Origin of the sequence: Streptomyces sp. KL116D (genome assembly GCF_030766975.1) — a bacterium.
Taxonomy (GTDB): Bacteria; Actinomycetota; Actinomycetes; order Streptomycetales; family Streptomycetaceae; genus Streptomyces; species Streptomyces longispororuber_A.
The window spans coordinates 54062-111438 of sequence record NZ_JASERH010000004.1 but is presented as its reverse complement, the minus strand read 5'-3'; the positions used below and the strand labels follow the sequence as shown (position 1 = coordinate 111438).

48 protein-coding genes and 1 pseudogene (2 of these 49 running past the window's edge) are annotated in these 57377 nt (G+C 73.1%); 24 read left to right on the top strand and 25 right to left on the bottom strand.

Going from position 1 to position 57377, the window contains the following annotated elements:
- The 4 genes from RBJ77_RS00980 to RBJ77_RS00965 form a co-directional block, all read left to right on the top strand.
- Window positions 1-1141 carry the 3' portion of an RICIN domain-containing protein gene (locus tag RBJ77_RS00980; RefSeq protein WP_372343195.1) on the top strand. 899 nt of this gene lie to the left of the window's left edge, so 1141 of the gene's 2040 nt are visible here — the last part of the coding sequence; the start codon falls outside the window, past its left edge; the stop codon is at window positions 1139-1141.
- 982 nt (window positions 1142-2123) lie between these two features.
- Window positions 2124-2516 (top strand): cytochrome P450, encoded by a 393-nt coding sequence (locus RBJ77_RS00975; protein WP_372343194.1) that lies wholly within the window; start codon window positions 2124-2126, stop codon window positions 2514-2516.
- A gap of 14 nt (window positions 2517-2530) precedes the next feature.
- Entirely contained in the window at window positions 2531-3376 is an 846-nt protein-coding gene (locus tag RBJ77_RS00970) for a class I SAM-dependent methyltransferase (protein ID WP_372343193.1), read from the top strand.
- 10 nt (window positions 3377-3386) lie between these two features.
- On the top strand, window positions 3387-4310 hold the full coding sequence (locus RBJ77_RS00965; RefSeq protein WP_372343192.1) for an NAD(P)-dependent oxidoreductase: 924 nt from the start codon (window positions 3387-3389) through the stop codon (window positions 4308-4310).
- Here the strand turns inward: RBJ77_RS00965 and RBJ77_RS00960 are convergent.
- The 3 genes from RBJ77_RS00960 to RBJ77_RS00950 form a co-directional block, all read right to left on the bottom strand.
- A complete protein-coding gene (locus RBJ77_RS00960; protein ID WP_372343191.1) occupies window positions 4303-4710 on the bottom strand; it encodes a CoA-binding protein in 408 nt (135 codons plus the stop codon). The genes RBJ77_RS00965 and RBJ77_RS00960 overlap by 8 nt on opposite strands.
- Window positions 4711-4777: 67 nt before the next feature.
- The gene (locus RBJ77_RS00955; protein ID WP_372343190.1) at window positions 4778-5713 is read right to left on the bottom strand and encodes an aldo/keto reductase; all 936 of its coding nucleotides are present in this window, start codon (window positions 5711-5713) and stop codon (window positions 4778-4780) included.
- Window positions 5710-7632, bottom strand: a complete 1923-nt coding sequence (locus tag RBJ77_RS00950; protein WP_372343189.1) for a hypothetical protein — start codon at window positions 7630-7632, stop codon at window positions 5710-5712. Before RBJ77_RS00950 ends, RBJ77_RS00955 begins: the two co-directional genes overlap by 4 nt.
- A gap of 117 nt (window positions 7633-7749) precedes the next feature.
- Between RBJ77_RS00950 and RBJ77_RS00945 the strand changes: the two genes are divergently transcribed.
- The 3 genes from RBJ77_RS00945 (at window position 7750) to RBJ77_RS00935 (ending at window position 10415) form a co-directional block, all read left to right on the top strand.
- Entirely contained in the window at window positions 7750-8577 is an 828-nt protein-coding gene (locus RBJ77_RS00945; RefSeq protein WP_372343188.1) for an amidohydrolase, read from the top strand.
- Between the two features lie 37 nt (window positions 8578-8614).
- On the top strand, window positions 8615-9601 hold the full coding sequence (locus RBJ77_RS00940) for an acetylxylan esterase (protein ID WP_372343187.1): 987 nt from the start codon (window positions 8615-8617) through the stop codon (window positions 9599-9601).
- A 79-nt stretch (window positions 9602-9680) separates the two neighbouring features.
- The gene (locus tag RBJ77_RS00935; protein ID WP_372343186.1) at window positions 9681-10415 is read left to right on the top strand and encodes a GntR family transcriptional regulator; all 735 of its coding nucleotides are present in this window, start codon (window positions 9681-9683) and stop codon (window positions 10413-10415) included.
- Window positions 10416-10505: 90 nt separating this feature from the next.
- Here the strand turns inward: RBJ77_RS00935 and RBJ77_RS00930 are convergent, their stop codons facing one another.
- The 5 genes from RBJ77_RS00930 to RBJ77_RS00910 form a co-directional block, all read right to left on the bottom strand.
- The gene (locus RBJ77_RS00930; protein ID WP_372343185.1) at window positions 10506-12479 is read right to left on the bottom strand and encodes a right-handed parallel beta-helix repeat-containing protein; all 1974 of its coding nucleotides are present in this window, start codon (window positions 12477-12479) and stop codon (window positions 10506-10508) included.
- A 37-nt stretch (window positions 12480-12516) separates the two neighbouring features.
- Complete coding sequence (locus tag RBJ77_RS00925) at window positions 12517-13437, bottom strand: carbohydrate ABC transporter permease (RefSeq protein WP_372343184.1); 921 nt, start codon at window positions 13435-13437, stop codon at window positions 12517-12519.
- 8 nt (window positions 13438-13445) lie between these two features.
- The gene (locus RBJ77_RS00920) at window positions 13446-14372 is read right to left on the bottom strand and encodes a carbohydrate ABC transporter permease (protein WP_372343183.1); all 927 of its coding nucleotides are present in this window, start codon (window positions 14370-14372) and stop codon (window positions 13446-13448) included.
- On the bottom strand, window positions 14351-15595 hold the full coding sequence (locus RBJ77_RS00915) for an ABC transporter substrate-binding protein (RefSeq protein WP_372343182.1): 1245 nt from the start codon (window positions 15593-15595) through the stop codon (window positions 14351-14353). Before RBJ77_RS00915 ends, RBJ77_RS00920 begins: the two co-directional genes overlap by 22 nt.
- 245 nt (window positions 15596-15840) lie before the next feature.
- Window positions 15841-17118 carry an alpha-L-fucosidase gene (locus RBJ77_RS00910; protein ID WP_372343181.1) on the bottom strand — a complete coding sequence of 426 codons (1278 nt, stop codon included), beginning with the start codon at window positions 17116-17118 and terminating at the stop codon, window positions 15841-15843.
- A 114-nt stretch (window positions 17119-17232) separates the two neighbouring features.
- Between RBJ77_RS00910 and RBJ77_RS00905 the strand changes: the two genes are divergently transcribed.
- The gene (locus tag RBJ77_RS00905) at window positions 17233-18069 is read left to right on the top strand and encodes a ribonuclease activity regulator RraA (RefSeq protein ID WP_372343180.1); all 837 of its coding nucleotides are present in this window, start codon (window positions 17233-17235) and stop codon (window positions 18067-18069) included.
- Window positions 18070-18072: 3 nt separating this feature from the next.
- Here RBJ77_RS00905 and RBJ77_RS00900 read toward each other — a convergent pair whose 3' ends face one another.
- Together RBJ77_RS00900 and RBJ77_RS00895 are read right to left on the bottom strand one after the other, a co-directional pair.
- Entirely contained in the window at window positions 18073-20430 is a 2358-nt protein-coding gene (locus RBJ77_RS00900) for an FdhF/YdeP family oxidoreductase (protein WP_372343179.1), read from the bottom strand.
- Between the two features lie 94 nt (window positions 20431-20524).
- Window positions 20525-22507 (bottom strand): amino acid transporter, encoded by a 1983-nt coding sequence (locus tag RBJ77_RS00895; protein WP_372343178.1) that lies wholly within the window; start codon window positions 22505-22507, stop codon window positions 20525-20527.
- A gap of 126 nt (window positions 22508-22633) precedes the next feature.
- On the opposite strand from RBJ77_RS00895, the gene RBJ77_RS00890 reads away from it, so the two are divergent.
- From RBJ77_RS00890 to RBJ77_RS00865, 6 genes are all read left to right on the top strand, one after another.
- Window positions 22634-23254 carry a YigZ family protein gene (locus RBJ77_RS00890; protein WP_255981968.1) on the top strand — a complete coding sequence of 207 codons (621 nt, stop codon included), beginning with the start codon at window positions 22634-22636 and terminating at the stop codon, window positions 23252-23254.
- 71 nt (window positions 23255-23325) lie between these two features.
- Window positions 23326-23421, top strand: coding sequence for a putative leader peptide (locus RBJ77_RS00885; protein WP_372343177.1), 96 nt, complete (start codon window positions 23326-23328; stop codon window positions 23419-23421).
- A 166-nt stretch (window positions 23422-23587) separates the two neighbouring features.
- Window positions 23588-24784, top strand: a complete 1197-nt coding sequence (locus tag RBJ77_RS00880; RefSeq protein WP_372343176.1) for an SfnB family sulfur acquisition oxidoreductase — start codon at window positions 23588-23590, stop codon at window positions 24782-24784.
- Window positions 24785-24809: 25 nt separating this feature from the next.
- Window positions 24810-25955 carry an LLM class flavin-dependent oxidoreductase gene (locus RBJ77_RS00875; RefSeq protein WP_372343175.1) on the top strand — a complete coding sequence of 382 codons (1146 nt, stop codon included), beginning with the start codon at window positions 24810-24812 and terminating at the stop codon, window positions 25953-25955.
- Between the two features lie 109 nt (window positions 25956-26064).
- Window positions 26065-27228, top strand: coding sequence for an exonuclease SbcCD subunit D (locus RBJ77_RS00870; protein WP_372343174.1), 1164 nt, complete (start codon window positions 26065-26067; stop codon window positions 27226-27228).
- Window positions 27225-30461: an AAA family ATPase gene (locus RBJ77_RS00865; RefSeq protein ID WP_372343173.1), complete on the top strand. Its 3237-nt coding sequence runs from the start codon at window positions 27225-27227 to the stop codon at window positions 30459-30461. Before RBJ77_RS00870 ends, RBJ77_RS00865 begins: the two co-directional genes overlap by 4 nt.
- Window positions 30462-30702: 241 nt before the next feature.
- On the opposite strand, the gene RBJ77_RS00860 is transcribed toward RBJ77_RS00865, so the two are convergent.
- Window positions 30703-31170 (bottom strand): Lrp/AsnC family transcriptional regulator, encoded by a 468-nt coding sequence (locus RBJ77_RS00860; protein ID WP_372343172.1) that lies wholly within the window; start codon window positions 31168-31170, stop codon window positions 30703-30705.
- 190 nt (window positions 31171-31360) lie between these two features.
- Here RBJ77_RS00860 and RBJ77_RS00855 point away from each other — a divergent pair, with 190 nt between their 5' ends.
- The gene (locus RBJ77_RS00855; RefSeq protein WP_372343171.1) at window positions 31361-31873 is read left to right on the top strand and encodes a rhodanese-like domain-containing protein; all 513 of its coding nucleotides are present in this window, start codon (window positions 31361-31363) and stop codon (window positions 31871-31873) included.
- 85 nt (window positions 31874-31958) lie between these two features.
- Here the strand turns inward: RBJ77_RS00855 and RBJ77_RS00850 are convergent, their stop codons facing one another.
- From RBJ77_RS00850 to RBJ77_RS00840, 3 genes are read right to left on the bottom strand one after another with little or no spacing between them, the layout of a single operon-like run.
- A complete protein-coding gene (locus RBJ77_RS00850) occupies window positions 31959-32747 on the bottom strand; it encodes an ATP-grasp domain-containing protein (RefSeq protein WP_372343170.1) in 789 nt (262 codons plus the stop codon).
- A gap of 58 nt (window positions 32748-32805) precedes the next feature.
- Window positions 32806-34500: a DUF885 domain-containing protein gene (locus tag RBJ77_RS00845; protein ID WP_372343169.1), complete on the bottom strand. Its 1695-nt coding sequence runs from the start codon at window positions 34498-34500 to the stop codon at window positions 32806-32808.
- A gap of 11 nt (window positions 34501-34511) precedes the next feature.
- Window positions 34512-35054, bottom strand: coding sequence for an Lrp/AsnC family transcriptional regulator (locus tag RBJ77_RS00840; protein ID WP_372343168.1), 543 nt, complete (start codon window positions 35052-35054; stop codon window positions 34512-34514).
- A gap of 60 nt (window positions 35055-35114) precedes the next feature.
- Here RBJ77_RS00840 and RBJ77_RS00835 point away from each other — a divergent pair, with 60 nt between their 5' ends.
- Window positions 35115-36350: a PLP-dependent aspartate aminotransferase family protein gene (locus tag RBJ77_RS00835; protein ID WP_372343167.1), complete on the top strand. Its 1236-nt coding sequence runs from the start codon at window positions 35115-35117 to the stop codon at window positions 36348-36350.
- Here the strand turns inward: RBJ77_RS00835 and RBJ77_RS00830 are convergent.
- The 4 genes from RBJ77_RS00830 to RBJ77_RS00815 all read right to left on the bottom strand — a co-directional run bounded on the left by RBJ77_RS00830 (window position 36301) and on the right by RBJ77_RS00815 (window position 43701).
- Complete coding sequence (locus RBJ77_RS00830; protein ID WP_372343166.1) at window positions 36301-37725, bottom strand: GNAT family N-acetyltransferase; 1425 nt, start codon at window positions 37723-37725, stop codon at window positions 36301-36303. The two genes, RBJ77_RS00835 and RBJ77_RS00830, sit on opposite strands and share 50 nt — an antisense overlap.
- A 142-nt stretch (window positions 37726-37867) precedes the next feature.
- Window positions 37868-40504: a DUF6493 family protein gene (locus RBJ77_RS00825; RefSeq protein ID WP_372343165.1), complete on the bottom strand. Its 2637-nt coding sequence runs from the start codon at window positions 40502-40504 to the stop codon at window positions 37868-37870.
- Window positions 40501-41904, bottom strand: coding sequence for an SWIM zinc finger family protein (locus RBJ77_RS00820; RefSeq protein WP_372343164.1), 1404 nt, complete (start codon window positions 41902-41904; stop codon window positions 40501-40503). The genes RBJ77_RS00825 and RBJ77_RS00820 overlap by 4 nt, the downstream gene beginning before the upstream one ends.
- Window positions 41905-42117: 213 nt before the next feature.
- Window positions 42118-43701, bottom strand: coding sequence for an alkaline phosphatase (locus RBJ77_RS00815; protein WP_372343163.1), 1584 nt, complete (start codon window positions 43699-43701; stop codon window positions 42118-42120).
- 256 nt (window positions 43702-43957) lie between these two features.
- Between RBJ77_RS00815 and RBJ77_RS00810 the strand changes: the two genes are divergently transcribed.
- Window positions 43958-44374 carry a VOC family protein gene (locus RBJ77_RS00810; protein WP_372343162.1) on the top strand — a complete coding sequence of 139 codons (417 nt, stop codon included), beginning with the start codon at window positions 43958-43960 and terminating at the stop codon, window positions 44372-44374.
- Here the strand turns inward: RBJ77_RS00810 and RBJ77_RS00805 are convergent.
- A complete protein-coding gene (locus RBJ77_RS00805; protein WP_372343161.1) occupies window positions 44332-45777 on the bottom strand; it encodes a PLP-dependent aminotransferase family protein in 1446 nt (481 codons plus the stop codon). The two genes, RBJ77_RS00810 and RBJ77_RS00805, sit on opposite strands and share 43 nt — an antisense overlap.
- 93 nt (window positions 45778-45870) lie before the next feature.
- Here RBJ77_RS00805 and RBJ77_RS00800 point away from each other — a divergent pair.
- Window positions 45871-46659 (top strand): annotated as a pseudogene (locus tag RBJ77_RS00800) (DMT family transporter); the annotation flags it as partial.
- A gap of 84 nt (window positions 46660-46743) precedes the next feature.
- On the opposite strand, the gene RBJ77_RS00795 reads toward RBJ77_RS00800, so the two are convergent.
- Window positions 46744-47574, bottom strand: coding sequence for an alpha/beta fold hydrolase (locus tag RBJ77_RS00795; protein ID WP_372343160.1), 831 nt, complete (start codon window positions 47572-47574; stop codon window positions 46744-46746).
- A 133-nt stretch (window positions 47575-47707) separates the two neighbouring features.
- Window positions 47708-48364, bottom strand: coding sequence for an NADPH-dependent F420 reductase (locus RBJ77_RS00790; protein ID WP_372343159.1), 657 nt, complete (start codon window positions 48362-48364; stop codon window positions 47708-47710).
- Between the two features lie 109 nt (window positions 48365-48473).
- Here RBJ77_RS00790 and sigJ point away from each other — a divergent pair, with 109 nt between their 5' ends.
- A complete protein-coding gene (gene sigJ, locus RBJ77_RS00785; protein WP_372343158.1) occupies window positions 48474-49355 on the top strand; it encodes an RNA polymerase sigma factor SigJ in 882 nt (293 codons plus the stop codon).
- Window positions 49356-49668: 313 nt separating this feature from the next.
- On the top strand, window positions 49669-50430 hold the full coding sequence (locus tag RBJ77_RS00780) for a GntR family transcriptional regulator (RefSeq protein WP_255979840.1): 762 nt from the start codon (window positions 49669-49671) through the stop codon (window positions 50428-50430).
- 350 nt (window positions 50431-50780) lie between these two features.
- Here RBJ77_RS00780 and RBJ77_RS00775 read toward each other — a convergent pair whose 3' ends face one another.
- From RBJ77_RS00775 to RBJ77_RS00765, 3 genes are all read right to left on the bottom strand, one after another.
- Window positions 50781-51938, bottom strand: coding sequence for an ROK family transcriptional regulator (locus RBJ77_RS00775; RefSeq protein WP_372343157.1), 1158 nt, complete (start codon window positions 51936-51938; stop codon window positions 50781-50783).
- Between the two features lie 131 nt (window positions 51939-52069).
- On the bottom strand, window positions 52070-52729 hold the full coding sequence (locus tag RBJ77_RS00770; RefSeq protein ID WP_255981795.1) for a response regulator transcription factor: 660 nt from the start codon (window positions 52727-52729) through the stop codon (window positions 52070-52072).
- Between the two features lie 14 nt (window positions 52730-52743).
- On the bottom strand, window positions 52744-53961 hold the full coding sequence (locus tag RBJ77_RS00765; RefSeq protein WP_372343156.1) for a sensor histidine kinase: 1218 nt from the start codon (window positions 53959-53961) through the stop codon (window positions 52744-52746).
- A gap of 108 nt (window positions 53962-54069) precedes the next feature.
- Between RBJ77_RS00765 and RBJ77_RS00760 the strand changes: the two genes are divergently transcribed.
- The 4 genes from RBJ77_RS00760 to RBJ77_RS00745 all read left to right on the top strand — a co-directional run bounded on the left by RBJ77_RS00760 (window position 54070) and on the right by RBJ77_RS00745 (window position 57144).
- Window positions 54070-54999 carry an ATP-binding cassette domain-containing protein gene (locus RBJ77_RS00760; RefSeq protein WP_372343155.1) on the top strand — a complete coding sequence of 310 codons (930 nt, stop codon included), beginning with the start codon at window positions 54070-54072 and terminating at the stop codon, window positions 54997-54999.
- Window positions 54996-55730, top strand: a complete 735-nt coding sequence (locus tag RBJ77_RS00755; RefSeq protein WP_372343154.1) for an ABC transporter permease — start codon at window positions 54996-54998, stop codon at window positions 55728-55730. Before RBJ77_RS00760 ends, RBJ77_RS00755 begins: the two co-directional genes overlap by 4 nt.
- A gap of 45 nt (window positions 55731-55775) precedes the next feature.
- The gene (locus RBJ77_RS00750) at window positions 55776-56195 is read left to right on the top strand and encodes a hypothetical protein (RefSeq protein ID WP_372343153.1); all 420 of its coding nucleotides are present in this window, start codon (window positions 55776-55778) and stop codon (window positions 56193-56195) included.
- Between the two features lie 142 nt (window positions 56196-56337).
- Window positions 56338-57144 carry an SAM-dependent methyltransferase gene (locus RBJ77_RS00745; RefSeq protein ID WP_372343152.1) on the top strand — a complete coding sequence of 269 codons (807 nt, stop codon included), beginning with the start codon at window positions 56338-56340 and terminating at the stop codon, window positions 57142-57144.
- Window positions 57145-57174: 30 nt separating this feature from the next.
- Here RBJ77_RS00745 and mug read toward each other — a convergent pair whose 3' ends face one another.
- Window positions 57175-57377, bottom strand: the final stretch of a protein-coding gene (mug, locus tag RBJ77_RS00740; RefSeq protein WP_372343267.1) for a G/U mismatch-specific DNA glycosylase. It continues 349 nt past the right edge of the window; only the last 203 of its 552 coding nucleotides appear in the window; its start codon lies beyond the right edge, outside the window; its stop codon occupies window positions 57175-57177.

Sequence of the window (57377 nt, the reverse complement as noted above, 5' to 3'; positions counted from 1 at the left end):
GAAGCGCCACGTCACCCAGATGAACGTCCACACGTACGGCACCGGCGGCCGCACCTCCGTCCGCGACCTCGCCAAGGCCGACGGCAAGCCGCTGTGGATGAGCGAGGTGGAGGGCGACTGGGGCGACGGCCAGTCCTTCACCGACATGCGGCCCGGTCTCGGCCTCGCCCAGCACATCGTCGACGACCTGCGGGAACTGGAGCCCAGCGCCTGGGTGTTCTGGCAGCCCGTCGAGGACTGGGACAACATGAGGCCGGGCGGCGAGTCCGCCAAGGGCGGCAACTGGGGCGAGATCCAGGTCTCCTTCAGCGCCGGCCCCGACGACACCCTGGAGACCTGCCCGGTCTACACGAACACCAAGTTCGACACGGCCCGGAACTTCACCCACTACATCCGGCCGGGCGACCGCCTGGTCAAGGTCGACGACACGAACAGCACCGCGGCGGTCACCCGCGGCGGCAACGGCGCCACCGTCGTGCACGTCAACGGCACCACGGGCACCCGCACGGTGACGCTCGACCTGTCGAGGTTCGCCACCGTGCGCCGGGGCGCGACCGTCACCCCCGTCGTGACCAGCGCCGACGGCAAGCTGGCCGAGCAGCCGCCGGTCGCGGTGACGGGCCGCACCGCCACCTTCACGGTGCCCGCGCAGTCCGTGACCACGTTCGTGATCAAGGGCGTGTCCGGGGTCGCCAAGGACGCCGCGACGCTGCGCAGGGGACGCACCTACGAGCTGACGGGCGTGCAGAGCGGCAAGGACCTCACCGTTGCCGACGGCGCCGACACCCTCGTCATCGGCACCGGGACCGGCGCGGCCGGGCAGCGCTGGCGGCTCGCGCGGATCGGCGGGGACGGCCCGACGAGCCGCGACCGCCACGTGTTCACCAGCGCCGCCGACGGCAGGCGGCTCGCCGTCCGCGACGGGGTACCGGTCGTCGAGCCCGACACGGACGACCGCGACGCGGCGGCCCAGTGGATCCTGTCGACGACCGGAGACGGCACGTACACCTTCGTCAACGCCGGAACGGGGCGTCTCCTGGAGGTCGGCGGACAGGCCACGCACGAGGGCGCGTCCGTCGGGACCTGGCAGCCCAACTCCGGCGCCAACCAGCGGTGGAGGGTGACCGACGTGACGCCCTGATCACCGCTCGGCGAGGTCGTCGACGGCGTCGTCGGCCCGCTCGCCCGCCCGGAGCGTCCTCCGGGCGGGCACGACGCCCGGGGCGACGTCACGAACCGGTCACGGGCCCCGCCCGTACGGACGTTCCCGTGGATGCTCCCTCCATGACCGATTTCGCCGCCGCACCACTTGAGCTGACGCACCAGCAGATCGACGACGCCTCGCACGGCCACGAGGCACCGCTGCTGCGCGTCACGCTGCCGCAGACCACCACCCCGGTCTGGCTGGCCACCCGGTACGACGTCGTCAAGGCGGTGCTCGCCGACCCCCGCTTCGTCCGCGACCTCGCCGAGGTGCCGGGACAGGACGGGGGCGGCCTCGGCGCGGAACTCCTCGACGAGGCGGGGCTGCCGCCCGAGTACCGCCTCTACCTGGAGATCCTGGTGATGGTCGACGGGCCCGACCACGCCCGGCTGCGCACCCACGTGATGCGCGCCTTCGCGCCGCGCCGGATCGCCGCCCTGCGCCCCCGGATCCAGCGCGTGGTGCGCGAGCTCAGCGACGAACTCGCCGCGACCGGCGCCGAGTTCGAGTTCCTGACCGGCTTCGCCTACCCCGTCGTCACCGAGGTCATCTGCGACATCATCGGCGTCGACGAGGCGGACCGCGGCAAGGTCGCCGGCTGGATGCGCGACTACGAGTCCGGCGAACCGGACCGCTTCCTGCCCGGCATCGACCGCCTCGCCGAGTACATCGACGGCCTCCTCGACCGCCGCGCCGCGGCCCCCGCCGAGGACCTCGCCTCCGACCTGCTGCGCTCCGACGCGGAGGCGACGCCGGAGCAGCGCCTCAGCCGGCAGGAGATGATCGCGCTCGTCTTCCTCCTCTTCAAACCGGCATCGCACCGCCCGCCTTCTTCCTCACCGACGCCGTCCTCACCCTCCTCGACCACCCGGACGAGACGGCCCGGCTGCGCACCGACCCCGGCCTGCTGCCGCGCGCCGTGCAGGAGTTGCTCCGGCACGTCTCCGCCGTGCACGTCGGCGCCACCCTCTACGCCACCGAGGACCTGGAGCTCGGCGGCGTCCCGGTCCGCCGCGGCGAGGGCGTCACCAGCGGACTGCTCGCCGCCAACCGCGACCCCGGCACCTTCCCCGAGCCCGGCCGACTGGACCTGGGCCGCGAACCGGCCCGCGGCACCGGCCACATCGCGTACGGGCACGGCGCCCACCGCTGCATCGGCGCGGCCCTCGCCAACCTCCAGACCGAGGTGCTCGTCGAGGAGCTCTGGCTGCGCCGCGACGGCCTCACGCTCGCCGGCGGCCGCGACGCCGTCCAGCGGGTGGGCTTCGCCGGGGACGGCTCTTATCCGGTGGGGCTGCCGGTCCGGTTCTGAGTAGCGTGGCGCGGATGACCGACACCGAGCGGGAACGGCTGCGCCGCACCTTCACCCAGGACGCCGAGACCTACGACCGGGCACGGCCCGGCTATCCGCCGGAGCTCTACGACGACCTGGCCGAACTCGCCGGGACCGGGCCCGGCTGCCGGGTCCTCGAAGTGGGCTGCGGCACCGGCAAGGCGACCGTGCCGCTGGCCGCGCGCGGCTGCCGGATCGTCGCCGTCGAACTCGGCGCCGAACTGGCGGCCGTGGCCCGCCGCCGGCTCGCCGGACACCCCGGCGCCGAGGTCGAGGTGGCCGCCTTCGAGGACTGGCCGCTGCCCGCCGAGCCGTTCGACGTGGTCCTCGCGGCGACCTCCTTCCACTGGATCGACCCCGCCGTCCGCGTCGCCAAGTCCGCCCGGGCACTGCGCCCCGGCGGGACGCTCGCGACGGTGTCGACGCACCACGTCGCGGGCGGCACGGCGGACTTCTTCGTCGAGGTCCAGGGCTGCTACGAGCGCTTCGACCCGGCCACCCCGCCCGGCCTGCGCCTGACGCCCGCCGCCGACATCCCGTACGACAGCCAGGAGGCGCCGAACCGGAACGTCGCGCAGGGCAACGCCGCGCTGCCCGGCGCCGACCGCTTCGAGCCGCCCGTCTTCCGGCGCCACGAACGGGACATCACCTTCACCACGGAGGAGTACCGCGACCTGCTGTGCACCTTCTCGGGCACCCGCGACCTCGAACCGGCCGCCCGCTCCGGCCTGCTCGACTGCGTCGGCGACCTCATCGACCGCCACTACGGCGGCCGGGTCACCAAGCGGTACCTGACGGAGCTGCGAGTGGCCCGCAGGAAGAGCGTCGACCGGACATAGAGTTGGCGCCATGAGTGAACAGAGCGCCCCCGCAGCCCCCGCCGACAAGCTGACCGTGAGCGTCCTCGGCACCGGGATCATGGGTGCGGCGATGGCTCGCAACATCGCGCGCGCCGGGCACACCGTCCGGGCCTGGAACCGCAGCCGGGACAGGGCCGAGCCGCTGACCGCCGACGGCGTGCACGTCACCGACACCCCGGCCGAGGCCGTCACCGGCGCCGACGTCGTGCTGACCATGCTGTACGACGGGCCGGCCGCGCTCGACGTGATGCGGCAGGCCGCGGCCGGACTGCGGCCCGGCGCCGCCTGGCTGCAGTCCACGACCGCGGGCATCGAGGCGATCGACGGCCTCGCGGACTTCGCCGCCGACCACGGCCTGGTCTTCTTCGACGCCCCCGTCCTCGGCACCCGGCAGCCCGCCGAGGCCGGTCAGCTGCTGATCCTCGCGGCGGGCCCGGGCGAGCACCGGGACGCGGTGGCGCCGGTCCTCGACGCGGTCGGCGCGCGCACCGTGTGGACCGGTGAGGACGGGGCGGCGGGCTCCGCCACCCGGCTGAAGCTGGTGGCCAACAGCTGGGTGCTGGCGACCACGAACGCCGCAGGGGAGGTGCTCGCGCTGTCCCGGGCGCTCGGCGTCGACCCGCAGTCGTTCTTCGACGCCATCGCGGGCGGCGGACTCGACATGCCGTACCTGCGGCTCAAGGCGGGCCTCGTCCTGGAGGACCGGCTCACCCCGGCCCAGTTCGCGGTCGACACGGCGGCCAAGGACGCCCGCCTCATCGTCGAGGCGGGCCGGGCGAACGGGGTCCGCCTCGACGTCGCCGAGGCGAGCGCCGCCCGCCTGGCCCGCGCCGCCGAGCAGGGCCACGGGAACGAGGACATGGCCGCCGCCTACTTCGCGTCCTTCGACGAGGGCGCCGGCCCGGTCAGCTGAGCCGCGGGATCTCGATCGCCGGGCACTTGTCCATCACCATGGCGAGCCCGGCGTCCCGGGTCCGGTCGTACGCGTCCTCGTCGATCACGCCGAGCTGGAACCACACCGCCTCGGCGCCGATCGCGACGGCCTCGTCGGCGACCTGACCCGCGAGGTCGCTGTTGACGAAGACGTCGACCACGTCGACCGGGAACGGGATGTCGGCGAGCGAGGCGTACCCCTGCTCGCCGTGCACCGTCTCGGCCTTGGGGTGGACCGGCACGACCCGCTTGCCGAAGCGCTGCAGGACCTCCGCGACGCCGTACGCCGCCCGCCCCCGGTTCGAGGACAGGCCGACCACCGCCCAGGTGTCACCGGTACCGGTGAGGATCTTGCGGACGGTTTCCTGATCGCCGTACATGGACGCCTCCTGCGGCCGGTGGATCGCTTTCCTTGAGGTAACCACCTGCGCCCCGGTGGGATTCCTGTCAGGCCGCGCCGAGGAGCGCCGAGGGGACGAACCCCTCCCGTGCGAGCCGCTCCCACAGCTCGTCGGGGACGGGGAAGCGGGCGGCGGCCGCGTTCGCGGTGACCTCGGCCGCCGAGCGGCAGCCGACCACGACCGAGGTGACGGCGGGGTGCAGGAAGGGGAACTGGAGCGCGGCGGCGGGCAGCGGCACGTCGTGCGCCTCGCACAGCTCCCTGGCCCGCCGCGCCCGGGCGAGGGCCTCCGGCGGGACCGGCCGGTAGTTGAACATCGCGCCGGGGGACGGGTCGGCCAGCAGCCCCGTGTTGAAGACGCCGCCGACGACCACCGCGGTGCCCCGCTCGGCGCACAGCGGCAGCAGCGTGCCGAGCGCCTCGTGGTCGAGGAGCGAGAAGCGGCCCGCGACGAGCACGACGTCGACGTCGAACTCCGTCACGTACGACGCGAGCGGCGCGCTGTGGTTCATGCCGAAGCCGATCGCCCGGATCAGCCCCTCGTCGCGCAGTCTGCGCACCGCCGGATAGGCCGTGCGGCGGACCTCCTCCGGGTAGTGGTCGGGGTCGTGCAGGTACAGGACGTCGACGCTGTCACGGCCCAGCCGGGCCAGGCTCGACTCCAGGGACGCGCGGATCCCGCGCTCCGTCCAGTCGGTGACCACCTCGCCGGGGGAGCCGTCCGGACGGGGGCGCAGCAGCCAGCCCGTCTTGGTGGAGATCACCGGGTCGGTGATCCCGGCCGGGCCGAGCAGCCGGCCGAGGCGCTGCTCGGCGAGGCCGTGGCCGTAGCGGGGCGCCGTGTCGAAGTAGGTGATGCCCTCGGCGGCGGCGGCCTTCAGCGTCGCCGCCGCGTCGTCCTCGGTCACCTCCTCGAACAGGCCGCCCAGTGGGGCGGTGCCGAGGCCGAGCCGGGGCAGGGCGAAGGGCAGTCGGGTCGTCATGCCGTCTCCCACGGGGAGGCACAGGCCGCGCGGCCGCCGCGCAGCGTCATGGTCAGGGTCAGTTCGATCCGGGTGTGGCCGGGCAGGTCGACCCGGCAGTACGGTCCGCCGACCGGCTGCTCGGGGCCGTCGTCCACGCGCACGGAGGCCACGTGGTGCTCGGCGAACGAACCCGCCTGCACCAGCAGCGACCGGGCGGCGCCACCGAGGTTGACCAGCTCCACCACCGTGTGGTCGGGGCGGATGTCGGGGACGAGCGCCGCGACGTCCGGGGGCAGTCCCGGCCGGCGGGCGTCCAGGTCGTGGTAGCGGACGTGCAGCTGGGCGAGGCCGCCGTTGTAGAGGACCTGCGGGGAGCCGGTGGTCAGTTGCAGCAGGGCCTCGGTCACCACGGGGTTGAGGTGCTGCCAGTGGTGGATGTCCAGGGCGTCGGGGCCGACCGCGGGATCCACCGTGTCGTGCTCGATGGCCGCGACCCGTTCGGCGCAGCTCGCGAGGGCGCTGCTCAGCATCCGCTCGGGGAAGTCCGGGTTGCGGCCGTGCAGGAACTCGTACCAGGGTTCCTCGTGCCCGGCCTCGTCCTTGATGCGCTGGGTGTGCACGGCCGTCCAGTCCCAGTTGGCCCCGGCCCGCAGCCGCTCGATGCGCTCCCGGTCGCCCTCCTCCCGGCTGAAGTGCCACAGGGACAGGGGGAGTTGTCCCGGCATGACGGTGAAGTCGAACCAGCCCGCGTCGTTGTGCCGCTGCGGCACCATCAGCGTGCGCCCGGCGGACATGGCCGCCAGGTGCGGTGCCCAGCGCTCGCCGAGCGTGCCCATCCCGTCGGCGCCGCGCTGCTCGGCGTGGCGCAGCACGGTGTCGAGCGGGTTGCGGGCCAGGTCGAGGTAGCCGCGGTCGCCGGTGAGGAGCGTCGCGTTGGCGGCGCCGACCAGGGTGGAGCTGCCGACGGGGGACAGGCCGTGCGGCCAGGACCAGCCGTAGTGGCCGCCGTACCAGCGGCCGTCCAGGTACTCGCCGACCACCCCGCCCAGACCGGCGTTGTCGGGCACGACCTCGCGCCCGGCGAGCCGCTCCTGCCACACCCCGACGTACTCGGCGACCCAGTCCGCGTACCGCCGGTCGCCGCTGAGCAGGAACGCGTTGGAGGCGAGGCCGGTGGCGCCCAGGTTCGCGATCGTGTCGCCGCGGCCCATCCGGTCCCACATCGCCCGGCCGTAGGCGCGGGCGAGGTCCGGTGACGCGACCAGGTCGTCGAAGGACGTGACGCCGTCGAACCCGTCGAGCGGCAGCCCGTACGGGTGCAGCGCCAGGCTCCACGGGAAGTACGCCTCCTCGTCGCTGAACCCGTACCGCGGCCCCGCGGCGCCGTTGTGCGGGGCCCGCAGGACGCGGTGCTCCGCGTCGTAGTTCGGGCCGCCGGGGAGGTAGAAGTCGGCGAACCGGCAGGCGAGTTCGCGCAGTTCGGGATCGTCCGGGTCGGCGAGGCAGAGCCCGTAGAACAGCAGCAGGCCCTCGCCCTGGTGGAACCAGTCGTAGCCGCGCTCCAGACCGTCGACGAGCATGCCCATCTCGGTGAGCTGCGCGGTGACCCCGCGCCAGTGCCGGCGCGCCGCGGTCAGCAACTCGGCGCTGCCGCCCAGCAGATACAGCGTCGGCCAGTTGAAGAACGGCTCGTAGAAGTCGTCCACGCCGTCCCGGCCGTCCATCCCCTCGCCGAGCGCCTCGCGGAAGACGAGCCGGCCGTCCCCCTCGGTGTACCGGTCGGCGAAGACCCGCCACGCCTTCTCCTGCGCGGCGAACAACTCCCGCTCCAGCAGGGCCCATCGGGGCTGTTCGGTGAGGGCCCGGCGCGCTGTCAGCCGGGGTCCGAACGCCTCGCCCTCCGTCTGCGTGCCGCCGGTCCGGTCAGGCCTGAGCATCGAGAACACCCGCTCCCTCGTCACCTACGTGACCTACGTCTTGAACAATCGCCCATCGATAGACGATGGTTAGAGTCACCGGCGGGGAGCCGACGTGTCAATACTCGGGAGCGGGCCGTGATCGACTGCCATGTCCATCTGTGGGACCCGGCCGAGGGGTTCGGCTGGATCCGCCCGGACAGCACGCACCACCGCGCCTTCGGCACCGCCGACCTGGCGCGATCGGGCTCCGGTGTACGGGAGTTGGCGGGCGCCGTCCTGGTCGAGGCGTCGCGCGGCGACCGGGGCGAGACCCTCGCCCTGCGCGCGCTGCGGCTGCGCCGCCCGGACCTGATCGCGGGCTACGTCGCGAACCTGCACGTCCACGGCGCCGACGGGCCCGGCCGGCTGCGCGCCCTGCTCGACGAGTGGGGCACGTCGGGACCCAACGGCATGCGGCTCGGGGGTGCGCACTGGGCCGACACCCCCGAGCCCGCCCGGGCGCTGGTCCCGGTCCTCGCCGAGCGCGGCGTCGTCCTCGAACTCAACCTGCACCGCGGTGCGTTGACCACCGCGGCCGATGTCGCCGCGCGCCACCCCGGCCTCACGGTCGTCGTCGACCACCTCGGCAACGCGCCGGGCCTCGCCACCCGGGACCTGGGGGACTGGTACCGCGACGTCGAGCGGGCCGCGGCCGCCCCGCGGGTGCTGGTGAAGATCTCCGGGCTGCTCACCCAACAGCACGGCGCCGAGCCGCACCGGGTCGCGCACCTGGTGCGCCACGTCGTCGACACGCTCGGCCCCGGCCGCTGCCTGGTCGGCTCCGACTGGCCCATCTGTCTGCCGCGCGGCTCACGGGCCGACTCGCTGGCCCTGTCCCGCACGGGACTCGACCACCTCACCGCCGACCGGCGCGAGCTGGTGCTGCACACCAACGCCGTCCGGGCGTACCGCCTGGACCGCTGACCACACCCCCGTCCCGCACCCTTCACGGAGCTGACCCATGGCCCAATTCGACCTGCCCCTGGACGAGCTGGAGCGCTACCGCCCCGACATCCCCGAACCGGACGACCTCGACGCGTTCTGGCGCGAGACGCTCGCGGCGCAGGAGGAGTTCGCCCTCGACGCGAGGTTCGAGCCCGTCCACAACGGGCTCGCCACGATCGACACCTTCGACGTGACCTTCGCGGGGTACGGCGGCCACCCCGTGCGCGGCTGGCTCCAGCTGCCGGCCGTCCGCACCGGACCGCTGCCCGTCGTCGTCGAGTACCTCGGCTACGGCAGCGGCCGCGGCGTACCGCACGAGAAGCGGCTGTGGGCGGACGCGGGCTACGCGCACTTCGTCATGGACACCCGCGGCCAGGGCGCCGAGACCCCGGACCCCGACCCGGCCACCGGGGACGTCGCCGCCCCCGGCTTCCTCACCCGCGGCGTCCTCGACCCGTACCGCTACTACTACCGGCGCCTGTACACCGACGCGGTCCGCGCCGTCGCCGCCGCGCGCAGCCACCCCGCCGTGGACCCCGCCCGCGCCGTGGTCACCGGCACCAGCCAGGGCGGCGGCATCGCCCTCGCCGCCGCGGGCCTCGTCCCGGACCTGGTCGCCGCCCTGCCCGACGTGCCGTTCCTGTGCCACTTCCCGCGCGCCACGACGATCACCGACGCGCCGCCGTACGGCGAGGTCACCCGGTTCGTGAAGCTGCACCGCGAGCAGGCGGCCACGGTGACCCGCACCCTGTCCTACTTCGACGGCGCCACCCTGGCCCGCCGGGCGAACGCGCCGACGCTCTTCTCGGTCGGCCTGATGGACCACATCTGCCCGCCCTCCACGGTGTACGCGGCGTTCAACCATTACGGCGCGCTGCGGAACGTGGACCAGGCCGACAAGCAGATACGGGCTTATCCGTTCAATGACCACGAAGGCGGCGGGCCCACCCACGAGGTCGTCAAATTGGAATGGCTCGCCAAGCAGCTGGAATCCACCGTGTGATTCCATCGATAGGCGATGGATGCGTATCATGGTCCGACAATGGAGCAACTGACGTGCCCCGGCGCGGGATTGGGAATTCATGGCATCTGACGCCTCGGGTGGATTCGTCTCCACGCTGGCCACCAACAAGGACCGGTTCCGCAAGACACTGATCTCGGACCAGGTGTACGAGCTGCTGCGCCAGGCGGTCGTCGACGGTGATCTCGGCCCGAACGACCGGGTGGTCGAATCGGAGATCGCGCGGCGGCTCGGCGTCAGCCAGGCCCCGGTGCGGGAGGCGGTGAAGCGGCTCGCCCGCGAGGGCCTGCTCATGCACGTGCCGCGCCGCGGCCACTTCGTCGTCGAGATCTCCTCGCAGGACGCCGAGTACGCCCGCCAGGTGCGCGAGCCGCTGGAGCGGCTGGCCGCCCAGCTGGCCGTCGAGCACGTCACCGACGAGCAGCTCGCCGAGCTAGACGCGCTGGTGGAGCGGATGCACGAGGCGGTCGCCGCGAGCGACGTCAGCGGCTTCCGGGACGCCGACATCGAGTTCCACACCCTGGTCAGCCAGTGCGCCGGCAATCCGTTCCTGGCCCGGATGTGGGAGGTCATCGAGCCGAGCCTGCGCACGCTGCGGGCCATCTCCGACCCGCTCTTCGACGGCGACTGGCGGGCCATGGCCGATGAACACGGCCGTCTCGTCGACCTGTTGAGGTCGGGGGAGCCCGACAAGGCGGCCGCGGCGTTCGCCGACCACGCGGCGGGACGCGGGCCCGTACCGGACGCGCGCGAGGTCCCGAAGCCGCGCCGGAAGGCCGCCGCGAGAAAGTCCTGACGACCGAATAGTGGAGGCCCAATGCGGAATTCCGCATTGGGCCTCCACTGTTTTGCAAGCGAGTTGCAGAGACGGTAGGAATCAGGGGAATTATCGGCGGGCGCCCGCCGTCCACTTCGGTGCGCCGTACTGGTACGCGCCCAGACTCGGCGTCGGGTCCGTCGAACCGTCGTTGATCCCCGGCAGCGGGATCGCCGCATTGCGCGCGGGAGATGCCGCGGTCAGCCGGAAGTCGTGGTTCGCGGCGTCGACGAAGAGCGGATCGGTCTCGGCGGGAAGGTTGTTCGACAGTACGAGACCACCGTCGGTGGCGCCGGTCAGGCCCCGGATCGTGCCGACGTTGTTGTAGATCTTCGTGCCGGTCGACGCGTTGGGCTCCTTCACGTAGAACAGCGTCATCCCACCGGTGTTGTTGGCGACGAGGTTGTCGTGCGAACCGGTGCCGAGCCCGTTGAGCATGACCGTGCCCTCGCGGTTGCCCCAGCCCACGTTGTTGTGGATCCGCAGATCGCTCTGGCCGTTGTCCGCGTAGACGCCCGAGATGCCGAACGTGCTCGACGTCGTCGTCGGCGCCGGGTCGTGCAGCACGTTGTGGTCGATCGACGAGCCCATCATGTACGCGCTGCAGCAGGTGTAGATCGCGGCGACGTCCAGGCTGAGCCGGGCGTACCCGGAGATGTCGTTGGAGGCGATCACGTCCTTGCCCGGCTCCAGGCCCTCCACGGTGTTCCACTGGAGGTTGATGCCGCTGCGCCCGACGCGGGAGATCGTGTTGTGCGTGACCGTCTGGCTGTTGCCCTGGACGGCGACGCCCGCCGCGTAGGTGCCCATGTAGTCGACGTCGTGGATCACGTTGTCGGTGGCCGTGTTGTTCTGGCCGCGCAGCGCGATGCCGTTGCCGGCGCTCAGCGACAGGTCACTGTTGACGACCTTGTTGTCCGTGCCGTCGATGACGAGGCCGGTGTCGGCGACGCCCCGCGTCACGGTCGACCCGCAGTCCGTCGCGCCCCGGGTGATGTCCGTGTAGTGCGACAGGTACTGGCCCTTGATGCCGTCGAGGGTGACGCCGGTGCTGGTCGGGCCGGTCTGGATCGTGGTGCCGAACAGGGCGAGGCCGGCGACCTTGGTGTGACTGGTCCTCGTCAGGTCGAAGCCGAGCGTGCGGCGCTTGGCCTCGATCGTGTGGGAGGCCGGGGAGTCGGTGCTGTACACGTACAGCCGCTTGGCTGCCGGGTCGTAGAACCACTCGCCGGGGTGGGCGAGTTCCCCGATCTTGCCGGAGAGCGCGTACCGGGTCTCCTTCGGCACGACCTTGTGCACGCACGGCGGCGCCACGTCGAGGGTCACCGAACCGGCGGCCGAGCTCTTCACCGTGCCGGTGGCCGAGACGTACCAGTAGCCGGTGAGGGCCCGCGCGCCGTCCCAGTAACCGGCCGGGCGGGTCAGGTCCGCGTCGGCGATCGTGGCGTCCGCGCTGCCCTCACCGGCGTACTGGAGCGAGGGGGCGAGAGGGTCGAGGCCGGGGTAGGGCCACTGGGCCTCCACGCCCATCTTCCGGTCGGTGAACACCTGCACGGTGCTCACGTCCGAGCCGAGGTCGACGTCCGTGCTGTAGACGTTCCCCGCCGCCACCGCCGTGCTGAACTGCGAGTCCTGCGCGAACGGGTCGGCCTTGGCGATCTCGGTGACGTCGGCGGCGGTGACCGGCCGGAAGCCGCCGAGTTTGGCGGTGCCGCTGACGGTCACGTCCGCGCCGGGCGCCGCGCGGTACGTGATCGGCAGCTCGGCGGTGCCGGACCGGGCGGGTACCACCGTCTCCTCGTAGCGGCCGGACACGATCTCGCAGGTGTCGCCCGGCACCATCACGTCCGCGCACTTCTGGATGTTCCGGAACGGGGCGGTGGCGTTCGTCCCCGCGTTGCCGTCGGCGCCGTACGGCCCGACGTAGTACGTCTTGCCCGCGCGGGACTTGTCCGGATGGGCGACGGCCGGGTGCCCGGCCGCGACCACCGCGAGGGAAGCGAGCAGGGCGGCTGCGCAGCGATGTCTCCATCTCCTGGTCACTCCGTGATCCTTTCTTCCGATCTGACGAGGTCGTGGTTCAGCCCTTCACGGCACCGACCGTGAGGCCGCTGATGATGTGGCGCTGCATGTAGATGAAGAAGATGACGACGGGCGCGACGGCGAGCAGCAGGTTGGGGAACACCTTCGTCAGGTCCGTCGAGTACTGGCTGATGCCGGCGTAGATCGCCGTCGTCACCGTGTAGTGCCCGGAGGACGGGCTGAGCAGGATCTGCGGGGACACGAAGTCGTTCCAGATCCCGATGGAGTTGAGGATGAGCACCGTGACGACCGCCGGACGCATCAGCGGGAAGATGATGGTCCAGAACGTCCGGTAGCGGCCCGCGCCGTCGATCGTCGCCGCGTGGTCGATGTCCACCGGGATCGTGCGGATGAACCCGACGAACAGGAAGATGCTCACCGGCAGCGTGGACGCCACGTCGTGCGCCACCAGACCGGTCACGGTGTTCGCCAGACCGATCTCGCGCAGCACGTAGATCACCGGGATGATCACGGCGGCGCCCGGGATGAACGTGCCGGCCAGGAAGTACAGCAGCACCAGCTGCGTACGCCGTTTGAGACTGCGCGCGATCGCGTACGCCGCCGGGCCCGCGAGCAGGATGCAGAACACGTCCACCAGCACGACGAGGAACAGCGTGAAGCCGTACCCGCCGATGACGTTGAACTGCGGACTGCTGATCGCCGCCGACATGTGGTCGAAGGTGAGCCCGCCCAGCGGGATCGAGAACGGGTTGTCGAGGATGTCCTGCTGCGACTTGAAGGCGTTCACGACGAGCAGGTAGATCGGCACGACCATGACGACGAACAGCACGCCGAGGAGCACCCAACGCACCGGGGAGCGCGCGTCCTCGCGGTCGGCGCGCACCGTGTCCTCGGTGGGCCCGGGCTTCCCGGGCGCCGTCTTCGGCCGGTCGTCGGCCGTTGCCTCCAGTACCACCACTGCGGCCCTCAACTCCCTGTCGCGGCTTGGTCTTGACGGTTGCGCAGCGCCGTCACGAGGAGGGCGAGCACGGCGGACACCACCATGAGGAACACGGCCTGCGCGGTCGCGTAGCCGACCTTGGTGCCCTCGAAGGACCGGGCGAGGATGAGGTACGTGAACGTCTGCGTCGAGCCGGCCGGACCACCGCCGGTGAGGCTGACCACGATGTCGTACGCCCGGATGAGCCCGACCAGGTTCAGTACCGTCGCCACGGTCACCACGGGCGCGATCATCGGGATCACGACCCGCAGGTTGATCTGGCGCTTGTTCGCGCCGTCGATCGCCGCGGCCTCAAGCAGCTCGGCCGGCACGGTCTGCAGGGCGGCCACGAACAGGACGACGTTGAAGCCGAAGCCCGCCCAGACGATCACCGCGATCAGTGAGACCAGCGCGAACTGCTCGTCGAAGAGGAAGCCCACCGGATCGATGCCGAACTTGGCGAGGGTGTTGTTGATCGCCCCGTTCGTACCGAGGATCGCCGCCCACAGATAGCCGAGGATCAGCGCGCTGATCACGTGCGGGAAGTAGGCGACGGCCCGGAAGAAGGAGTTCGAGCGCGACTTGGCCTTGAGCGCGAGCGCGTAGACGAGCCCCAGACCCACCATGAGCACCGTGCCCGCCACGGCGATCAGCGCCGTCACGTACCAGGCGTCCGTCGAGCTCGGGTCGTCGAAGAGGTGCTTGTAGTTGTCGAGCCCGATGAACGCCGCCGTGGAGAAGCCGTCCCAGTCGGTGAGGCTCAGGTACACGGCGACGACGACCGGCACGACCGTCATCACCGTGTACAGCAGGACGGCCGGGCCCATCATCCCGAGGGAGACCGCGGCCTGGCGCAACCGGGCCCGGTTCCGGCCGCGCCGCTGTGCCTCGGTCAGCCCTGCGAGTTCCACCACTTGTCCAATCCGTCGGCGACGGCCTTGGGCGACGCTCCGGAGTACAGGGACTGGACCTGCTTGTTGAGCTCGTCGCTGAACCCGGCGACCGGCTGGTTGGCACCGGACTTCACGATCACCGACGGCGCCTTGTCGAGGATCTTCTGCACCGACGTGCCGAGGCTCGACATCGGGTACGAGAAGCCCGTGCGCATGTTGCCGTCCGAGGCGAGCTGGCTCTTGATGGCGGCCGGATCGGTGGTCGCCCACTTCACGAAGTCGATGGCCTCGGCCTTGTGCGGCGACTTGTTCACCACGACGTACGGGTTGGAGATGTTGCCGAACTGGCCGGACGGGTACGCCCCGTCGGTCGGCATGGAGAACACCCCGATGTCGTCGCTCTTCTTCGCGGCGTCGGCGGCGGGGACGAAGAACGACCCCATCACGTACATCGCCGACTTGCCGTTCAGGAACGCCGTCTGGCCGTCCGCGTAGGTGACGCCGAGCGCGCTCTTGTCCAGGTAGCCCTTGTCGATCCAGCCCTTGTAGTCCTTGAGGTAGTCGACGTAGCCGCTGTCGGCGAAGGACGCCTTGCCGTCGTTGCGCTTGGCCGTCCACGTGGGGTCGGCGGTGAGCACGCCCGCGTCGGCCATCATCGAGAACTGGCCGCCGGTGACCCACTGGCCGGCCGTCTGCAGCGGCTTGAAGCCGGCGCTCTTCAACGCGCCCATGGCGGCGGTGAAGTCGTCCATGGTGCGGATCTTCGACGCGTCCAGGCCGGCCTTCTCGAAGGCCGCCTTGTTGTAGAAGACGAGCGACTGGATCTGCTCGCCCACGCCCACCATGTAGCGCTTGCCGTCGACGGCGTACTGGTCGGCCAGCGGTGTCTTGGCGGTCCAGGACTCGTCGGTCAGGTCGGCGAAGAGCGAGGCGGTGTCCGCGTTCGGCGTGATCTGCTGCACGACGTCCGGCGGGTCGCCCGCCGCCAGGTCCTGGCGCAGCTTGGCGTCGGCCGCGATGGTGCCGGTCAGCTCCAGCTTCACCGTCACACCCGGGTGGGCCTTCTCGTAGGTCGCGAAGAGGTCGTTCCAGTACTTCTCCGTCAGGTTCGGCGTGATGTTCACGATGACCCGGAGGGTCGTGCCCTCCGCGGCCTGGTCGGACCCGCCGCCACAGGCGACGGCCGGCGCCATCACCAGGGGAGCCACGGTGAGCCCGCAGGCACGGCGCCACATTGTTCTCATCGGACACGCTCCGTTGCGTAGTCGTGTTGCTCAGTCGTGAATAATCGATAGCTGATGTTCAGCCGTGTGGTTCTCGGTGGAGCAGCGGTGCGCGGGGGAAGTGAGGCGGAAGGGAGGCGGGGCTGGGCCCTCGCCTCGACGACTATCGTCTATCGATTGCTGATGCTAGGGCGGGCACTTCGCTTGTTCAAGAGTCGTGCAGCGACCAACCGCCTTACCGCGCACCGGTCTTCGGGCCGGGGCCGTCACTCGTCCTCTACCAGCTCCAGCTCGATCACCGGAAGCAGCACGTCGGGGCGGGCGATCGGCAGGTTCAGGGTGAGGGTGCCCGCGGGCTGTCCGGGCGGCGCCAGGTTGTTGTGCTCGTGCCGGGCGCCGTCCGTCTCCTGGAGACCGATCTCCGAACCGTCGTGCAGGAGTTGGGCGTAACGCACCCGTCCGGCCAGGCCCGGCAGGTGGAGGTGCTTGAGCGGCCAGGCCAGCAGGTGGAGATAGAGGTGCCGGCCGCGGCGGGTGTACAGCGCGTTGGCGGGCGCCTCGAACGCGGCCGGCCCCGCCCCGTGCACGGACCGTCCGTGCAGCTCGGTCCACTCACCGATGGCCCGCAGGGTCGCCCGGGCCCGCGGGTCGAGGGCTCCCCGGCCCGTGGGCCCGACGTTCAGGATGAGGTTGCCGCCGCAGGCGACGGACTGCACCAGCATCCGGACCAGCAGGGCCGGGTCCTTGTAGTCGTGGTTGTCGCGGTCGTACCCCCACGAGCCGTTGAGCGTGTGGCAGGCCTCCCAGCGGACCGGCACGCCGTCGCGCTCCAGCGGCCGGTCCGGCTGGTACTGCTCGGGGGTCACGTAGTCGCCCGGCACCCCCATCCGGTCGTTGACGAGAATGCCCGGCCGCAACTCCCGCACCAGGCTCATCAGTTGCTCGGCACCCCACGCCTCTGGCCCCTTCCCCGGATAGCTGAAGTCGAAGAAGAGCAGGTCGATCGGGCCGTAACCGGTGAGGAGCTCGCGCACCTGCCCCTCCATGTACGAGCGGTAGCGCGCCATGTCGCGGGGCTCCCGCTCCGCCGCGGTGCCGCGCAGCGGATGGTGCTCGTCGACCGTGAAGTCCGGGTGGTGCCAGTCCAGCAGCGAGTAGTACAGCCCGACCCGCAGCCCCTCGGCGCGCATCGCGTCGACGAACTCGCGCACCAGGTCACGGCCGGTCGCCCGCACCGACGTGTAGTCGGTGAGCGCCGAGTCGAAGAGACAGAAACCGTCGTGGTGCTTGGTGGTGAGCACCGCGTAGCGCATGCCCGACTCCCGCGCCGTGCGCGCCAGTTGCTTCGCGTCGAACAGGTCCGGGTCGAACCGGTGCAGATAACGGTCGTACTCCTGCTGCGACATGGCCTCCCGGCTGCGCACCCACTCGTGCCGGGCGGCCAGGCTGTACAGCCCGAAGTGCACGAACAGTCCGAAGCGTGCCGCCTCGAACCACCCCGTGGAACCGGGGAGTTGAGAGGCGTCGGGGGAAGCAGCGGCCACGGTGGATCTCCTGACGGACGCATTGACATCACTAATCGATTGACTGTTATCTACCATCGATAGGCGATGATGTCACTGGCGTTGCGTGCGACGAGCGCGCGGAGAGGCACGTGCATGCACCCGACTGGGGATCAGAAAGCGCCGTCGACGGGGGAGACCCGTGTCAACGGGACGGGGGAGGCCCGCCCCTACGGCTCGATGCGAGCCGCCGTCCACACCTCGACCTACGAACGCCCCACCGCGCGGATGGTGGAGGCCCTCCAGGGCGTCAGCGCGGCGACGGCCTGCGCGAAGCTGCACCAGATGGGCATCACACGGACGTTCATCGACGGCCCCGTACCGCTGCACAGGGAACCGGACGTCAAGATCACCGGCGGTGCGGTGACGCTGCAGTTCCTGCCGCAGCGCGAGGACGTGTTCAACGGCGCGGAGCAGGAGGACATCGAGCGCAAGACCCCGCTGTGGGGCGTCCTGGAGTCCATCGAGCCCGGCGACGTGCTCGTGGTCTCCGCCCACGGCAGCCACTTCACCGGCTGCCTCGGCGACATGCTGGTGCGCTACTTCAAGCTGCGCGGCGGCGCCGGGATCGTCGTCGACGGACGGGTCAGGGACGCGGCCCGCATCCGCGCGCTCGGCGTCCCCGTCTGGTGCACCGGCGTCACCCCGCACTACGCCTCGCAGACCGAGCTGTTCCCGTCCGCGTTCAACGTGCCGGTCGGGGTCGGCGGCTCCCTGGTGACCCCCGGCGACCTGATCGTCGCCGACGAGGACGGTGCCGTCGTCGTGCCCCAGCACAAGGCGGTCCCGCTCGCCGAGGACTCGCTGCTGCACCAGGACCGGGAGGCGTTCGCGCGCCGCCGCCTCGACGAGGGCGGACGCCTCTCCGACTACTACCCGCTCACCGGCGACGGCCTGACCGAGTACCTGGCGAGCCGGCCCGCCGCCACCTGAGCCCTACGGGGTGTGCGCCACCACCTCGACCGTCAGGTGCTTCATCAGCGGCTGGTCGCTCTGCGGACTGAAGTCCCCGATCGCGCACAGCGAGTTGAGCTCCGGCATGTAGCCGACGGCGCTGCCCCGCGGCACGTCGTACGTCACCGCGCGGTAGCCGCGCACCGTGCGGCGCGTGCCGTCCCTGGCGATCGAGGTGATGTCCACCGGATCGAGGTCGGCCAGGCCGCGGTCGCGCATGTCGGTGGCGTTGAGCAGGACGACGGTGCGCAGGTTGTGCAGGCCCCGGTAGCGGTCGTCGGACGAGTAGATCGTGGTGTTCCACTGGTCGTGGGAGCGGACCGTGGCGAGCGTCAGGAGGCCCTCGCCGGGGCTCGGGTCGGGCAGCGGCGCGAGCGAGAACTCGGCGCGGCCCGACGCCGTCCGGAAGACCCGCTCCCGGGCGGGCTGGCGCAGCCGGAAGCCGTGCGGGCCGCGCACCCGGCGGTTGAAGTCCTCGAAGCCGTCCAGGGCCCGCTGCATGGTGTCGCGGATCCGGTCGTAGTCCTCGACGTACCCCTCCCAGGGCGTCGCGCTGTCCGGGAGCGTGGCCCGCGCGATGCCCGCGATGATCGCGGGCTCGGAGCGCAGGTGCGGTGACGCGGGGCGCTTCATGCCGCGCGACAGGTGCACCATGCTCATCGAGTCCTCGACGCTGACCGACTGCGCCCCGCCGGCCTGCACGTCCTTCTCGGTGCGGCCCAGACACGGCAGGATGAGCGCCCGCCGCCCGTGCACCAGGTGCGAGCGGTTCAGCTTGGTGGACACCTGGACGGTCAACTCGCAGTTCCGCAGGGCCGCTTCGGTGTACTCGTGGTCGGGCGCGGCCCGCACGAAGTTGCCGCCCATGCCGACGAACACCGTCGCCCGGCCCTCGTGCATGGCCTGGATCCCGTGCACCGTGTCGAGGCCGGGAGCGCGCGGCGCCGTGATCCCGCAGACCTCGTCGAGACGGTCCAGGAACGCGTCCTTCGGCCGGTGGTCGATGCCGCAGGTGCGGTTGCCCTGCACGTTGCTGTGGCCGCGGATCGGGCAAGGGCCCGCGCCCTCGCGGCCGACGTTGCCGCGCAGCAGCAGGAGGTTGACGATCTCGCGCACGGTGTCGACGCCGTGCTCCTGCTGGGTGATGCCCAGGCACCAGGCGACGATCGTGCTGCTCGCCTCGGTGTACACGCGGGCCGCCCGCCGCATGTCGCGACGGGTCAGCCCCGAGGCCTGCTCCAGGTCCTCCCACGGGGTGGCCGCGCACAGGTCCCGGTAGGCGTCGAAGCCCTCGGTGAAGCGCTCCAGGAACTCCCGGTCGACCGCCTCCGGCTCGTGCTCGGCGCTCTCCAGGACCGCCTTGGCGACGCCGCGCAGGAACGCGAGGTCGCCGCCGATCCGGGGCTGCAGGTTCATGGTGCCGGTGGGCGTGGACCGGAACGTGGCCATCGCGGCGAACTCGTGCGGCACGATGGTCCGCCCGGCCGCCGCCTCCACCAGCGGATTGACGTGCACGATCTGTGCCCCGCGGCGGTAGGCGTGGGCCAGCGTCGTGATCATGCGGGGCACGTTCGACGCGGCGTTGACGCCCATCACGAACAGCGCGTCCGCCGTGTCGAGGTCGTTGAGGTCGACGGTGCCCTTGCCGGTGCCCAGGGACGCCGTCAGCGCCCGGCCGCTCGCCTCGTGGCACATGTTGGAGCAGTCCGGCAGGTTGTTGGTGCCGTACTCGCGGGCGAAGAGCTGGTACAGGAAGGTGGCCTCGTTGCTCAGCCGCCCCGACGTGTAGAACAGCGCCTCGTCGGGCGATCCCAGACCGCGCAGCACCTCGCCGATCAGAGCGAACGCGTCCGCCCAGGAGATCGGCAGGTACCGGTCGGTGTCCGGGTCGTACGACAGCGGTCCGACCAGCCGGCCCTGGTCCTCCAGGTCGAAGTCGGCCCAGGAGGACAGCTCGGTCACCGTGTGCGCGGCGAAGAAGTCCCGGTCGACCCGCTTGGGCGTCATCTCCCAGGTGGAGTGCTTGATGCCGTTCTCGCACAGGTCCAGGTGCAGCCCGTGCTGGTCGTCGGGCCAGGCGCAGCCCGGGCAGTCGAAGCCCCGGTCCGGGTGGTTCATCGTGACCATGAGCCGGGTGGCGTCCACCGGCTCCTTGGCCCGCGCGACGACCTTCGCCACGGACCTGGCGGCGCCCCAGCCCGCCGTCGGGTGGTGGTAGGGCCGGGCCGCGGGCTCACCGCCGGCCGGGCCGAAGCCGGTGGCCGGGGTGGCGCCGGAGGCGGCGTCGGGGGCGGGGTCCCGGGCCCGGTCGCCGGGCCGCTTGTCCGTGGGTGCGCTCATCGCGGAGCCATCGCCTTCGTCCGAGGAGTGGCTTATCCAGACGAACGTAACGGTTTGCCCGGACTGTCGCCGCCGCAGCGGGCTCCGGCGCAGGTCAGCCCACGTGGACCCGGGGCCTGCGGTCCGGGTCGGGCTCCGCGCGGCGCAGCACCTCGCGGGTGACCGGGGCGACCTCGCCGTCCCCGAAGACGAGGAAGCGCAGCAGGTGGCTGACCGGGTGGCCCTCGGTCCAGTTGAAGTACGCGTGCGGCACCTGCCCCGTACGGTCGCGCAGGTTCATCAGGACGGCGGCGACCGTGTTGGGGACGCCCGGCCCGTGCACCCGCAGCCGGTGCACCCCGTGCTTCTCGTCGCCGTGCACCACCAGGTCCTCCCGGAAGTCCGACGAGTCCTGGATGAACACCTCCAGGAAGACGACGGGACCGCCCTCCGGGATGTGGGTGTCCTCCCGCTGGCAGTACTCCTTGGCGCGGTACTCGGCGGTGCTGTGCTCCTGCGGCTCGTTCGCGATGATCCGCAGCGGACCCTGCGCGGCCGCCTCGTCGACGATGCGCCGTGCGGCGTCGTCGAACGTGACGGCGCCCGCGCGCAGTTCGAAGGCGCGGTGCACCCGCGAAGCGAACGACGACACCAGGATCGCCACGATGAAGATCAGGGCGATCTTGATGCCGTCCGGGCGCTCGACGACGTTCGTCACCAGCGTGTAGGCGAAGACGGCGGTGATCGCACCGAAGCCGACCGTGGACTTGCGGTGGCCGCGCCGGTGCACCGCGACCGTGGAGGCGAACGACGCCGACAGCATCAGGACCAGCACGCCCGTCGCGTACGCGCCGGACTGGTCGTCGACGTTCGCGTTGAACCAGAGCGTGATCGCGACCGCCGCCGCCATGAAGACCAGGACCAGCGGGCGCACCGCCCGCGTCCACTCCGGAGCCATGCCGTAGCGCGGCAGGTAGCGCGGGACCAGATTGAGCAGACCCGCCATCGCGGACGCTCCCGCGAACCACAGGATGGCGATGGTCGACACGTCGTAGACCGTGCCGAAGCCCTCGCCCAGGTAGGTGTGCGCCAGGTACGCCAGCGCGCGCCCGTTCGCCGAGCCGCCCGACTCGAACTCGTGCTGCGGGATCAGGATCGTCGTGGCCAGGCTCGAGAGCAGCAGGAAGCCGCTCATGATCAGCGCGGCCGTGGTGAGCAGCTTCCTGGTGTCCCGGATCCGGCCCGCCGGCTTCGCGTACGTGTCCGTGGAGTCGCCCCGCACCTGCGGCATCACGGCGACACCGGTCTCGAAGCCCGACATGCCGAGGGCCAGCTTCGGGAAGACGAGCAGCGCGACGCCGATCATCACGAACGGCGACGAGTGCTCGGCCGTCATCGCGTCCCACCAGTTGCCGATCTTGACCGGCTCGGTGAACACGTGGGCGGCGGCCGTGACGAGCACGACCACGTTCAGCGTCAGATACGCCGCCACCAGCACCACGGCGACCCGGATCGCCTCCTGGAACCCCTTCAGGAAGACCGCGCCGAGCGCCCCGAGCAGCACCAGCGTGATGTACGTGTTCGCGCCGTGCAGGGACGACGGCGCGAACGGGTTCTCCACGACGTGGGCCGCCGCGTCCGCCGCCGACAGCGTCATGGTGATCATGAAATCGGTGGCGGCGAAGCCGAGCAGCACCAGGACGAACAGCTTCCCCGCCCACCACGGCAGGAGCCGCTCCAGCATCGCGATGGACCCCTCGCCGTGCGGCGACTCCTTCGCGACCCTGCGGTACACCGGCAGCGCGCCCAGCAGGGTGAGCGCGATCAGGACCAGCGTCGCCAGCGGCGACAGCAGACCGGCGGCCAGGGCCGCGATGCCCGGCTGGTAGCCGAGCGTGGAGAAGTAGTCCACGCCCGTCAGACACATCACGCGCCACCACCGGTGACCCCGGTGCTCCGCCGGGACGTGCCCGTGCGGTCCCTGGTGGTGCGCACTCTGCTCGCTCAGGCCCTCCAGCAGCCAGGCGCGCCAGCGCGGCGAGGGCGCCGGTGCGGCGGCGGGCGGGGCGGCCGGGCTCTCGGCCGGGGTGCCGGTCATCAGCGTGCTTCCTGTCGGGTGACTCGCAGCGGGCGTGCCTGCGACGACGTGCGAGTATCCAGCACATCGTCACCTGTGCGTCGGGCGGGGGCCATCCCAGCACCGACCTGCGCATACGCTGGTCCGATGCAGGACGAGTACCGCACCCCGGCCCGCGAGGGCGTGCACGAGACCGAGATCAACCGCTCCCGGTTCCTGTGCGCGCTCGCACCCGCCGCGACCGAGGAGGAGGCCCAGGCCTTCGTCGCGCGCGTCCGCAAGGAGCACCCGACGGCCACGCACAACTGCTACGCGTACGTCATCGGGGCCGACGCGTCCGTGCAGAAGGCCAGCGACGACGGGGAGCCCGGCGGCACGGCCGGGGTACCGATGCTGCAGATGCTCACGCGCCGCGAGATCCGCTACGCCGTCGCCGTCGTGACCCGGTACTACGGCGGCGTGAAGCTCGGCGCCGGCGGCCTGATCCGGGCGTACGGCGGCGCGGTGGGGGAGGCGCTCGACGCGATCGGCACGGTGACGCGGCGCCGGTTCCGGATCGCCACGGTCACCGTCGACCACGCACGGGCCGGGAAGATGCAGAACGACCTGCGGGCCACCGGCCGCGATGTGCGGGACGTCCGCTACGGGGAGGCCGTCGCCATCGAGGTCGGGGTGCCCGAGGCGGACCTGGAGCGGTTCACGGCGTGGCTGGCGGACGTGTCGGCGGGCACCGCGGAGCTGGAACTGGGCGGCGAAGCCTACGGGTGAGCCCGGGCCCGTGACCCCGCCCCGGTGACCCGCCCTCGACGGACCGGCAGGGCGGCTGCTTGAATCGGCGCATGGACGCAGGGGACGCAGGGCGACAGGACCTCACGAGGCGGCGGCACGTCGACCTCGCGCGCGTCAGCAGCGCCGTCTGTCGCGCCACGCGCTGAGCCCCCCGAGGCTCCCCTTCCTCACCCCCGACTCCTCCCGCCCGTAAGGCGGTCGAGGCCCGTTCCGCCGCGGTCGGCGACCGCTTCCGTGACGTCCTCGTGGGGAAGGCCTCCCTTTCCGTCGCGCCGTCCGCGCGCCGTCCGCGTCTCGCCGAAGGGCCGTGCCATGAGCCGTGTCACCCCGTTCTCCCCGACCACCACCGAGACCGAAGTCCTCGCCGTCGTACGCCGGTTGGCGTCCCGGTTCGCCGCCGACGACGCCCGGCGCGACGCCGAGCGGATCCTGCCGCACGAGGAGATCCGCACCCTGGGCGAGGCGGGCCTGTTCACGCTGACCGTGCCGAAGGCGTACGACGGGCCCGAGGTGTCGACCCGGACGCTCGGCGAGGTGTTCACCGAACTGACCGCGGGGGACGCGAGCATCGGCCAGATCCCGCAGAACCACTACTTCTTCGTCAACGTCCTGGCCTCCGCCGGGACCCCGGCCCAACAGGCGTTCTTCTACGAGGAGATCCTCCGCGGCCGGCACTTCGGCAACGCCCTGTCCGAGCGCGGCTCGCGCACCGCCCGCGACTTCGAGATCGGCTTCGCCCGGCAGCCCGACGGCAGCCGCGTCGTGCACGGCACCAAGTACTACGCCACCGGCGCCGTGTTCGCCCACTGGATCCCCGTCTACGCCACCGACGAGGAGGGCAGGGTGCACGCGGCCTGGGTGCCCGCCGACGACCCCGGCGTCACCGTCGAGGACGACTGGAACGGCCTGGGCCAGCGCACCACCGCCAGCGGCACCGTCCGCTTCGAGCACGTCCGGGTGCCCGCCGAGCGGATCGTGCCCGTGTACACGATCTTCGAGAAGGACGAGGTGTTCGGCGCGTTCGGGCAGTACCTGCACGCCGCCATCGACACCGGGATCGCGGTCGCCGCGCTGCGCGACGGCAAGCGGCTCGTCCACGAACTGGCCCGCCCCCGCAAGGAAACCGGCCTGGAGCGGGCCGCCGACGAGGAGGCGCTGATCGACCTCTTCGGCGAACTCGCGCTGCGCGTGCGCACGGCGCGGGCACTGCTGCGGGAGGCCGGCGAGGCCGTGGACGCTGCCCGCGCGGGACTCACCACCCGCACGGCGGCGGAGGCGTCGGCCGCCGTCGCGGCGGCCCGCGCCCACTCCGACGAGGTCTCCCTCAAGGTCTCCAGCGGCATCTTCGAACTCATCGGCACCCGCGCCGCCGACCGCGCCCTCGGCCTGGACCGGCACTGGCGCAACGCCCGCACCCACACCCTGCACGACCCGCGCCGCCTCAAGCTCCGCTACCTCGGCGGCTGGGAGCTCAACGACACCCCACCGCCCGCCAACGGCCTCGTCTGACCGACACCGCGAAGGACTCCCCGCCATGCCCCTGACCTTCCACTGGTTCCTGCCCACGAACGGCGACAGCCGGCACGTCGTCGGCGGCGGCCACGGCGTCCCCACCGGCGCCGCCGGCGGCGACCGCCCCGCCTCGCTCGCCTACCTCGGCCAAGTCGCCCGCACCGCCGAACAGCTGGGCTTCGAAGGCGCGCTCACCCCCACCGGCGCCTGGTGCGAGGACGCCTGGCTGACCACCGCCATGCTGGTCGAACGGACGGAACGCCTGAAGTTCCTCGTCGCCTTCCGGCCCGGCCTCGTCGCCCCGGCGCTCGCCGCCCAGATGGCCGCCACGTACCAGCGCCACTCCGGCGGCCGGCTCCTGCTCAACGTCGTCACCGGCGGGGAGGACCCCGAGCAGCGCGCCTACGGCGACTTCCTCGACAAGGAGGCCCGCTACGCCCGCACCGACGAGTTCCTGCACATCACCCGCGCCCTGTGGCGCGGCGAGACCCTCGACTTCGACGGCGTCCACGAGCGGGTCGCCGGCGCCCGGCTGACCCGGCTGCCCGACCCGGTGCCGCCCGTCTACTTCGGCGGCTCGTCGAAGGCGGCCGGCCCGGTCGCCGCCCGACACAGTGACGTCTACCTCACCTGGGGCGAGCCGCCCGCGCAGGTCGCCGGGAAGATCGAGTGGATCCGTGCGCTGGCCGCCGCCGAGGGCCGGCAGGTGCGGTTCGGGATACGGCTGCACGTCATCGCCCGCGACACCGCCGACGAGGCGTGGGCGCAGGCCCGCCGCCTGCTGTCCGGCATCGACCCGAAGGTGATCGCCGACGTCCAGGCCGGGCTCGCCCGCTCGGGATCCGAGGGACAGCGGCGGATGCTCGCCCTGCACGGCGGCACCACCGACGGCCTGGAGATCCACCCCAACCTGTGGGCGGGCATCGGCCTCGTGCGCGGCGGCGCGGGCACCGCCCTCGTCGGCTCGCACGCCGAGGTCGCCGACCGGATCGCCGAGTACCACGCCCTCGGCATCGACGAGTTCGTGCTGTCCGGCTACCCGCACGTCGAGGAGGCGTACTGGTTCGGCGAGGGCGTCCTGCCGGTCCTCCAGGAGCGCGGACTGTGGCGCCGCCCGGCCGGCGCGGCGCAGGACCGGACACCGCCGGCGGTGCCGTTCGCCTCGTGACCCGGACCCCGTGGGGACACGGGTCCGGCGGGGGCGGACGTTGTGGCAGGTCCGGCCGGTTCGGGCGTTCCGGCCGTGATGTCCGACCCAGCGGTTAGCCTCGTGTGCCATGAGACTGCTGCACACGTCCGACTGGCATCTGGGGCGCGCGTTCCACCGCGTGAACATGCTCGACGCCCAGGCCGCCTTCATCGGCCACCTCGTCACCACCGCGCGCGAGCGCGCGGTGGACGCGGTGGTCGTGTCGGGGGACGTGTACGACCGGGCGGTCCCGCCGCTCGCCGCCGTGGAGCTGTACGACGACGCGCTGCACCGCCTCGCCGAGCTCGGCGTGCCCACGGTGATGATCTCCGGGAACCACGACTCGGCCCGCCGCCTCGGCGTCGGCGCCGGACTCATCGGCCGGGCAGGCATCCACCTGCGCACCGAGCCGGCCCGCAGCGGCGAGCCCGTGGTGCTGACCGATCCGCACGGGGACGTGGCGCTGTACGGGCTGCCCTACCTCGAACCGGCCCTGGTGAAGGACGAGCTCGGCGTCGCCAAGGCCGGACACGAGCAGGTCATCGGCGCGGCCATGGACCGGGTCCGCGCCGACCTCGCCGAGCGCCCGGCGGGCACCCGGTCCGTGGTCCTCGCCCACGCCTTCGTGACCGGCGGCGCCCCCAGCGACAGCGAGCGCGACATCACCGTGGGCGGCGTCGCCGCCGTCCCCGCGGGCGTCTTCGACGGCGTCGACTACGTCGCGCTCGGCCATCTGCACGGCAGCCAGGTCATCTCCGAGCGCGTCCGCTACTCCGGCTCGCCGCTGCCGTACTCCTTCTCCGAGACCGACCACCGCAAGAGCATGTGGCTGATCGACCTCGACGCCGAGGGGGCGGTGACCGCCGAGCGGATCGACTGCCCCGTGCCACGGCCCCTCGCCCGGATCCGCGGCGATCTCGACGACCTCATCGCCGACCCGGACCTCGCCGCGCACGAGGAGTCCTGGGTCGAGGCCACCCTCACCGACGCCGTCCGGCCCGACGACCCGATGGCCCGGCTCACCGACCGCTTCCCGCACACCCTCAGCCTGCTCTTCGAGCCGCGCAGGACCGAGACCGAGCCGGACGCCAGCTACGCGGAGCGCCTCAAGGGGCGCGATGACCACGAGATCGCGGAGGACTTCGTGACCCATGTCCGGGGCGCCGGGCCCGACGAGCACGAGCGGGCGGTGCTGCGCGCCGCCTTCGACGCCGTGCGCACCGACGACGTGGTGCGCGAGGTCGCCCGGTGAGGTTGCACACACTCCGGATCACCGCGTTCGGACCGTTCGGCGGGGCGCAGGAGATCGACTTCGACGCGCTGTCGTCCGAGGGACTCTTCCTGCTGCACGGCCCGACCGGCGCGGGCAAGACGTCCGTCCTCGACGCGGTCTGCTTCGCCCTGTACGGGACCGTGCCCGGCGCCCGCCAGTCCGGCGGCCAGGGCCAGCACCTGCGCAGCGACCACGCCGAGCCCGGCGTGCGCACCGAGGTCGTGCTCGACCTGACCGTCGCGGGCCGCCGCCTGGAGCTGACCCGGCAGCCGCCGTTCGCCCGTCCCAAGAAGCGCGGTTCCGGCACGACCACGGAGAAGGCCCAGAGCTGGCTGCGCGAGTACGACGCCGAGGCCGGGGCCTGGAAGGACCTCAGCCGCTCCCACCAGGAGATCGGCGAGGAGATCACCCAGCTGCTCGGCATGAGCAAGGACCAGTTCTGCCAGGTGGTGCTGTTGCCGCAGGGCGACTTCGCCCGGTTCCTGCGCGCCGACGCCGAGGCCCGCGGCAAGCTTCTCGGCCGGCTCTTCGACACCCGCCGGTTCGCCGCCGTCGAGCAGCGCCTCGCCGAGGACCGGCGGGCCGCGGAGAAGCAGGTGACCGCGGGGGACGCCGAGCTGCTCGCCGACGCGCACCGCATGCAGCAGGCTGCGGACGGCCTCGTCGAACTGCCGCCGGTCGACGCGTCGCCCGGCGACCCGGGACTCGCGGACGCCGTCCTCGGCTGGGCCGCGACCGCCCGCTCCACCGCCCGCGAACACTTCACGCACACCCATCTCGCCCTGGTCGCCGCCGAGTCGGCGCGCGTGGCGGCGCAGCGCGAGCTCGCCGAGGCGACGGAGACGCACCGGCTGCAGCGCCGGTACGCGCAGGCCCGGGCCCGCGCCACGGCTCTGGAGGAGGGCGCCGGGGAACACCGGGCGCTCCAGGAACGGATGGACCGGTCCAGGAAGGCCGAGACGGTCGCCCCCGCGCTCGCCCTGCGGGACGCGGCGGAGCGGGAGCACCGGGGGGCGCTGGGGGAGGAGCGCCGGACCCGGGGCGAACTGCGGGTCGAGTTGGGCGACGAAGCCGGTGCGGGTGTGACCGCGGGGAGCGGGGCGGACGGTGCCGGCGCGGGCACGACCGCCGGGAGCGGGGCGGACGGTGCCGGTGCGGCGACGGCGGGCTCACCCGAGGCGACGCTCTTCGGCGAGGTGCGCGCGGACGCCCCGGGCTTCGGTGCCGACGGCGCCGGCGGTGCCGCGGGCGACGCGGACACCGCAGGCGCATCCGTGCCGGAGGCACTCGCCGAGGCCGGACCGGGTGTCCTCGCGGACGCCGCGCGACGCACCGCCCAGGAACTCGGCGGCCTGGACGCGGCGCGCCGCGCCGAGCGGCGGCTCGCCGGACTCGCGCAGGAGCGCACCGGACTCGACCGGGAGGAGCGGGCCGACACCGACCTGCTCGACGAGGCCGAGCAGTGGCTCACCCAGTGGGACACCCGCCGCGCCGAGCTCCAGGCCCGCGTCGACGGCGCGCAGGACGCCACGACCCGCGCCGAGCACCTCGCCGGACAGCTGGAACCGGCACTCCGGCAGGCCCGCGCCGCCGTCGAGCGCGACCGCCTCGCGGCCCGCGCCGACGCAGCGGGCGCCGAGGCGCTGACCGCCCGCGAGGACGCGGCGCGCGCCCACGAGCACTGGCTCGGCCTGAAGGAGCAGCGGCTGCGCGGCATCGCCGCCGAACTCGCCGAGGGCCTCGTCGACGGCGCACCGTGCACCGTGTGCGGCGCCACCGAACACCCCGCGCCGCAGCGGAAGTCGGCCGGACACGTGGACCGAGCGGCCGAGGAGGCCGCGCTCGCCGCCCACCGCACCGCCGACGACCGGCGCACCAGGGCCGAGCGCGAGCTCGGTGCCGTACGGGAGGAGCTGGCGGCGGCACGGACCGCCGCCGGCGACGGGGAGGCGGGGCAACTCGCCGACGCGGCCCGCGCGTTGCAGGCGCGACACGCCGAGGCACGCGAGGAGGCGTCCACGCTGCACGCGGCCCGGGAGGCGTTCGCCCGCGCCGAGGGCGAGCACGAGCGCCGGCTCACCGCCCGCCAGGACGCGGCCACCCGAGCCGCCGCCCGAGCCTCGCTGCGCGAAGCCCTAGACCGTGAACAGACGGCGCTCGAAGGCGAGTTGGCGCACGCGCGGGGCGCCGCGGGCAGCGTCGAGGAGCGGGCGGCCCAGCTGGAGCGCAGGACCGCCCTGCTCACCGCCGCCGCCGACGCGGCCCGCGCCGTCGAGGACACCGCGCAGCGCCTCAAGGACGCGGACGCGCGACTCGCCGACGCCGCCTTCAGAGCCGGGTTCGACACGCCGGAGGCCGCGGCCGCCGCGCTGCTCGACGACGACGCGCACCGGCAGCTCCAGCACCGCCTGGACCAGCGGCAGTCCGAGGAGGCCGCGGTCCGGGCCGTGCTCGCCGAGGAGGACACCGCCGAGGCCGCCCGCGCACCCGAGGCCGACGTGGCCGCGGCCCACGCCGCCGCCGAGGCCGCCGACACGCGGGTGCGCCGGGCCGGTTCGGCGCGCGACGCGGCGTCCCGGCGCTGCACCGAACTCGACCGGCTCTCCCGCCGCGCCGCCACCGAGGCCCGCCGCCTGGGACCGCTGCGCACGACGTACAACCGGGTCGCCCGCCTCGCCGCCCTCGCGGCCGGCACCTCCGCCGACAACGAACGCAAGATGCGCCTGGAGTCGTACGTCCTCGCCGCCCGGCTGGAACAGGTGGCGGCAGCGGCGACCGCCCGGCTGCGCCGCATGTCCTCCGGGCGCTACACGCTGGTGCACTCCGACTCGCTCGCCGGGCGCGGCCGTTCGGGCCTCGGCCTGCACGTCGTCGACGCGTGGACGGGCCGCGAGCGGGACACGGCGACGCTCTCCGGCGGCGAGACGTTCTTCGCGTCGCTGGCCCTCGCCCTCGGCCTCGCGGACGTCGTCACCGACGAGGCGGGCGGCGTCCGGCTCGACACCCTCTTCATCGACGAGGGCTTCGGCAGCCTCGACGACCAGACCCTCGACGACGTCCTCGACGTCCTCGACGCCCTGCGCGAGCGGGACCGCAGCGTCGGCATCGTCAGCCACGTCGGCGACCTGCGCCGCCGCGTCCACGCCCAGCTGGAAGTCGTGAAGGGCCGGGAGGGCTCGGTGGTGCGGCAGCGGGTGACGGGGGACGGGTGAGGCGTGAGGGGCCCGGCGGCGGGGCACGCCGCGGGGTGCTCGACGCGCCGGCGCTGGTGACGGCCGACGCGGCGACACGGCGCGCGTGGGGGGAGCGCCACCGGGTCGGCCCGGACGGCCGGGCGACCGCCTGAACCGGGCGCCGGGGTGACCGGCGGACCCCGTGACCGGGTGCTCGACTCACCGGGCGACAGAGCGGCAGGGCGACCGGGAGTCTCTCGTGCCGTGTCAGTGCCCGATGTCAGTGCCCGATGGCCCGGCGCGGCAGCGGTGACGAGTACACGACGCTCGTCGTCACCGACCCCAGCGCGCCGATCTTGCCGGAGACCTCCTCCAGGTGTCCCATCGAGCGCGCCGCGACCTTGATCACGAAGCAGTCGTCGCCCGTGACGTGATGCGCCTCCAGGATCTCCGGCGTCACCTCGACGAGGTCGTGGAACGGCTTGTAGTTCCCGTTCGGGTAGCGCAGCCGGACGAACGCCAGGATCGGCATCCCCAGCCGCTCCGGCACGACGACCGCCGCGTACCCGGCGATCACCCCGGCCTCCTCCAGCCGGCGCACGCGCTCGGTGACGGCGCTCGCCGACATCGACACGGCCCGGGCCAGCTCGGCGTAGCTGGCCCGGCCCTCGCTCTGGAGGACCTCGAGGATGCGCCAGTCGGTGGCGTCCGGGACGTACGCGGCAGTGGGTGTGGAATCGGCGGTCATCGCAGATGAATAGCAGGGATTTCCCCGGCGGATCAAGAGGGATGCCGGGGATCGGCACTTCAGCGGAGTGATCGTGCGCCGTAGATTTCTGGTCAGGGGGAAGGAGACGCGACCGGCCAGGCCGCGGCCCCCGCCCCCCGCCACCCATGACCACCGACGACCGATCACCGACCCGACGGAGGAGACTGCGATGACCGCGACCGACACCACCCCCACCCCCGCCGCCCCCACGACCGCGACCGCGAATCCGGTGCTGCGGGTCGCCCCGGCCTCGCCCGCCGCCGCGGCCGCGTACTTCGGCGCGAGCCTCGCCTTCCACGCCGACGTCTCCGACGTCGCCGCCGCGCTCGCCGCCGACGGCGACCCCGGCTTCGTCCTCCTCGACTCCCGCTCCACCGAGTCCTGGGACCAGGGCCACGTCCCGGGCGCGGTCCACCTGCCGACCGCGCTCATCCCCGAGCAGGCCGAGCAGCTCCTCGACAAGTCGGTGCCCGTCGTCACGTACTGCTGGGGCCCCGGCTGCAACGGCGCCACCCGCGCCGCCCTCGCCCTCGCCCAACTCGGCTTCCAGGTCAAGGAGATGCTCGGCGGCTTCGAGTACTGGGCCCGTGAGGGCTTCGCGTACGAGACGTGGGAGGGTCCCGCGCGCAAGGACGCCGACCCGCTGACCGCGCCGATCGACGCCGACGACTGCGGCTGCTGACCCGGCCGGTCGCGATGGGGCTGCTGGCCCGGCCGATCGCGATGGGGCTGTTGCCCCGGCCGGACGCGGCTGGCGAACCGGCCGCTCAGCTCGCGCGCGACGCAGCGCGCAGGAACCGCACGTCCCGGTGGCCGACGGAGTCCACCGGCCGTGCCGCCCGCAGCACCACGTCGAGCGCGGCGTCCACGTCGCAGGCGTAATGCCCGCTCGCCCAGGCCGCGTTGGCCTCGATCACCGCGAACGTGCCGTCCGGCGTCAGGCGTCCCACGTCGACCACGATCGCGCTGGGCAGACCCGTGGCGGGCAGCCGCGCGGCGAACGCCAGCACCTCGTCGCGCGAGGCGTCGTCGTCGAGCGGAGCCACGTCGAGCGCGCCCCGGCGCCCGTACCGGCTCCCGGCGTGCACGGCGCCGTCCAGCAGGAACAGCCGGTACTCCACCTCGAACGCCACGATGTCGCTGACCAGCACCGGTGTGCCGTCGTCCACCGCGTCAGGCCTCGGCAGCCGGCTGCCGTCCGGGTAGACCCGCGCCGGGAAGCTCTTGTCGTTCGGCGGCTTCACGAACGCGGGCCGCCGCAGCCGCCGTGCCTGCGCGACCGTCGTCAACTCGACGTCCCGACCGGTGAGTTCACGGGGCAGCGCGGCCAGCCAGCCGGGCGCCGCCTCCAGCAGGCCGAGCCCGAGCTCCCCGGCCACCGCGTCCGCGAACTGCGGCCCCGCGTACAGCGCCGCACCCGGGTGCGCGCGCCAGGCGGCCGGCGTGCGCCGGTCCTGGAACGTCTCCACCCGCAGCCCCCGCCGACGGGCCGCGTCGGCGAGGGCCCGGCCGGTGGCCGTGTGGCGGGGCTGGAGGAAGAGCGTGCGTGCGGTCATGGAGCCATTGAATCCCCTCGGCGATCGACGGCCGAGGGGATTTCCCGGCGCCGCCCACCTACAGCTTGGACAGCTCGTCCACCAGGTCGTCGAGACCGAGCGACCCCTGCGACAGCGCCGCCATGTGCCACGCCTTCGCGTCGAAGGAATCGCCGTGCGCCGCCTGCGCGTTGGCCCGGCCCAGCAGCCACGCCCGCTCGCCCAGCTTGTAGCCGATCGCCTGGCCGGGGATCGACAGGTAGCGGGTCAGCTCGCTCTCCACGAAGTCCGCGGGACGGCTGCTGTGCGCGCCGAAGAACTCCTGCGCCAGGTCCGGCGTCCACCGCTCCCCGGGGTGGAACGGCGAGTCCGCCGGGATCTCCAGCTCCAGGTGCATGCCGATGTCGACGATGACGCGGGTGGCCCGCATCATCTGCGCGTCCAGGTACCCGATCCGGGTCTCCGCGTCGGTGAGGAAGCCGAGTTCGTCCATCAGCCGCTCCGCGTACAGCGCCCAGCCCTCCGCGTTCGCCGAGACCCCGCCGATCGTCGCCTGGTAGCGGGAGAGGTCACCGGCGACGTGCGCCCACTGCGCCAGCTGCAAGTGGTGACCGGGCACGCCCTCGTGGTACCAGGTGGACAGCAGGTCGTAGACGGGGAAGCGGGTCTGCCCCATCGTCGGCAGCCAGGTGCGGCCGGGGCGGGAGAAGTCCTCCGACGGCGGCGTGTAGTACGGCGCGGCCGCGCTGCCGGGCGGCGCGATGCACGACTCCACCTTCCGTACCCGGTCGGCGAGTTCGAAGTGGGTGCCGTCGAGCGCCTCGATGGCCTCGTCCATCACCTGCTGCAGCCACTGCCGGACCTCGTCGACGCCCTCGATGTGCCGGCCGTGCTCGTCGAGGTGCGCGAGCGCCACCCACGGCGTCGCGGCGCCGGGCAGGATCTTCTCCGCCTCCACCCGCATCTCGGCGAGCAGCCGGTGGAACTCGCTCCACCCGTACGCGTACGCCTCGTCGAGATCGAGGTCCGTGCCGTTGTAGTAGCGCGACCAGCGCGCGTACCGCTCGCGGCCCACGACGTCAGGGGCGCCCTCGATCGCGGGCGCGTACACGTCGCGCATCCAGTCGCGCAGGGCGACGACCGCGCCGTCCGCGGCGCGCGCCGCCGAGGTCAGCTCGTCGCGCAGCGCCTCGGGCCCGGCCGACGCGAAGTCCTCGAACCAGCCCCGCCCGTCACCCGCCCACTCGGTGAGCTGCCCGAGCACCGTCGCCGTCGGGCGGGGACCGCCGTACAGCTTCCGCTCGAGACCGAGGGCCAGCGTCTCGCGGTACCCCTCGAACGCCGCCGGTACCGCCCGCAGCCGCTCGGCGATCGCCGCCCAGTCCTCGTCGGTCTCGGCCGGGGTGACCGTGAACACCTCACGGACGTGGTGCACCGGCGAGCCCAGGTTGCCGACGGCGCGCAGCGGCTCCTCCGCGTCGTGCACGGCGAGTTCCGCCGTCAGCCGCTCGCGCAGCAGCCGGGCGCAGCGCCGCTCGGCGTCGCTGTCGGCACCCGGCAGCCGCTCCGCCTCGTCCAGGCGCGCCAGCGTCCGCCGCGCCAGGTCGGCGACGGCCGCGACACCGGCGGGCGAGAGGTCGGGCAGTTTGCTGTGTGCCTCGGGCACACCGAGGTACGTCCCGTGGACGGGGTCGAGGGCGACCAGGGCGTCGACGTACGCGTCGGCGACCTGCCGGGGCAGTTGAGCGTGAGGGATGGCTGACATGCGGTTCATCCTCGTACGAGTCAGAGGGCCGCGCCACCAAGATTGTCCCTGGAATCCGCGGAGCTGCCGGCCGGTCCCGGGACCTGTGGCGCGCCCGGCGGCAGCAGGGGTCCGCACTCCCACTGCTGGAAGATCAACCGGGTCTCGACCCGCGCCACCTCGCGCTGCGAGGTGAACTCGTCGAGCACCAGACGCTGCAGGTCCGTCATGTCCCGCACGGCCACGAGCACCAGGTAGTCGTCGGGGCCCGTGAGGTGGAAGACGGTGCGTGCCTCGGGCAGCGCCCGGATCCGCTCCACGAACGGACCCACGAGCTCCCTGCGGTGCGGGCGGACCTGCACGGACAGCAGCGCCTGCAGCCCGCGGCCCAGGCGCGCCGGGTCGAGTCGCAGCACGTGCCCGAGGATCACCCCGGAGCGACGCAGCCGGGCGACCCGGTCCAGACAGGTCGACGCCGCGACCCCGACCTGCGCGGCCAGATCCCGGTAGGTGGTACGGGCATCGTTCTGCAGCAGCCTCAAGATCTCGAGATCGACCGGATCGAGTACGACGGAATCGGCCATTTGGCGAACGTAGCACGGGAGTTGATCCGGCGACCCCGCCCGATGTTCAGCATGCTGTGCATGGACATCTACGAGGACGTGCCGCACCCCGGGACCCACCCGCGCCCCCGGGCCCTCGCCACCGAAGCCGTGCACGCGGGCCGCGACGATCTCGCCGCCCTCGGCCTGCACGCCCCGCCCATCGACCTGTCCACCACCTACCCGTCCGCCGACAGCCGCGCGGAGGCCGCCCGCATCGACGCGTTCGCCGCCGACGGCGTCCTCGACGACGGCCCGCCCGTCTACGGCCGTCTCGGCAATCCGACCGTGGCCCGCTTCGAGACGGCGCTCGCCCGGCTCGAAGGCACCGAGAGCGCCGTCGCCTTCGCGAGCGGCATGGCGGCCCTGACCGCGGTCCTCCTCGTCCGGCTCGGCGCCGGCCTGCGCCACGTCGTCGCGGTCCGCCCGCTGTACGGATGCAGCGACCACCTGCTGACGGCGGGAGCCCTCGGCTCTGAGGTGACCTGGGTGGACCCGGCCGGCATCGCCGACGCGATCCGCGCCGACACCGGGCTGGTGATGGTGGAGTCGCCGGCCAACCCGACGCTCGCCGAGGTCGATCTGCGGGCCGTCGCCCACGCGAGCGGCTCCGTGCCGCTGCTCGCCGACAACACCTTCGCCACGCCCGTCCTGCAACGGCCCGCGGAGAGCGGTGCCCGGCTCGTGCTGCACAGCGCCACGAAGTACCTGGGCGGACACGGCGACGTGCTCGGTGGTGTGGTGGCGTGCGACGAGGAGTTCGCCCGGGAACTGCGCAAGGTGCGGTTCGCGACGGGCGGCGTGCTGCACCCGCTCGCCGGCTACCTGCTGCTGCGCGGACTCTCCACCCTGCCCGTACGGGTGCGCGCGGCCTCCGCGACCGCGGCGGAGATCGCCCGGCGGCTCGCCGCCGACCCGCGCGTGACGCGCGTCCACTACCCGCGGATCGGCGGCGCCATGGTCGCCTTCGAAGTGGCGGGGGACCCGCACGCGGTGACTGCCGGGGTCGGTCTCATCACCTCGGCGGTCAGCCTCGGCAGCGTCGACTCGCTCATCCAGCACCCGGCCTCGATCAGCCATCGCATCGTGGCCGCCGACGACCGCCGGGCGGCGGGCGTCAGCGACCGGCTGCTGCGGCTGTCCGTCGGCCTGGAGGACGTCGAGGACCTCTGGGCCGACCTCGATCAGGCGCTGGGCCGGGAGGCGGCGCCGGAACTGCTCAGCGGCGTCAGTGGTGCTCGGCCTGCTCCGGAGCCGGCCGTGACACCACCGGCGTAGCGTCGAGCCGGGCCGTGATCACCAGCGTGCCCTCCTCGATCTGGTAGTCGAGCGGCAGGCCGAGGCCGCGCATCGCCGCGACCATGCCCGTGTTGGACGCCTGCGTCACCGCGTACACGCTCTCGCAGCCCGCCTCGATCGCCATCGCGACGAGGCGGCCGAGCAGTTCGGAGCCGACGCCGCGGCGCTGCCAGCTGTCCTCCACGAGCAGCGCGATCTCGGTCTCGTCGCCGTCCCAGAGCAGATGGCCGAGGGCGACGATCCGGCCCGAGGCCGTCTGGGCCGCGACGGTGCGGCCGAACCGCGGGCTGAGCAGGTGGTTGAGATAGCGGTCCGCGTCCTGCACCGGACCGTGGTAGCGCATGCTCAACGTCCGCTGCGAGCACCGCTCGTGCATCGCCTTCGACGCCGCCACGTCGGAGACGTCGGCGCGGCGCACCGTGATCTCGTTCCCCTCGGGCAGCGTCAGGACGTCCTGGCTGCCCGGCACCCGCGGCCCCAGCCGCGAGTCGAGCTCCACCAGGGCGCGGGCGCGCGCGAACTCGGTCGGCGTGAACGGCAGGTACGGCCGCTCCACCGTGATCACCCCGCCCTCCGGCGTGCGCAGCCGCATGACGGTGTCGTCGAAGGCGCCCTCCACCGGCGCGGCGTCGCCGCCGTCGGCCGCGGGGGACACCGCGGGCAGCGACTTGATGGTGCACCTGCCCAGCAACTGGCGCAGCGCCAGCGGCAGTTCGGCCGCGTCGAGCGCCGTGCGCGTGGCCAGGCCGAGGATCCGGGTGGGGGCGTCCACCAGGTCGTGGGCGTCCGCACGCTCGATCCAGGTGCCGGAGCCGCCCGCCCGGGCCACCACCCGGGACAGCTCCGCGGCGGGCACCTCCTGCGGCGCGCGCAGCAGGAACTCGTCCACGGTGCCCTCGGCCAGCGGATGCGTCTGGAGGCTCAGGATGTCGACCCGCAGCCGGGCCAGTGCCGTGCACAACGACGCCAGTGAACCCGGCTGGTCCCGCACCGTCGTCCGCATCCGCCACAGCGTGCTCTGCGAAGGGTCGAGCGGCGCCCCGGCCGACCCCGCCCCGTCGCCCTGCCGCCCGGCCGCCGTCCCGTCCTGGTCCAGGACGAGCGGCCGGGCGCCGGTATCCGCCACCGGCGGCGCATGGCTCGGGCGTCGTGACCACCACACGTGGAATCCGGCCGTGGCGACCAGGACCACCGCCGAGATCACGAGCAGGGCCGGTCCGTCGGGCCCGTGCCCGATCATGTTCGCCACTGCGTCCGCCACCGCCACCGCCGTGAACAGGGCGGCCAGTTCGACCAGATCCCTGCGCCAGTGGTGGGTCGGGCGGCCGTGCTTCACTCGCGTCACATCAGACATGTCTGGACTCATGCATCCACTGTGAAGGAACGGTGTTGCGTGATCACGAACGGTTTGTGACCGATGGGTAAAGAGTGCCTATGCCAGTTTTGGCTGAATTGTTCCGCTGAGGGAGGCAGTGGTCGGCCGGGGCGGGACCGGGTCAGCCGAGTGCCGTGTGCAGCCGGCGCGCCTGCGTCACCAGCCGCGACGACCCCTTCCGCGCCGCCACCTCCGCCACGCCGGATATCCGTCCCTGCGCCCCGGTCCGCTCGGCGCAGTCGGCCGCGATGCCGAGCAGGTCACCGAGGCCGCGCAGCCCGGCCGGACTCTCCTTGCTCGCGAGCAGGGCGGGCAACAGGCCGCGCAGCACCGCGAGCACCGTGGCGTACGCGCCGGTCGACGCGGCCGTCCCCAGCGAGTCGGCGATCCGCGTCGTCTTGAGCCCGCCCAACGCCCAGGCGCGGGCCGTCGCCGCGCCGAGCAACTCGGCGTCCAACTGCCCGCGGCCCGCGAGGATCAGCAGGGCGTCCACCCCGGCGAGCCGGTCCTCCGGATGACGGGCCGCGAGACCGTAGGCCACCGTCAGACGGACGGCGCTCCCCGCCGGCCCCTCGGCCTCGGCGAGCAACGGCAGGTACGCGGCGGCGCCCCGTACTTCGAGCACCGCGCAGTGCGCCACCTCGCGCAGCAGCCTGGCCGCCACCAGCTCACGCCGTCCGGGGAGGGCCGCCAGCCAGTGACTGTGCTCCTGCGGAGTGCCGGACTCCGCGTACCAGTACCCGCGGTCCATGCCCCGGGTCAGCGGCTCCCCGAGCTTGCTGAACGGCTCGGGCAGCCCGTCCCGCAGCTCCGGCACCGCTTCCACGTCGACGAGCAACTGCACGTCGAGGGCGCGCTCCACGCTGCCGGGCTCTGCCGGCTCCGGCGCGGCGAGCCAGGCCGCGACCCGGTCGCCCTCCGTGGTCCCGAGGGCCGCCGCCTCCACCGCCGCGCCCGGTGCCTGCGGGCTGCCGCGGTCGACGCGGAGCAGCGCCTGGGCGAGGTCGGCCTGTCCCGCGCGGGCCCCCGCGGCCGCATAGGCCCTGAGCCGTGCCACCAGGTCGTCGGGGTCGACGAAACCGGAGCTCCACGTCGGTGTCGCCAGCAGGCACGGCACGGGCTCGGCGCGGATCCGGTACGCCGCCTCCCACAACCGTGCGTCGTAGGAACGGCGGAGCGCGAGATCGCTGAACCGGTGCCGGCCCGAATTGCCCGGGTGCTCCTTCGCCTCGTGCAGGGTCCGCGTGTCCACCGCGTCCACCGCGGCGGCCGCCACGACCTCCAGGCCGAAGGGCGCGTCCCGGAAGTACTGCCGGCTGTAGCCCTGCCGGTCCGCGTCGAACCACCAGCGCCGGGACACCGCCGGCAGCAACGCCTCCTTCAGCGCTGCACGGTCGCGGTACGCGTGTCGCATCAGCCCGTCCAGAGTCCGCTCGAACGCGGCCATGTCCCCGCCCGACGCGAGGATCGCGCCGACCTCCTCGGCCACCTCCTGGGCGGAATCCGGCGCGGGCGCGAGGCGGAACGGCTCCGGCGCGGACGGCAGCACCGCCTCGTACGGGCCCTCGGCCGACAGGACGACGCCCAGCACCTCCTGCGCGCGGGGCCGCAGCCCGGCACTCAACTGATCGGCGGCCAAGGCCAGTTGACGCCGGGCCTCGGCGCCGGTCGCCGCGACGTGCCGGGCCACCAGCTTCAGGGCCCGCTCCTGCACCTCCGTGTCCGGATGCCCGAACGCCTCGCCCACCGCGGGCAGCAGCTCGTCCGCTACCGACGGATCCCCCTGCGCCGCACCGCCCTTGAGGACCTTGCCGAGCAGCACGAGCTGCGCCCGCACGAGCTTCTTCTCCGGACGGAACAGCACCGCCGCCGACACGTCGGCCAGCGTGCGCGCCGTCACCCGGCCGTCCGCGGCGAGCGCGCCGAGCACCTTCTGCGCGTGCGCCGCGACCGGCGCCGCGCCGTCCGCACACAGCGCCACCCAGTCCGCGATCCGCTCGCCCTCCTCCTCGCGGGTCAGTGCGAGCGCGTCGAGCACCATCAGGAACAGGCGCGTGTCCGACTGCCGTCCGCCCCGCAACAGCCGGGCCACGCAGGCGTCGACCAGCGCCTTGCGCTCCACGACGCCCTCCTGTGCGAGCGTCGCGAGACCGCGCGGCCAGCTGTGAGGACTGCCGGCGTCGAACCAGTCGAGCCTGCTGCCGATGTCGTCCGTCTCGAACAGCGCCGCGGTCAACTCGCCCACGTGCGGCTCGGCCCGCAGCCGGTCGGCCAGCGGACGGTCGGGCCTGCGCCCCGAGTTGACGTGAAGCACCCAGCCGACGACGTACGCCTCCGTCGTGGGCACCGGGCACCCGGACAGGGCGACCAGCCCCGCCATCAGTTCGTACGGGACAGCGCGCGACTGCGGGAGGGCCGCGAGCCGGTGCGCCACGTCGGCCAGCCACTCCGTCTCCCGGTCGCCGAGCATGTGCAGCACCGCCTGCGGGGCCGCCCCGCGCTGCCACCGCCAGTCGGCGGCGCCCAGCCAGGTCGCGGCCGCCGCGGCCCCCGTGTGGCAGGCGCCGCCGGCCATCTGGAGCGCCGGATACGCCACGCGCGCCCCGGCTCCCCAGGGCTCCGCGCGCAGTTCCTTGCGCAGGGCCTTCAGCTCCGGCAGACAGGTGCGGCGCTCCGCGTCCGTCATGGTGTCGAGCAGCTCGGCCGTCCGGTCCAGATCACCCTTGCGCACCGCCCGCATCAGCACGTCCTGGCTCATCGCGCCCCCTCCGTGATCGTCGTGGCCTCGGCGCCGGCCGCGCCCGGAGCCGTCGCGCCGCGCCGCACCATGCGGACCGCGAGCGCGTGCTTGCAGGGCCCGCGCCCACCTCGATACCTGGCCCACCACATGCACGTACAACTCAACGTCCCCCCGTCCTCGCGGACCCGGTGCACATGACCGTCGTCCGCCGTGACCGTGCCCAACTCGCCCTCCAGCGCCACCGCGCCCGCACGCACCAGGGCCCGGGCGTCCCGCAGCCGCGGGTTGTGCCGCTCCACCCGCCCGGCGTCGTACGGCAGCTCGCGGTGGAAGTACGCCGCCTCCGCCGTGTCGTACCCGACCCGCCCCGACGTGCCGAGCCGCACCAGCGCGGCCCGCACCCGGTCCACCGGCAGCCCGGACGCCGCCGCCAGATCGCCGAGGTCGATCCGCGGCTCCCAGGCGAGCAGCACCGCTATCAGCTCGGCGTCCTCCGCCGCCTGGTCCGTGGCCAGCGACTCCAGCACCCCGCCCTCGCCGGAGAAGCCGCGCGCGGCATCGGGGGAGAGGGTGAGCGTGAGCCGCATCCCCGGCAGGACCGCCTCCCAGGCGCTCGCCACCGCCGCGTCCGACGCCGCCACCGGCCCGTACACCCGCAGCGCCGTCGCGTGCCGCAGCACCCGCTGCAGCGCGACGAGCCGCTCCGGGCCCGGCAGGCAGACGGCGCCCGGCACCGCGCGCGTCGTCGGCCGCAGGCTCCGGCCCGCCGGGACCACCCAGCGCGCTCCCCGGCCCGAACTGCGCGGCAGCGACCGCAGGAACCGCACCGCGTCGGCGGCCGGCAGCTCGGCGCGCAGCTCGAAACCGGCGGCTATGACCTGGGCCTCGGCGAAACCGCGCAGCCAGCGGTCCGGCAGCGGCACCTTCTTCTCCACCACGGGCCCGTCGAGCGTCGTCACCGCCAGCTCCTCCGGACCCACCCGCAGGTGCAGCGGATCGTCGCAGCCGATGCGGGACAGCGCCTCGCGCAGTGGATTGTTCACATCCACATTGGTCGTGCCGTGCCGGACCTCGTCGCCGTCCAGGCCCTCCGCGAGCACGTCCAGGCGGGCGTACACACCGCCGCAGCCGGAGAACGACTCGAACCTCAACCGGTCGCCGCTGCCCGTCACCACCGGGTCGAGCGAGGCCCGCAACTGGCGCTGGTAGTAACGGGCCGCCGCCACGTCCGCCACCGCGAGCAGCCCGGCGGACGCCACCTGTGGCGCCGTCAGGAACCCGGCGAAGAACCGGGGATGGTCCTGCGGGCCCGAGGGCGTGGCACCCCGCGAGGTCTCCAGTCCCAGCAGCGATGAGCCCGCCGATGACTCCAGCGCGGAGGGTCGACGATAGGTCACGGCCTGTGTTGATCGCGTCATGGGAAAACCGTAGAGGCGACCACTGACAATCGGTCCTGACCTGCGACTATCCCTGTCTCAGCGGGAGTTGGGCCGGGCCGGGGAACGCGGCCGGACGATCACTGTCCGTCCCCGTTCCCCGATCTCCCTTCCCCGTTCCCCGTTCCCCGTTCCCCGATCTCCGATCTCCGTTCTCTGCCTGCCGGTCCCCGCTCCCCGGTCAGACCGGCGCGCTCACTGCCCGACGCGCCCCGGCTGCAGCGTCTTCGAGAACAGCACGTCGCCGCCCTCCTGCCGCAGCCGCACCGTCAGCTCGCCGCTGCCGCCGTCGATCTCGACCTCGCCGAAGTACGGCGGCGTCTCCATCGGCGAGGTGTTCGCCCGCGACGGCGCCTTGATGAACGCCTGCTGCGGACCGAACGTCCCGTCGAGCTTCGTCGCCTGGAAACCGCCCGCGGCCAGCGGACCCGACACGAACTCCCAGAACGGCTCGAAGTCCTGGAACGCGGCCTTCGACGGCTCGTAGTGCTGCGCCGACGTGTAGTGCACGTCGGCCGTCAGCCACAGCGTGCCCGTGATCCGGCGGTGCTTGATGTGCCGCAGCAGCTCGGCGATCTGCAGTTCGCGCCCGAGCGGCGCGCCCGGGTCGCCCTGCGCCACCGCCTCGAAGTTCGTCGCGCCGTCCGGCACCACGAGACCCAGCGGCATGTCGGAGGCGATCACCTTCCACGTCGCCCGCGACCTCGACAACTCGCGCTTCAGCCAAGCCAGTTGCTCGGCGCCGAGGATGCCGGTCGCGTCGTCGGCCTGCCGGTTCGCGGAGTTCGCGTTCCGGTACGTGCGCATGTCGAGCACGAACACGTCGAGCAGCGGGCCGTGCCGCAGCGCCCGGTACACGCGGCCCTCGGCGTCGCCCGGCGGCAGCGTCGACACCGGGAAGTACTCGCTGAACGCGCGCAGCGAACGCGCGGACAGCACGTCCGCGTTCTTCTCCGTGTACCGGTCGTCGTTGAGGATCTGGCCCGGGTACCAGTTGTTGTGGACCTCGTGGTCGTCCCACTGCGTGATCGTGGGGACCTGGGCGTTGAAGCGGCGCAGGTTCTCGTCGAGCAGGTTGTAGCGGAACGCGCCGCGGAACTCGGCGAGCGTCTCGGCGACCTTGGCCTTCTCGTCGGTCGTCACGTTGCGCCACACCCGCCCGTCGGGCAGCGTCACGCTGGGCAGAATCGGTCCGTCCGCGTAGATGTTGTCGCCGCTGCACACGAAGAAGTCCGGGTCCAGGGCGCGCATGTCCTCGTAGACGCGGTAGCCGCCACGGTCCGGGTTGATGCCCCAGCCCTGGCCCGCGATGTCGCCCGACCACAGGAACCGCACGTCGGAGCGGCGCCCCACGGGGGAGGTGCGGAACGTGCCGGACACCGGTTCGCTCGTGCGCCGCGGGTCGTCCGGATCGGCCAGCAGGACGCGGTAGTGGATCTGCTCGCCCGGCGGCAGGCCGTGCAGCCGGGTGGTGCCCGTGAAGTCGGTGCCCGCACCGACCAGCGGACCCCGCCATCTGGTCGTCTTCTTGAACGACTCGGTGGCCGAGGTCTCGACGATCATCCGCGCGGGCCGGTCCGAGCGCACCCAGACCAGACCCGAGTGCGCGGTCACGTCACCGGCCTGCACGCCCCAGCCCGCCTTCGGCCGCCCCGACAGGGCGAAGGCGGGCGCGGTCCCGCCACCGATCGCCGGCAGGGCGAGCGCCGCCGACGCGGCGACCGCGCCGCGCAGCACTCCACGGCGGCCGGGCAGGGGACTCTGCGGACGGTGTGACATGGGCGCCTCCAGTGACGGTTCCGACGACGGTGCGGTGCCATGGGTGCGCGACGCCGCGGAGCCACACCTACTGTTTCACCACGGCGCGCACACGAACCCCAAGTGAACAACTGTCCCCGCCGTCAAGGGAACCGGGCGCGCGGCGGCCTCCTCCCGCAGACGTAGGTCTCCGGACGCGGTACGGCCCGTCCGCGTGCCCGATGACCTCAGGTTGCCCGCTGCATAGGCTCGGCGCACCGCGTCGAAAGGAACCCCGATGACCGCAGCACGCCTGTCCACCGCCCACATCCGTGTCGCGCGCCCGTCGAAGGACCTGGCCGCCGCGGAGGCGTTCTGGACCCAGGGGCTCGGCCTGAGCGTGATCTATCGCGCCGAGGGAGGCCCGACCCCGGGTGAGCACGACCTGCTCATGCTGGGCTGGCCGGACGCCACCTGGCACCTCGAACTCGTCCACGAGCAGGCCGCTCCGGTGCCGCCCCGGCCCACCGAGGAAGACCTCCTGGTCGTGTACGTGGACGGCCCCGTCCCGGACGGCCTGGTCGCGCGCCTCGAAGAGCACGGCGGGCAGCGGGTGAAGTCGCCCAACCCGTACTGGAACGAGTGGGGCGTCACCGTGGAGGACCCCGACGGCTACCGCCTGGTGCTGTGCACGCGCGCGTGGTCCAACTCCTGAGCGGCCCGAGCCAGTAGGCGCACCCCTTCGGTGATCCGGGCGGGCGACAGGTGGGCGTAGCCGAGCACCAGAGGGACCCCGTCGCCCGTGCCGCTTCCGTAGTGGCTCAGCGGACGCACCGCCACGCCCGCCGATGCGCACCGGTCGAGGAGGGCGTCCTGCGGGCCGCAGCGGTCCGGGAGCGTGGCGATGACGTGCAGTCCCGCCGCGATGCCCGACACCTCGGTCCCCGGCAGGTGCTCCCGGAGAGCGGCCACCAGCGCGTCCCGCCGCTCCTTGTAGGCGCGTTGGCAGCGGCGCAGCTGACGGTCGTAGTCGCCGCGCTCGACGAACCGGGCCAGGGCCGCCTGGTCCAGCGCCGGATTGCCGAGGTCCATGTAGCGCTTGGTGGCCACGATCTCGTCCGCGAGGCCGTCCGGCACGACCAGCCAGCCGAGCCGAAGCCCCGGCGCCAGCGACTTGCTGACCGAACCGGTGTAGGCGACGTGATCGGGGTCGAGCCCCTGGAGGGCGCCCACCGGCGCACGGTCGTAGCGGAAGTCGCCGTCGTAGTCGTCCTCCACGACGAGCCCGTCCACCTCCCGCGCCCAGTCCAGGAGTTCGGCCCGGCGCCGCGCGGTGTACGCGATGCCGGACGGGAAGTGGTGCGACGGCGTCGTGACCACGGTACGGACCCCGGAGTCCCGCAGCGGCCCCGTACGGAGCCCCTCCGCGTCCACGGGCAGCCGCACCGCCCGCGGACCGGCCGTCGCGAACAGGTCCTCGTACTGGGGGCTCCCGGGATCCTCGACACCGATGCCCTGCTGCCCGCGCGCGTGGAGCACGATCCCGAGCAGCGTCACCGCCTGCGTCACCCCGGAGCACACGATGATCCGCTCCGGATCGGCCACCACACCACGGCGCCGCGTGAGCAGCTCGGCGAGGGCGGTGCGCAGCCGGGGCAGACCCCGCGGGTCCGGGTATCCGAGGCCCTGGTGCGGCAGTTCGGACAACGCGCCCCGCTGCGCCGCCGCCCACGCCGCACGCGGGAACAGCGACAGGTCGGGGCTGCCCGCCACGAAGTCGGCCCGGACCCCGGGAGAGCTGCGCGGGGCGAGGTCCCTGGCCCCCGGCGCCGGCGCCCGGACCGCCTCGCCCACCCAGGTCCCGGCCCCCCGGCCGCTGCGCAGATAGCCCTCGGCGGTCAGCTGCTCGTACGCCTCGGTGACCAGGCCGCGCGAGACCCCGAGGTCGCGTGCGAGATCCCGGCTCGACGGCAGCCGCGTCCCGGGAGCGAGCCGGCCCGTGCGCACCGCCTCCCGGAGTGCGGACTGCAGCGCGCGACCACGCGCGCGTGCCGGAGCGGCGGCAGCGGGCAGCAGCAACTCCCAGGCCGCTGAGGGCGCGAGGGCGTCGGACGTCATCCGTGGACCCTAGTGCGCGATGAGGATTGGTCCTCGAAGGAGTCCGGCAAGTGGACCTCCAACCGGACCAGTCCGCCTCCTAGCGTCGACCTCATGAACGCCACATCCGTACGAGGCTCCCTGCTCGCCGCCGTCGCCTGCATCCTGGTGGGCGGCTCCTTCACCGCCAACAGCGCCCTGGGCCACTACCCGTACGCGGGCGGCCAGTTCCTCCGCTACGGAGTCGCGTGTGTGCTGCTCCTTCCCCTGGTCGGGCGCGGCGGCCTGGCCCCGCTGCGGCGCCTGAAGGGACGGCAGTGGGGGCGGCTGGCGCTGCTCTCGGCCGTCGGGATGGTGGGCTTCAACCTCGCGGTTCTCGCGGCGGAGCGCACGGCGGAACCCGCGGTACCGGGTGTCTTCGTAGGATGCGCACCCGTCGTCGTCGCCGTCCTGGTCCCCCTGCTGGGCGGGCGGCGTCCCCGACGGGCCGTCCTCTACGGTGCCCTGCTCGTGGCCGCCGGGGCGTTCACGGTCCAGGGGTGGGGCCGCACGGACGTGCTCGGGATCGTCTTCTCCGTGGGCGCGCTGTCCGGAGAGGTGGGGTTCGCGGTGCTCGCCGTCCCGGTGCTGCGCCCGCTCGGGCCCCGGCTCCTGTCCTGCACGGTGTGCGCGATCGCCGCGCTGGAGTCGGCGGCCGTGGGCGTGGCCGTGGACGGCGCCGCCTGGCTGCGCGTGCCCGACCGGTCGGAGGCCGCCGCCCTGGTGTGGCAGGCCGTGATCGTCACGGTGATCGGGTTCGTGTGCTGGTACATGGGGATGCAGCGGATCGGCGCCGAGCGGGCCACGCTCTTCTCCGGGCTCATCCCCGTCGCGGCCGCCTGCACCGCACCGCTGGTCGGTGCGGGGGCGTACGGCGTCGCCCAGGGGATCGGCAGCGCGCTCGTCGCCACCGGGGTCGCCCTGGGCTCCGGCGTGTTCGGCCGCCGGTCAGCGGCTGGTGTCGAGGATGACGCGGGCGACCAGAGCCGGGTCGTCGTGCATCGGCACGTGACCACAGCCCGGAAGCCTGACCAGGCGCGCGTCCGGCAGGACGTGCTTGGCGCGGACCCCCTGCCGGCGCACGAGAAGCCGGTCACGGGTGCCCCATGCGATCGTGACGGGCAGCTCGGGGACGGCGTCGCGGAAGAGCACCCCGCGGCCCGCATCGAGGGTCTGGCGGAACCCGGTCGCGTCGCGCAGCGCCAGCGTCTCGGCGACCACGGCCTCCGGTGAACGGCGGCCGGGCCGGGCGTAGATGGTGCTGGTGAGCGCGGCCCGGCCCACGGCGGAGCGGGACAGCCGCTCGATCACCGGCAGCGGCATCGCCCGGGCGCCCTGCCGCATCGCGAGCAGCGTGCCGAACGCGTAGCGGCGCTCGGCCTCGCTCCAGAACCCGGCGGGGGACAGCGCCGTGACGGACCGTACGAGCTTCTCGCGGCCCAGCTCCAGGGCGAGCAGGCCGCCCAGCGAGTTCCCGGCCACGTGCGGCCGCTCGATCCCGAGATGACGGCAGAACGCGTCGAGGACCGGCACCACGCTCGTCAGGTCGTACGCGAGCCCGTCCGGCAGCGCGGGCGACGCCCCGAACCCCGGCAGGTCCACGGCGATGACGTCCCGCTCGGTCGCCAGGATGGGCAGGACCGGCTGCCACGCCTGCCAGTGGTGTCCGATCCCGTGCAGCAGGAGCAGCGGCTCCCCGGCGCCCGCGCGCTCGTACGTGAGGGTCACGGTGCGCGGACCGCCGGGGCTATCGATGGTGAAGGATGCCTGTGCCGCCATGTCGCTCGCTCCCTGTCCCCGCCACGCCGCGACGGTTCCTTAGACTCCTTGTCAGCAACAATTACCGCTGAGTAGCCCCCAGTTCAAGAGGGGGAGCCGAAGAGACGGGACGGAGGGGCTCGGGCGGGTGGGATCAACCGGCCGACCGGATCTGCCAGTTGAAGTCCCCGTGCCCCACGCTGCCGTACATCGTGAGCCACAGGGGCATCATCAGCTCCACCGCCCGCGCCGTCTCGATGCCGCCCAGGTCGATCACCCGGTCCCGCGGCCAGCCGAACTCGCCCAGCAGACCGAGTACCTCCTCCTTGGCCTCCGCGTCGTCCCCGCTGAGGAACAGCTGGTGCTCGCCCGGCACCCTGGACGGATCGGTCATGACGGCGAAGTTCAGCGTGTTGAGCGTCTTCACGACCCGCGCGCGCGGGAACTCCCGCTGCAACTGCGCCCCCACGCTGCCGATGTCGTCCAGCGGTGCGAGCCGTACTCCGCCGTCCACCTGCTCCAGCTTGTTCGACGTGTCGATGACCACCTTCCCTTCGAGCTGCCCGGCCCCGGCCGCCTGCAACGCGGCGAGCGCGACGTGGCCGCCCACCGCCTCGATGATCCGCTGCCCGAACTCGGCGGCGTCCGCGAAGGTGCCCGCGCTCGCCCGCGGACCCGCCTGCTGCGCCCACTCCAGGGCCGCCGGGTTGTCCTTGCTGCGGGCGCCGAGCCGTACCTCGTGCCCCAGCCCGACCAGCTTCCCCGCAAGCGTCCGCCCGACGATCCCCGTGCCCAGAACCGCGTACCGCATCGCAGCCTCCCCGGCCTCCCGCCGACCCTCGGCGCAGGCCCGCCCATTCTGCTGGCGGACGGTTCGGCTCCGCCTGGACAGGCGCCGATTCGTCGGTTGGGATGGGGGCGTGGCCACCGACACCGTGATCGACGTCTTCGAAGAGCACCGTCCCGTTCTGATGGGCGTGGCCTACCGGATGCTGGGCCGTGTCGCCGACGCCGAGGACGTGGTGCAGGACGCCTGGCTGCGCTGGTCCCGGGCCGACCGCGCGGAGGTGCGCGAACCACGCGCCTACTTGGTGCGCATCACCACCCGCCTCGCCGTCGACCGGCTCCGCCAGGAGCAGGCCCGCCGCGAGTCCTACGTGGGCCCCTGGCTGCCCGAACCGCTCGTCACCGACTTCGGGCCCACCGTGCCCGACACCGCCGAACAGGCCGTGCTCGCCGACTCCGTCTCGCTCGCCGTGCTCGTCGTCCTGGAATCCCTGTCGCCACTGGAGCGGGCCGTGTTCGTCCTGCGGGAGGCCTTCGGCCTGCCGTTCGCCGAGATCGCCACCATCCTGGAGCGCGGCGACAGCGCGGTGCGTCAACTCGCCGCCCGTGCCCGCAAACACGTCGAGGAGCGCCGCCCCCGCTTCGACGTGGACCCGGCCCAACAGCGCGACCTCACCGAGAGGTTCCTGGCCGCCGCCTCCGAGGGCGACCTGGACGGCCTCATGGCGCTGCTCGCCCCGGACGTCCGGCTCGTCGGCGACAGCGGCGGCAAGGCCAAGGCTCCGCTGCGCGTCGTCGAGAGCGCGGACAAGGTGGGCCGGTTCATGATCGGGGCCGCGCGGCTGGGCGCCGACACGGCCTTCGAGTTCCGTTTCGTGGAACTCAACGGCGGCCTCGGCCTGCTCGCCCTCGTCGACGGCAAACTCGACGCGGCTTTCCAACTGGGCGTGTACGAAGGCAAGATCCAGGGCGTCTATATCGTGCGCAACCCGGACAAGCTTCAGTCGCTCCTGTAGGCAGCGCTCTTCGTTCCCCCTGCGCGGCGATCCGGCGCGCTGTCGAGGCCCGCCCCGAACGCAACCCTCCCGGTCGGGGCGCTTCTTCGCGCCTTCTCATGTCCGATTCATGCGGGTCTCACGAACGCCGTATGAACGGATCGCGGCCCTCCGTGAACGCTCTGCGGCAAGGCCCCTGTGCGCGCCGTAACCGATCGAGGATTGGTCTTGACCAAGTCTGGGGGCGGGCCTACGCTCGCAGAGATAGTGCAGGAACCTTTAATAAACAAGGGCGCTAAAAAGCCGCCGGGACACGGCGATTGCGGAGGACAGGGTGGGGACCACGCAGTTGGAAGCGGCACCGGAGCCGAAGTACTGGCACCTGAAGACCGTGCTCAGCGAGGCGCTCGACTCGGAGTTCGCCGTGGGGGAGATCCTGCCGAACGAGCGTGATCTCGCGGCCCGGTTCGGTGTCGCCCGCGCCACGCTCCGACAGGCCCTCGAGCAGCTCGAACTCGAAGGCCGGCTGCAGCGCCGCCGCGGCGTCGGCACGACCGTCGCGCCGCCCCGGGTGGGCGTCGCCGTCGCCTCCACCGACCAGGACTGGCCGGGCGCCAGCGGGGACGCCTGGCAGGCCGTGGACTGCACGCCGGACGTTCCGCCGGCCGCCGTCGCGGGCATGCTGGAGACCGCCCCCGGCGAGACCGTGCACGTCCTGCGGCGCACCCGTGTCTCGCACGGGCAGCCCGTCGCCGCCGAACTGCTCTACGTGCCCTCGTCCTCGGTGCCCGACCTCACCGCCATAGACGCTCCGTCCGGTGCCGCACGCGCGCGTGCCGTCCTGCGCGAGCTGCAGCGCTTCGGCCTCGACGGCCAGGACCGCGCGGTCGAGCTCGGTTCCGCCCGCGCCGACGACGCCAAGGAACTCGACCGCCTCCCCGGCGCCCCGGTCCTCGTCGTCACCACCCGCTACTTCAGCGAGGGCATCACGGCGGCGGTCTCCGTGGCGACGTACCGAGCGGACACCTGCCGCCTGACCTTCGGCGACACAACAGGCGTAGAAATCCACCACCCCGCCCACCCCCAGGCCTCCTGACACCGGGCGCCCCTCCAGGGGCACGGGGAACTGCGCAGAACACCCCACGCACGTTCAGCCGCCATGCACCCCAGGGGTCAGTCTCGGGGGCGTCGCTTCTAGGGGCGCGGGGAACTGCGCAGAACACCCCACGCACGTTCAGCCGCCATGCGCCCCAGGGGACAATCTCGGAGGCCCTTTCAGGGGCGCGGGGAACTGCGCAAGACCCCCCCACGCACCTTCAGCCGCCAAGCATCCCCAGCCGGCACCCGCGCGAGCGCCCCTCCAGGGGCGCGGGGAACTGCGCAAAACCCCCCACCCACGCCCACCCGCCACACAACCCGAACCGCGGCCCACACCAGGCGCACGGCTCACTGGCGGGCCGTCACCGTGCTCTCCGTGGCGAACAACTGCTCCTCCACATGATCCAGGGCCAACCGCAACGCCCCCGTAGCCACAGCAGCCTCACCCAGCAGCGACAGAGTCACCCGAGGCGGCCGGAGGCAGTACCGCTCCAGCTCCCGCCGCAGCGGATCGAGCACACCGTCGAGCCCGGCGGCCCACCCGCCGACCACGACAAGCTCGGGATCCAGCGCGAGCACCAGCGCCGCGACATCGTGCACGAGCCGCTGGATGAAGCGCTCGACCGCGGCCCCGGCCCGCTCGTCGCCCTCCCGCGCCAGCGCGAACACCTTCGCCACGGCCTGCTCGTCCAGCGGATGCAGCGGCTCGTCCGTCGTGGACAGCAGCGTCTCGGGCCGCACCTCGCGGCCCAGCAGATGCAGCGCCCCGATCTCCCCGGCGGCGCCCCCGAACCCCCGGTGCAGCCGCCCACCGATCAGCGCGCCCGCCCCGGGGCTGAGCCCCGCCATGACGAACACCATGTCGTCCGAGTCGACCGCGGCGCCCTTCCAGTGCTCGGCCACGGCGGCCGTGTTCGCGTCGTTCTCCACGAGGACCGGGCACTTGAACGAGCGCCGCAGCCGTTCGCCGAGCGGCAGCCCGGTCCACCCGGGCAGCGCCGTACCGAGCCGCACCGTCCCGTCCGCGTCGACGATGCCGGGGCTGGCCACGCCGACCGCGCGCAGCGATCCACGGGGCACCCCCGCCCGGCGCAGCAGATCGGCGACGGCACCGCGGCCCCGCTCGATGCGCTCCTCCGCCGAAGCGGTCTCGTCGACGTCCTTGGACGCCGAACCGACGATCCTGCCGTCCAGCGCCGAGAGCACCGCGGCCACCCGGTGCGCCCCGATCTCCAGGCCGAGCAGATGACCGGCCTCGGCCCGGAAGCGGAACTTCCGGGCGGGCCGTCCCTGACGCCGTGCGCCCGGCTCCTCGACCGTGGTCTCCATGACGAGTCCGGCCTCGATGAGCCCCTCGACGACCCCCTCGACGGTCGGCCGCGACAGGCCGGTCACCCGGGTGATCTCCGTGAGCGTCGCGAAATCCGTGGCGCGCAACGCGTGCAGCACCACCGCGGAGTTGATCCGCCTGAGCAGAGAGGGATCCCCGCCGGTCAGCTGCCCCAACGTCCGTCCTCCCAGCAGTTGCGCGTGTTCGCCGGATGCTACTCGCAGAGGACCGCGGCGGCGAGAGCCGGGTGCACTTCTGCGGCCCCGTCCGCTCACCCGGGCAGGGCGCGAAACGGACGGAACGGGCCTCAGCCCGGCGCCACGAAACCGGATTCGTAGGCGGCGATCACCGCTTGGGTCCGATCGCGCGCCCCCAGCTTGGCCAGCACGGCGCTCACATGCGATTTCACGGTCTCGGTGCCGACGACGAGATCCGCGGCGATCTCCGCGTTCGACAGGCCGCGCGCCATCAGCCGCAGCACCGCACCCTCGCGCTCGGTCAGCGCCGCCCGCTCCATCGCCGCACGCGCCGGGGCGGTGCCGTACTCGGCGGCCAGCTTGCGCACGGCGGCCGGGAAGAGGAGGGACTCGCCCGCCGCGACGAGCCGTACGGCGTGCACGATCTCGGCTGGCCTCGCCCGCTTCAGCAGGAAGCCGTCGGCCCCCGCGCGCAGCGCCCCGTAGACGTACTCGTCGTTCTCGAACGTGGTGATCACCAGGATCTTCGGCGGATCCTCGACCGAGCGCAGCACCGCACGCGTGGCCTCGATCCCGTCGAGCAGCGGCATGCGTACGTCCATGGCGATCACGTCGGGCCGCAGTTCGCGCACCAGCGGAACGACCGCGGCGCCGTCCGCCGCCTCGCCCACCACCTCGATGTCGGGCTGCGCCGCCAGGACGGCGCGCAGTCCCGCGCGGACCAGGGGTTCGTCGTCGACGAGGAGAACCGTGACAGAGGTGACAGACACGCGGTCAGCGTAGATCACCCCACCGGGAGTTCGACGTGCACCTGCCACTCGTCGCCGACGGGACCCGTCCGGGCCCGGCCGCCGAGCAGCGCCGCCCGCTCCCGCACCCCGCGCAGCCCGCTCCCCGTGCCCCCGGCGCCGGACGCGCCACCGGTGGACAGCGGATTTCGCACCTCCAGGACCAGCCGGCCGTCCCCGACCGCGAGCGACACCCGGACCGGCACGGTCCCGGAGTGCCGCAGCACATTGGTGAGCGCCTCCTGAAGGATCCGGTAACCCTCCCGCGAGACCGGCCCCGGCACCGTCTCCAGCGGGCCGCACACCTCCGCGTCCACCTTCGCCCCCGAGGCCCGCGCCGAGTCGAGCAGCCGGTCCGCCTCCTGGAGCGTCGGACGGCGGCTCGCCGGCTGCTCCGCCTCCCGCAGCACCACGAGGACCCGCTCCAGGTCCTCCAGGGCCGCCCTGCCGGTCTCCTCGATGGCGTCCAACGCCCGCTCCGTGAACGCCGGATCACCCGCCGCGCGTGCCGCCCCCGCCTGCACCACCGCGACGGTGAGCGCGTGACCGATCGAGTCGTGCAGCTCCCGCGCGATCCGATTGCGCTCGAGAAGCTGCTCGGTGCGCTCCTCCAGGGCGGCGAGCCGCTCGGCGGACGACGGACCGAGCAGCGTGTGGGCGACCCGCGCCATCGCCCAGCCCGCGCCCACCACGACGTACAGCAGGACGAACAGCGTCACGGGGATCAGCAGCCCGTACCACCAGCCGGTGCCCGGCAGGGTGACCACCGACGCGGAGTGCGTCGCCGTCCCGGCGGCCGCCGCGGTCATGTCCAGGACCAGGGCCATCACCTGCCCCGAGAGCAGGGCCACGGTCAGTCCGAGCAGCAGGCGCACGACGAGCCACGCCGACGTCCTGCCCCGGTCGCGCCACGAGGTGGACGGCGCCACCGAGACGTCGCTCTCCGCACCGTGCCCCGCCACGCGCGCGTGCCCGCCGGGAAACAGCATCAACCGCGCCTGGAGACCCTCCGCGCGCCGCACGAGAGGAACCAGACCCGCCAGCGCGAGCAGCGGCACCGGGACCAGGTACACGAGAACCCAGTCCCGCAGCGTGGGTTGGCTGAGCCCGGGGTACACCGCGGCGCACACGAAGGCGAACGCGCCGGCACACAGCAGGTGCAGCCAGCGGGTGTACGTCACGGTCCGCGTCAGCGGCCTCAGGAAGCGGGGCATGCCGTCATCGTGCCAGCCGCCGAGGGCCCGGCGGTTCCCCCGTGCGGGGGAGACGATCTCCACCGGCGGGGGAGGCCCGCCACCCCCGACGCACGCGAGGCTGACGTCATGACCAGCATCGACGTCCAGGACCTCACCAAGGAGTACGGCACGACGCGCGCCGTGGACCGGCTGACCTTCAGCGTCGCACCCGGCCGCGTCACCGGCTTCCTCGGCCCGAACGGCGCCGGAAAGTCCACCACCATGCGCCTCGCGCTCGGCCTCGACCGACCCACCCGCGGAACGGCGCTCGTCGGCGGCCGCCCGTACGCGACGTACGGCGAACCGCTGCGCGTGGTGGGCGCGCTGCTCGACCCGCAGGCCGCCCACGGAGCGCGCACCGCCCACGCACACCTCGCGGCGCTCGCCGCCAGCAACCGCATCCCCCTGCGCCGCGTCGACGAGGTGCTGGAACAGGCGGGGATCGCCGCGGTCGCACGGCGGCGCGTCAAGACGTTCTCGCTCGGCATGCGGCAGCGCCTCGGCATCGCGGCGGCGCTGCTCGGCGACCCCGAGGTGGTCATGCTGGACGAGCCGTCCAACGGGCTCGACCCCGAAGGCATCATCTGGATCAGGGAGTTGATGCGCGACCTGGCCCGCGCCGGCCGCACCGTCCTCGTCTCCAGCCACCTCATGAACGAGACCGCCACCTTCGCCGACCACCTCGTCGTCCTGGGCTGCGGGCGGCTGCTCGCCGACACCCCGATGCCGGACTTCATCGCCGCGCACACCGCACGCCGCGCCCACGTCCGCACCACCGACCCCGGCCGGCTGCGCGCCGCACTCACGCGCGCGGGTCACCAGGTGGCCGTCGCCGACGACGGCCGCTGCACCGTCGACGGCGCCACCGCGGCGGAGGTGGGCGCGCTCGCCGCCGCCGACGGCATCCCCGTCCTCGAACTGGCCGACGAGCAGGCCTCGTTGGAGCAGGCCTACCTCGCCCTGACCGCGCACGAGGCCGAGTTCGCCGCCACCCCCCTCCAGGAGGCCCGACCGTGAGCACCACCGCCGTACTGCACTCCGAGTGGATCAAGATCAGGTCGCTGCGCGGCAGCTTCGGCTCGCTCCTCGCGGTCTTCGCGGCCACCCTCGCCGTCACCGTCCTGGCCTTCGCCACCATCGGCCAGGCCGAGGCCGACGACAGCGAGGACCTCCTCCTCGGCGCCTTCTACGCCCTCAACTTCGGTCAGATCGCGGCGCTCGCCTTCGGCGCCACCGCCGTCTCCTGCGAGTACCTCAACGGAGCCCTGCGCGTCTCCCTGTCCGCCGTCCCGCGGCGCGGCCTGTTCTACGCGGCCAAGATCGCCGTCGTCGGCGGCTGCGCCTTCGCCGTCGGCACGCTCACGACGTTCGCGACGTTCCTCGCCGGGCAGGCGTTCATGGGGTCCTACGCGCTGGGCCTCGGCGACCCGGGGGCCGTGCGGGCCTGCTTCGGCGGCGGTGTGTACCTCGCGCTGATGGCGCTGCTCGCGGCAGGTCTGACGGCCGTCCTGCGCAGCGCCGTCGCCGTGTTGAGCATCCTCGTCCCGTTCCTGCTCATCGTGTCGTTCGTCGTCGGCGACGTGGCGGGCTCGGCCGCCGACTTCCTGCCCGACCGGGCGGGGCAGCAGGTCCTGCGGCAGCACGCCGTGGGGTCGCTCGGGCCCTGGACGGGGCTCGCCGTGACCGCGCTGTGGGCCGCCGCCGCCGTGCTCGCCGGGTGGTGGGCGGTCCGGCGCAGGGACGCCTGACCGGGGACCGGCCCGTTGTCAGTGGCGGGCGTTTTACTGGGATCCATGAACACCGCGGAGCAGCTCGCGACGATCGACCTGCTGTGGGCCGGCCCGTTCCCGGACGTCCACGGCAGGTCGGACGTGGGCTGGAGCGGACCCGGTTACGTGATGGCCGAGCTGGCGGAGCGCGACGGGGTGCGCGATCTCGCCGAGGCCAGGGCGGACGCCGACCGGGACGCACTCTCGGCGGTGCTCGCCGCCCGCTGGGGAGCCCCGGACCAGCTCAGTCTGTGGAGCATGAACACGCGGGCGCTGGAGTTCGGCGAGGAGATACCCGAGCCCTGGGGCTGGCTCAGCGCCTGCGCCCAGGAGATCCACCTGTGGAGCGTCGGCGAGCGGTGGGTGGCCCTCGCCGTGTCCCGGCAGGGCGACGGAGAGCCGTACCAGCTCCTCGCCGTGATCACCGACATCGCTCCGCCGTAGTCCCCGCACAGGACACAAGTCCCCGCGCAGGACACACGTGCGGAACTCCCGTGCCACCATGGGATCTTGAGCCCGGCCACAGCCGCCACCGCGGCCGTGCTCCACCACCGCAGCACATCGCACACCGCACGAAGGAGAGCACATGAGCGACGACAGCGCGCAGCAGCCGGGGGAGCGGATCGCCAGCCACATCGCGCACAACGCCCGTGTGTGGAACTACTGGCTGGGCGGCAAGGACCACTACGAGGTGGACGAGCAGGTCGGCGACATGGTCACGTCCATGTACCCGAGCATCGGCGAGGTCGCCCGCGCCGACCGCGCCTTCCTGGGCCGGGCCGTCACGTTCCTGGCGGGCGAGGCCGGCATCCGCCAGTTCCTCGACATCGGCACGGGCCTGCCGACCGTGGAGAACACGCACGAGGTCGCGCAGCGCATCGCGCCCGACTCCCGCATCGTGTACGTCGACAACGACCCGATCGTGCTCACCCACGCGCGCGCCCTGCTCACGAGCTCTGCCGAGGGCGCCACCAGCTACGTGGACGCCGACGCCCACGACCCGCGGGCCATCGTCGAGGCCGCGTCCGACACGCTCGACTTCGACCGGCCCGTCGCGATCATGCTCCTGGGCATCCTGAACTTCGTGCTCGACACCGAAGAGGCCACGTCCATCGTGCGCCGTCTGGTGGACGCGATCCCGTCCGGCAGTTACGTCGTCCTCACCCACCCCACGCTGGAGCTGGGCGGGGAGGGCAACGCGGACGCGATGAAGTTCTGGAACGAGAACGCGACGCCCCCGATCACCGCCCGCTCCGGCGCCGACGTGAAGGCGTTCCTCGACGGCCTGGAGCTCGTCGAGCCGGGCCTCGTCTCCTGCGCGCGCTGGCGCACCGACGGCACGGAAGAGGGCCCGCTGGTGGCCCAGTTCGGGGTCGTCGCCCGTAAGCCGTAGCGGCCAGGGCCCGTCTCACGGAGACAGGCCCTAGGACGGATCGGCGGAGGCGTCCCGCAGTCGTGCGTACTCCTCCGCCATGGCCGCCGTCGACCAGTGCGCGTTCAGACCGCTGGGATTGGGCAGCGCCCACACCCGCGAACCGCCGATGGTGCGCTCCTGCGGCCCGATCTTCGCCCTGGGCTCGCCGAAGGCCGACCGGTACGCGGTCACGCCCACCACGGCGAGCCAGG

Bases quoted from the DNA above. Each gene is read 5' to 3' on its own strand.
- RBJ77_RS00950 (WP_372343189.1), bottom strand. From the start codon at position 7,632: ATGCTCAGGCCTGACCGGACCGGCGGCACGCAGACGGAGGGCGAGGCG.
- RBJ77_RS00960 (WP_372343191.1), bottom strand. From the start codon at position 4,710: ATGTACGGCGATCAGGAAACCGTCCGCAAGATCCTCACCGGTACCGGT.
- RBJ77_RS00915 (WP_372343182.1), bottom strand. From the start codon at position 15,595: ATGAGAACAATGTGGCGCCGTGCCTGCGGGCTCACCGTGGCTCCCCTG.
- RBJ77_RS00805 (WP_372343161.1), bottom strand. From the start codon at position 45,777: ATGACGTCCGACGCCCTCGCGCCCTCAGCGGCCTGGGAGTTGCTGCTG.
- RBJ77_RS00940 (WP_372343187.1), top strand. From the start codon at position 8,615: ATGGCCCAATTCGACCTGCCCCTGGACGAGCTGGAGCGCTACCGCCCC.
- RBJ77_RS00965 (WP_372343192.1), top strand. From the start codon at position 3,387: ATGAGTGAACAGAGCGCCCCCGCAGCCCCCGCCGACAAGCTGACCGTG.
- RBJ77_RS00795 (WP_372343160.1), bottom strand. From the start codon at position 47,574: ATGGCGGCACAGGCATCCTTCACCATCGATAGCCCCGGCGGTCCGCGC.
- RBJ77_RS00825 (WP_372343165.1), bottom strand. From the start codon at position 40,504: ATGAGCCAGGACGTGCTGATGCGGGCGGTGCGCAAGGGTGATCTGGAC.
- RBJ77_RS00885 (WP_372343177.1), top strand. From the start codon at position 23,326: ATGGACGCAGGGGACGCAGGGCGACAGGACCTCACGAGGCGGCGGCAC.
- RBJ77_RS00750 (WP_372343153.1), top strand. From the start codon at position 55,776: ATGAACACCGCGGAGCAGCTCGCGACGATCGACCTGCTGTGGGCCGGC.
- RBJ77_RS00840 (WP_372343168.1), bottom strand. From the start codon at position 35,054: ATGGCCGATTCCGTCGTACTCGATCCGGTCGATCTCGAGATCTTGAGG.
- RBJ77_RS00970 (WP_372343193.1), top strand. From the start codon at position 2,531: ATGACCGACACCGAGCGGGAACGGCTGCGCCGCACCTTCACCCAGGAC.
- RBJ77_RS00880 (WP_372343176.1), top strand. From the start codon at position 23,588: ATGAGCCGTGTCACCCCGTTCTCCCCGACCACCACCGAGACCGAAGTC.
- RBJ77_RS00955 (WP_372343190.1), bottom strand. From the start codon at position 5,713: ATGACGACCCGACTGCCCTTCGCCCTGCCCCGGCTCGGCCTCGGCACC.
- RBJ77_RS00935 (WP_372343186.1), top strand. From the start codon at position 9,681: ATGGCATCTGACGCCTCGGGTGGATTCGTCTCCACGCTGGCCACCAAC.
- RBJ77_RS00810 (WP_372343162.1), top strand. From the start codon at position 43,958: ATGACCGCAGCACGCCTGTCCACCGCCCACATCCGTGTCGCGCGCCCG.
- RBJ77_RS00745 (WP_372343152.1), top strand. From the start codon at position 56,338: ATGAGCGACGACAGCGCGCAGCAGCCGGGGGAGCGGATCGCCAGCCAC.
- RBJ77_RS00850 (WP_372343170.1), bottom strand. From the start codon at position 32,747: ATGACCGCACGCACGCTCTTCCTCCAGCCCCGCCACACGGCCACCGGC.
- RBJ77_RS00820 (WP_372343164.1), bottom strand. From the start codon at position 41,904: ATGACGCGATCAACACAGGCCGTGACCTATCGTCGACCCTCCGCGCTG.
- RBJ77_RS00815 (WP_372343163.1), bottom strand. From the start codon at position 43,701: ATGTCACACCGTCCGCAGAGTCCCCTGCCCGGCCGCCGTGGAGTGCTG.
- RBJ77_RS00900 (WP_372343179.1), bottom strand. From the start codon at position 20,430: ATGAGCGCACCCACGGACAAGCGGCCCGGCGACCGGGCCCGGGACCCC.
- RBJ77_RS00790 (WP_372343159.1), bottom strand. From the start codon at position 48,364: ATGCGGTACGCGGTTCTGGGCACGGGGATCGTCGGGCGGACGCTTGCG.
- RBJ77_RS00845 (WP_372343169.1), bottom strand. From the start codon at position 34,500: ATGAACCGCATGTCAGCCATCCCTCACGCTCAACTGCCCCGGCAGGTC.
- RBJ77_RS00835 (WP_372343167.1), top strand. From the start codon at position 35,115: ATGGACATCTACGAGGACGTGCCGCACCCCGGGACCCACCCGCGCCCC.
- RBJ77_RS00830 (WP_372343166.1), bottom strand. From the start codon at position 37,725: ATGTCTGATGTGACGCGAGTGAAGCACGGCCGCCCGACCCACCACTGG.
- RBJ77_RS00890 (WP_255981968.1), top strand. From the start codon at position 22,634: ATGCAGGACGAGTACCGCACCCCGGCCCGCGAGGGCGTGCACGAGACC.
- RBJ77_RS00895 (WP_372343178.1), bottom strand. From the start codon at position 22,507: ATGACCGGCACCCCGGCCGAGAGCCCGGCCGCCCCGCCCGCCGCCGCA.
- RBJ77_RS00870 (WP_372343174.1), top strand. From the start codon at position 26,065: ATGAGACTGCTGCACACGTCCGACTGGCATCTGGGGCGCGCGTTCCAC.
- RBJ77_RS00875 (WP_372343175.1), top strand. From the start codon at position 24,810: ATGCCCCTGACCTTCCACTGGTTCCTGCCCACGAACGGCGACAGCCGG.
- RBJ77_RS00855 (WP_372343171.1), top strand. From the start codon at position 31,361: ATGACCGCGACCGACACCACCCCCACCCCCGCCGCCCCCACGACCGCG.
- RBJ77_RS00760 (WP_372343155.1), top strand. From the start codon at position 54,070: ATGACCAGCATCGACGTCCAGGACCTCACCAAGGAGTACGGCACGACG.
- RBJ77_RS00765 (WP_372343156.1), bottom strand. From the start codon at position 53,961: ATGCCCCGCTTCCTGAGGCCGCTGACGCGGACCGTGACGTACACCCGC.
- RBJ77_RS00860 (WP_372343172.1), bottom strand. From the start codon at position 31,170: ATGACCGCCGATTCCACACCCACTGCCGCGTACGTCCCGGACGCCACC.
- RBJ77_RS00905 (WP_372343180.1), top strand. From the start codon at position 17,233: ATGCACCCGACTGGGGATCAGAAAGCGCCGTCGACGGGGGAGACCCGT.